The organism is Halomonas sp. DP5Y7-2 (assembly GCF_019802025.1).
In the GTDB taxonomy this organism is placed as follows: Bacteria; Pseudomonadota; Gammaproteobacteria; order Pseudomonadales; family Halomonadaceae; genus Halomonas; species Halomonas litopenaei_A.
Genome location: NZ_JAHVHY010000006.1, coordinates 225,797 through 283,011 on the forward strand (window position 1 = coordinate 225,797; position 57,215 = coordinate 283,011).

Genomic DNA, 57,215 nt, shown 5'->3' on the forward strand with positions numbered 1-57,215 from the left:
GTGGATCGAGAGCCAAGGTGGCAATTCGTTCATGCGCATCAGCGTACCCGATGCGTCGATCAAGCTGGTGCAGGCCTGCGGCCGGTTGATCCGCAAGGAAGCCGATCGTGGCCGGATTACGCTGCTCGACCGCCGTGTGCTGACCCGTCGTTACGGTCGGGCACTGCTTGATTCACTGCCGCCCTTCGTGCGCGAGGTGGACGGAGTGCGCCAGTCAGGTTGAGCGGGCTCAGGCGGCAATGATGGAATGTGACAGCACAACGCAACGAGCCCGCCATTGGCGGGCTCGTTGCGTGAAGACGCTGGTGCAGCCAGCTCTCTGGCTTGGTGGGGCTAGCCGAGGCGCTTGGTCAGTACCGGGGCCAGGCGCTCGTTCATGCCGCGCAGCGCTTCCACGGTAGTGTCCCAGTCGATACAGGCATCGGTGACCGAAACGCCGTAGGCCATTTCGCTGCGATCCTGCTTGATCTTCTGGTTGCCCCAGCCGATGTTGGACTCGACCATCAGTCCGATGATCGAGCGATTGCCGTCCAGAATCTGGTGGGTCACGTTGTCGAGCACCAGTGGCTGCAGGGCAGCGTCCTTGTTGGAGTTGGCGTGGGAGCAGTCGATCATGATGTTCGGCTTCACCCCAGCCTTCTTCAGCTCTTGCTCTGCCAGCGCCACGCTGACGCTGTCATAGTTGGGCTTGCCGTTGCCTCCGCGCAGAACCACGTGGGCATAGGCATTGCCACGGGTGCGGATGATGGCGACCTTGCCCTGCTGGTCGATGCCGAGGAAGTTATGGGGGTGAGCCACCGACTGCAGCGCATTGACCGCCACGTCCAGGCTGCCGTCAGTGCCGTTCTTGAAGCCCACCGGACAGGACAGGCCAGACGACATTTCGCGGTGGGTCTGAGACTCGGTGGTGCGAGCACCAATCGCCGACCAGCTGATGCAGTCCTGCAGGTACTGAGGGGAGATCGGGTCAAGCGCTTCGGTGGCCAGTGGCAGGCCAAGCTCCGACAGTTCCACCAGCAGGCGCCGAGCGATGTGCAGTCCTTCCTCGATCTCGAAGGAGTCGTTGAGGTGAGGGTCGTTGATCAGTCCCTTCCAGCCAACGGTGGTGCGCGGCTTCTCGAAATATACGCGCATGACGATGAACAGGCTGTCCTTTACCTCATCGGCGAGGCGGCGCAGACGGCGCGCGTAATCCAGCGCTGCGTCGACGTCGTGGATGGAGCAGGGGCCGACGACCATCAGCAGGCGCGGGTCGCTGCCGTCGAGAATATTCTGGACGGTCTTGCGGCCTTCGATCACCGTGGCCTCTGCCTCGGCGGACAGTGGAATTTCCTGCTTCAATTGCTCTGGGGTGACGAGAACATCCTGGGCCAGGACGTTGAGGTTGTTCACCTGCTTGTCGGACATGAGGTCTACCTGTGTGTATCGTGTCAGCGCTGACGTTTTTGCGTGGTCCTACTATCCCTTGAGGCAAGGGAAACTTCAATCGTTCAACGGAACCTTGTCGCGCATCCGCTGTCCGACCGGCTTCAACAAATAGAGCCAGAGAACGCTTGATGCGAGACACGGAAACAGGAACACTTGTGCCTTTTATCATGACGAGTCTTATGACCTATACGTCGCCGACGGGTGAAAGGGGCTTCCCTGTTGCCACGGGCCAGTCCGAGGGTCCGGCGCCGTCAGCCCGACACCGTCGGGGAGGAGAGAGATGACGGCCAAGGAAACGGACCAGCAACTGGTAGCGCGAGCCCAGAAGGGCGATACCCGCGCCTTTGATCTTCTGGTCAAGAAGTATCAGCACAAGATTCTCGGACTGATCGGGCGCTACATCAATGATCATGCCGAGGTGCAGGACGTTGCTCAGGAGGCCTTTATCAAGGCCTATCGCGCACTTGGCAAGTTTCGGGCCGAGAGTGCTTTCTATACCTGGATGTACCGTATTGCCATCAACACCGCCAAGAACCACCTGGTATCACGTGGTCGGCGTCCGCCGGGCAGTGATCTGGACATCAACGATGCCGAGGTTCTGGACATGAGCGGTCGGCTTGCTGACATCGAGACGCCCGAGGCCTCGATTGCTCGGGATCAGCTAGAGTCAGCCGTGTTCGAGGCCATCGAAAATCTGCCCGATGACCTGCGTACCGCGATCACCCTGCGTGAACTCGACGGTCTGTCCTATGAAGATATTGCCCAGATCATGCAATGTCCGGTCGGTACCGTGCGATCGCGTATCTTCCGCGCGCGGGAAGCAGTGGATCAGCATATTCAGCCGCTGATGACCACGTCGCGCAATGCGGAATCCCTGTCTGAATAGGCGGCAGGAGCGGCTTTAGTGGCCTGGGGAAAAGGGCAAATCATGCGACTTCCCCATTTTTTTCAAATTGAGATGAACTGTTGGCGAGAATGGGCGTCTTACCCAGTGACTGACCGATACATGCATTGGGCTTCCATTGCCTCACGCCGCACGCTGTAGCTGGCTTCAAGGCGGCAGAACAAAGGCAGTTCGGTAGTGGAACCTGACGCCGATTCTAGGGTCTTGGACCTGTAGGCGTGACGCTTCGTCGAAATGAGGTGTGGAGAATGAGTCTGAACGCACGGGAATCGCTTTCAGCCCTGATGGACAATGAAGGTGACGAGCTGGAGCTGCGTCGGGTGCTGAAGGCACTGGATGGCGACCAGGACAGCGCAGAACGCTGGCGCCGTTACCATCTGATGCGGTCTGCTCTGCGCCGCGAGACAGATACCGATCCCTCCGTGGATCTGTCGGCCGGCATCATGGCCCGACTGGAGGATGAGCCTGCTCCGCTGGTGGAGTCGTCCCCACAAGGCACAGCGCAGCGTGGAGGCATTGGCCTGGCGCGCGGAGCTGGCATTGCGGCGGCGGTGTCGTTGATGGTGATCAGCGGCGTGCAGTTCTACAACTCGTCCTTTGATGCCGCGCCTGCCGCTGGCACTGCAGGCTTGGCAGCCGGAAACGGTGCCGCCCAGCCGGCCAGCGTGTCCAATGCCAATGCCGGCGCTGAGCTGGCCAGCGTGGCGGCCTCGCGCCCCTCGCTGATGGATTTGCCGATGTTCCAGTCCGGGGCCGGCAATGGTGCAACGAATAGCGGGTTGATGACGGTCGGTGCGCAGGTGGCGTCGCCGATGATGCTGTCACCTTCGGCCCAGCAATCCCGGGTCAGCGATCAGGCCCAGGCACAGCTGTTGCAGTCCTACCTTGATCGGCATGCCCAGGGCGCCGCCTTCAGCAGCGCCGACAACTGGATGCCGATGCTGCGCAGTACGCCCGTCGAGGCGCGCTGAACAGACGCGGATTGCCGCAGCGATGACTGTCGCTTGCGCACATGATGGATTTGTCCGGCCCCTGATGGGGCCGGGCGTCGTTAATGACAAGCCTGTCGGGACACACCTCCTATGCCATATGCAGGGCCGCATGCTTCCGTGACGGGTCGGCTGACGCTCCTTCTCGCCTGCCTGTGCCTTTCTCCGCTGACGCTGGCGCAGAGCGCGCCCGTCTCCTCCAGCCCTGCGCTTGCCGGGGCGCCGTCTGAGGAGGCTGACGTTCAGAGCGTCTATGACTGTGCCGCGCTACCTGCACTGGCGCCTCCCTCTGAACCGGGAGAATGGTTCGAGCGCAGCGTGTGGGCATCCCATTGCTACCAGTATCAGGCCCGCGCGGTGCGGATTGTCGATGACGAGGTGGTTACCCTGTCGGTAGCGCGAGACATCCGTCAAGGGGTGGAGCGAGATCGCCTGCACTTTCTTGATGGACCTAATCGTTCGCTGCTGCGAGAGGGCGGTGCCTTTCGCTTCGAACTGCCTTCCCCGGGGGGAGCTGCACCGGCTTCCCCCGAGGCCCTGGTCAAGCATCTGAGCCATTTCTATCGCCTGCGACTCGACGGTGAAGAGCGCATTGCCAACCGGGCGGCGGTGCGGCTCGAGCTGCTGCCCCTGGATGACATGCGCTACGGCTATCGCATGTGGCTGGATCGGGAAACGGCGATTCCTCTAAAGCGGGCGCTGATCGATGACAACGGGCGCGTGCTGGATACCTTCCAGGTCGTCGCGATGACACCGCCGCAGCGCTATCAGGGCAGGGTCGAACTGAAGCGGCCCGCGTCCTCTGCGACCCTCGCCTGGCGCGCCGGCTGGCTGCCGGGTGGGTTCGTTGCCCAGCCCCTGATGGCGATGGCAGACGATACCGATGAGCCCCGTCGTCACAAGCTTTACAGTGATGGCCTGTCGACCATCAGCCTGTTTGTCGAGCCGGTTGCCGGGGCGCGGGCGCTGCGTCCTGGGGTGCACCGACTGGGCGCCAGTCACGCCGCGGTACGTCGGATTCAGCAGCAGGGACAGTTGCTCCAGGTGGTGGCCGTCGGTGAGTTGCCCCCCAGCGTATTGATCCGAGTGGTCGAGACCCTGGAGATGGGAGAGGCGTCATCGGCTCCCTCGTTGACGAGTGACGACCAGAGCGCGTCATCATGAGTGGGTCCTGCGCCACCGCAGAGGCGACCGTGATCGGCTGGACCCGCGACGGTATTCGGGTGGCGGTGAAGCCTCAGCCTGGCTGCGGGCAGTGTGCTGCGCGGGGCGGTTGCGGCGCCCGTTGGCTGTCCCAGGACACCCCTGAGCGCCGTGAGCTTGAGGTGGCGACCACATCCCGGCCTCCCATTGGCAAGCCTGTGACGATCAGGCTGGCCTCGGCGACGCTGGTGCGAGCCAGCGTGTTGATGTACGGGCTGCCGCTATGGGTGGCGTTGGGCCTGACCCTGCTGGTGGAGCTGGCCTGGCCGGAGCACTGGTCATCTCCTCTCGCCTTTGTTGCTGGGCTGGTGGTCGGCGCGGCGTTGCTGCGTCGTCATCTGCAGCGGCAGGGAGCACAGTTTCGCCCTCAGTTGGTGGGCGCGCCTGTCGATGTGTCGGACGAGGCGGCCGAGGTGCGGTCTCGTTAAGGGTGGCTTGCTCGCTAACGATTGAACCTTTTGCGCTGGCGACGGTAAAACATGTAGCGACCCCAGGGACGCATCGAATAGATGACGCACAGAGCGGTGTATTCCGTGCCTCTCTCAGGTCGCTTCTCTCGCAATCAGAGTCCTAGCAGGAGCCTTGCATGAAGCCGATGACTCGCACCCTGTCCACGTGGATGGCGCTGATGGTGGGCATGGTCGTAGCCCAATCCAGTCTGGCCAGGGATCTTCCCGATTTCACCGAGTTGGTCGAAGAGGCCGCCCCAGGCGTCGTCAATATTTCCACGACCCGCGTGACAGAGGGGTATTCAACGCCCTTTGGCAACTTTGGCGGTCAGGAGATTCCCGATATCTTCCGTCACTTCTTTGGGGATCGCTTTCCGGTACCCCCGGGCGGTGGCGGTGGTGGCCACACCGAAGAGCGCCAGTCGCTCGGTTCTGGTTTCGTGATCGATGCCGATGGCTACATCATGACCAATGCCCATGTGGTGGAGGGTGCCGACGAGATCATGGTTCGCCTCAATGATCGTCGGGATCTCAAGGCCGAACTGGTCGGTGCTGATGAGAAGACCGACGTGGCGGTGCTCAAGGTCGACGCCAGTGACCTGCCGACGCTGTCCCTAGGGGACTCCGATGACCTCAAGGTTGGCGAGTGGGTGGCGGCCATCGGCTCGCCCTTCGGCTTTGATCATTCGGTGACGGCGGGCATCATCTCTGCCATCAACCGCACCTTGCCGCGGGATGCCTATGTGCCCTTTATCCAGACGGACGTGGCGATCAACCCCGGCAATTCCGGCGGTCCGCTGTTTAACCTGGACGGCGAGGTGATCGGTATCAACTCGCAGATCTTCACCCGTAGCGGCGGCTTCATGGGCCTGTCGTTCGCGATTCCGATCAACGTGGCCATGGACATTGCCGATCAATTGCGTAGCGAAGGCCATGTCACCCGTGGTTGGCTGGGCGTGATGATTCAGCCGGTCTCCAAGGATCTGGCAGAGTCCTTTGGCATGGAGCGGCCAGAAGGCGCCTTGATCGCCGATGTCGACCCGGATGGTCCTGCCGCCCGGGACGGTCTGGAAGCGGGGGATATCGTGCTGGAAGTGGACGGCGAAGCCGTCGAGCGTTCCAGCAGCCTGCCGCGCTTGATTGGTCGCGTGGCCCCGGACAGTGAGGTTGAGCTGAGCGTGCTGCGTGGAGGAGATCGGCAAACCCTGACGGTCACCGTGGGCGACTGGCCTGAAGCGTTGGCTGGGGGCAGTGGTGAGTCCTCCAGCAGCGCCTCGCCGGCCCGTCTGGGGATTGCGGTGCAGGCGCTGACAGAGGCGGAGCTCGGCAAGTACGGCATCGACGCTGGTGTGCGGGTCAGCGATGTGGACCCCCGTGGCGTGGCGGCGGCTTCCGGTATTCGCCCTGGTGACATCATCGTCAGTGTGGATCAGACGCCGGTGGAAAGCGGCCGCCAGTTGAGCCAGCTGGTGCGTGAATTGCCCGCTGATCGTGCGGTGCCGGTACGCCTGTATCGCGATGGGCGCTCGCTGTTCGTGGCGCTGCGCCTGGCCGACGACTGAGCGCCAACAGGCATTTTTTGCTGGTGACGAACGCCCGGGTTCACCCCCGGGCGTTGTCGTCTTCTGCCACGCGACAACAGCCCGCCGATGCGGCTTGGGATGCGCGGGGCAGGGGATGCCGGTACAATGGCGCCAACTTTTTCTCGGCGTCACCCAGGCAAGGTTGTTCTCGTTGCCCTTCGGCGCGTTCTCAAGATGGAATCATCCAGCATGTCAGAACCTGATAACCGCAAGGTAATCAATAATATACGCAACTTCTCGATCATCGCGCATATTGACCATGGCAAGTCTACCCTGGCCGATCGCCTGATCCAGAACTGCGGAGGCCTGACCGAGCGTGAGCTCAAGGATCAGGTGCTGGATTCGATGGATCTGGAGCGTGAGCGCGGTATTACCATCAAGGCCCAGTCGGTGACGCTGGATTATCATGCCAATGATGGCCAGACCTACCAGCTCAACTTCATCGATACGCCAGGGCACGTCGACTTTTCCTATGAGGTGTCGCGTTCGCTGTACGCCTGTGAGGGCGCGTTGCTGGTGGTCGATGCCGCTCAAGGGGTGGAAGCTCAGTCCGTCGCCAACTGCTATACCGCCATCGAGCAAGGCCTCGAGGTGTTGCCGGTGCTTAACAAGATGGACCTGCCCCAGGCGGATCCGGACAAGGTGGCTCACGAGGTAGAGGAAATCATCGGCCTCGACGCGACCGATGCCTGCCAGGTTTCCGCCAAGAGCGGCATGGGCATTGACGCCTTGCTGGAGCGCCTGGTGCGCGACATCCCGCCGCCCAAGGGGGATCCCGAGAAGCCGCTGCAGGCGCTGATCATCGATTCCTGGTTCGATAACTACCTTGGCGTGGTATCCCTGGTCCGTATCTTCGATGGCGTATTGAAGAAGGGCGAGAAGATTCGCATTCTGTCGACCGGGCGTGACTGGCAGGCCAACGAGGTGGGGATCTTCACGCCGCTGCGCAAGGAAACCGATATCCTGCGCGCCGGCGAGGTGGGCTTTGTGGTAGCCGGTATCAAGGACATCCACGGGGCGCCGGTGGGGGATACGATTTCCCACGCCAAGACCCCTGACGTCAAGCGTCTGCCCGGGTTCCAGAAGGTCAAGCCTCAGGTGTACGCAGGCATGTTCCCGGTCAGCGCAGATGACTACGAGGACTTCCGTGACGCCCTGGAAAAGCTGGCACTGAACGATGCTTCGCTGGACTATGAGCCGGAAAACTCGGATGCCCTTGGCTTTGGTTTCCGCGTCGGCTTCCTCGGCACGCTGCACATGGAAATCGTTCAGGAGCGCCTGGAGCGCGAATACGACCTGGACCTGCTGACCACCGCTCCCACGGTGGTCTATGAACTGGGAATGAAGAACGGCGAGGTTCGCTACGTTTCCAACCCGTCGAAGCTGCCTGACATGGCGGACGTCGAAGAGATGCGTGAGCCGATCGTTCGGGCCAGCATCCTGGTGCCCCAGGAGTTTGTCGGCAACGTGATCAGCGAGTGCGAACTGCGCCGCGGTACCCAGAAGGACATGCTGTTCCTGGGCAGCCAGATCCAGCTGACCTACGAACTGCCGATGAGCGAAGTGGTCATGGACTTCTTCGATCGACTCAAGTCGATCTCCAAGGGCTATGCCTCACTCGAGTACAATTTCGAGCGCTTTGAAGCGGCCAAGCTGGTGCGTCTTGACGTCCTGATCAACGGTGATCGGGTCGATGCGCTGGCGGTCATCATCCATCGTGATCACGCCCACAGCCGCGGCCGGATCCTGGTGGAAAAGATGAAGGAGCTGATTCCCCGTCAGATGTTTGACGTGGCGATTCAGGCTGCCATCGGTGGTCAGGTGGTGGCGCGCTCGACCGTCAAGGCACTGCGCAAGAACGTCACCGCCAAGTGCTACGGCGGTGACATGACGCGTAAGAAGAAGCTGCTCGAGAAGCAGAAGGCCGGCAAGAAGCGCATGAAGCAGGTCGGTCGCGTGGAAATTCCTCAGGACGCCTTCCTCGCCGTACTCAAGGTGAACGACTAGCGTTCCCCTCGGGCGTGGTGCACGTCCCGGCGTAGTTGCCGGGGCCATCCGCCCGATCCCTATTGTCTATCAAGCCACCTGGAATGACTGATATGGACTTCTCCCTGTTGCTGGTGATCGCGGTTGCCGTCACTGGCCTGATCTGGCTGCTCGACCTGGTCTGGTGGCGTCCTCGCCGTCGAGCCCACACCGAGATGGCCGAAGCCGGCACCACCGAAGGGGTAGGCACCACAGCGCGGACCCTGGCCAGCAAGGAACCCTGGCCGGTGGACTATGCCAGGTCCTTCTTTCCAGTGCTGCTGGTGGTGCTGGTGCTCAGAAGCTTTGTGGTGGAACCGTTTCAGATTCCCTCGGGCTCGATGCGTCCGACCCTCGAGATCGGCGACTTCATTCTGGTCAACAAGTTTACCTACGGCCTTCGGCTTCCGGTGAGCAATACCAAGGTGCTGGACGTCAACGAGCCGGAGCGGGGAGACGTGATGGTGTTCCGCTTTCCCCAGGATCCCTCGGTGAATTTCATCAAGCGGGTCGTGGCGGTGCCGGGAGATACCCTGCGCTACGTTGACAGGCAGCTTTACGTCAATGGCGAGGCCGTGCCCAAGACGTTGCTTGACGATGCTCCCGACAGTGCTCCAGGCGAGCTGCTGTTCTCCGAACAGCTGGGCGAGCATCAGCATCAGATCTACAATAATCCTCGTGCTACTAGCCCGTTGGTCCATGATGTGGTCGTGCCTGAAGGCATGTACTTTGCCATGGGTGACAACCGGGACCATTCCAATGACAGCCGCTATTGGGGCTTCATCCCCGAAGAAAACATCGTCGGCAAGGCCTTCGCAGTGTGGATGCATTGGGACGGTGGATTGCCGAGTTTCGCCAGCGTGCGGTCGATTCCTTGATCGCATCCTGGCGGCCAGGTGTCCCCATCGTCAGATTACAGAATTAACAGGAGCGTCGTGAGCAATCCCCTGATTCCCTTCAGTCGCCGAATTGGCCATGATTTCCAGAACCCCGATCTTCTGGAACTGGCCATGACCCACCGCAGTTACGGTGGTCGAAATAACGAGCGCCTCGAGTTCCTCGGTGACTCGATCGTCAACTTTGTCATTGCCGAGGCCTTGTTTGCCCGTTTCCCTGAAGCTCGGGAAGGGCAGTTGTCGCGTCTGCGGGCCCGCCTGGTGAAGGGACAGACGCTGGCGGAACTGGCCCGGGAGATGCGCTTCGGGGAGTGTCTGCGCCTGGGCTCCGGCGAGATGAAGAGCGGCGGCCATCGCCGCGAGTCGATTCTGGCCGACGCCGTCGAAGCGGTGATCGGCGCCATCTATCTGGATGCGGGTATGGACACGGTCAGAAGCCGTGTGCTGGCCTGGTTCGAGGAACGTCTGGGGCGTATTGACCTCAAGGAGTCCCAGAAGGACCCCAAGACCCGCCTGCAGGAATTTCTGCAGTCCCGTCAGGCGCCGCTGCCGCGTTACGAGGTGACCTCGGTGGAGGGTGAGGCGCATGCCCAGACCTTTACCGTCGAATGCCACGTCGAGATGCTCGACGAACACACGACCGGCACCGGAGCCAGCCGCCGCCACGCCGAACAAATGGCGGCAGAAAGCGCCTTGAAGCGTCTTGACCCGAAGGGAGCCAGCGCATGAGCCAGACCTGTGGATTTGTGGCCATTGTCGGTCGACCCAACGTCGGCAAGTCGACGCTGATGAATCGCATTCTTGGCCAGAAGATATCGATCACGTCACGTCGCCCGCAGACGACGCGCCATCAGGTGCTCGGGATCAAGACCGAAGGCGAAGCCCAGACGATCTTCGTGGATACGCCAGGTATCCATATTCTCGGCAAGGATCGCAACAAGGCCATCAACCGCTTCATGAACCAGGCGGCGGTACAGGCCCTGCGTGATGTGAACTGCGTGGTGTTCCTGGTCGATCGTACGCGCTGGACGGAAGAAGACCAGATCGTGCTGGACCGTCTGGCCAACGTGAAGGCACCGGTCATCCTGGCGGTCAACAAGGTGGATCGTCTGCAGGACAAGGCGTCATTGCTGCCTTGGCTCGCGGAGCTTGGCAACAAGCGTGAGTTTGCCGCCGTTGTGCCGATTGCTGCCCAACACGGCACCAACGTGCCCGAGCTTGAGGCCGAGATCGACAAGCACCTGCCTGAAGGCATTCACTACTTCCCGGAAGACCAGGTTACCGACAAGAGCATGCGCTTCCTGGCCGCCGAGATGGTGCGCGAGAAGGTCATGCGTCAGTTGGGTGATGAGCTGCCCTACCAGATGACGGTGGAGATCGAGGAGTTTCGTGACGAGGCCCGGGTGGTGCACATCAGCGCGCTGATCCTGGTGGAACGCCAGGGGCAGAAGAAGATCCTGATTGGCGAGAGCGGCGATCGGATCAAGAAGATTGGCCGCGAAGCCCGACTGGACATGGAACGGGCGCTCGACAAGAAGGTCATGCTCAACCTGTGGGTCAAGGTGAAGCGTGGCTGGTCCGATGACGAGCGAGCGCTGAAGAGCCTCGGCTACGACCTCGACTGAAGCCCTCCGCCGCCGGCCAGGCCGGCGGCCCCTTCGCTGCCTCTTTTCGGACGCGACGCGACATGCAGCCGCAACCCGCCTTTCTCTTACACAAGCGACCCTATCGCGAGACCAGCGCCCTGGTCGAATTGCTGACCCTGGACCACGGCCGCGTGCGCGCCGTGGCTCAGGGCGTGCAGCGTCCCAAGAGCCGAGCACGCGGTCAGCTGCAGCCGTTCGCCCCATTGCACCTGACCTGGCAGGGGGAGCGTGAGCTGAAGCGCCTGAGACTGATGGAGTCTCGCGGCCCAGCGGCAATGCTGGTGGGTGAGGGGTTGCTGTGCGGTTTGTATGCCAACGAGCTGCTGACGCGCCTGCTGCCGGTGGAGTTTCCCGTGGCCCAGGTCTTTGCGTTCTATGCCTCGGCCGTCGACGCACTGGCCGTGCCCGCCAGCCGCGCGTCAGCTCTGCGCCGCCTGGAATACGCCCTGCTTGATGCGCTGGACGCCTTGCCTCGCTTTAGCGTGGCGAGCGGTGCCAGTCTGGATCCTCAGGCTCGCTATCGATTTGATGCCGCGAGCCGAACCTTTGTGGCCGCGGACAGCGGGCTTGATGGTCGCACCCTGAAGCTGCTGTCGTCTGCCGACTGGGGCGAGCCTGGCCTTGCCGGTCCCGCCAAGGTCCTCAGCAGGGCAGCCCTGGCCCCTTTGCTGGGGGACCGACCGCTGCGCTCGCGCGGGTTGATGGTGTCCATGGCGCAACGGCGCCGGCAACAGCCTTGAGCGCTTTGGGCAACAGCCTTGAGCGATACGGGATATAGCGAGCCCTGAGCGTTGTGGGATACGGCCTTGAGCGTTGTGGGATACAGCCTTGAGCGTTGTGAGAAACAGCCTTGAGCGTTGTGGGATACAGCCCTGAGCGTTGAGAGAAACAGCCCTGAGCGGTACTGATGCTCGCCCTGAACCTCGCAAGCGATCGATGCATGGGGGTGATACCATGCGCGCTAGAGCAGCGCGTTCGGCTTGCCGGTACCGGTGATGGCGCGCCGCTCATCACCCTCTAGACGGAGAACTCTGATGCACCCCCCAAGACTGCTGCTGGGCGTCAACATCGATCACATTGCCACTCTGCGTCAGGCCCGAGGAACTCGCTACCCTGATCCGGTCCAGGCTGCCTTGTTGGCAGAAGAGGCGGGTGCCGACGGGATTACCGTGCATCTACGTGAGGACCGTCGCCATATTCAGGAGCGTGACGTACGTGTGTTGGCAGAAGTGCTCAACACGCGCATGAACCTCGAGATGGCGGTGACCGAGGAGATGCTGGCCCTGGCCGAGGAGGTCCGTCCGGCACACGTCTGCCTGGTGCCCGAGAAGCGCGAAGAACTGACCACCGAAGGTGGCTTGGATGTGGTCGGTCAGTTTGACGCGGTCAAGGCCGCCTGCGAGCGTCTGGCAGCGGTGGGCTGCGAAGTGTCCCTGTTCATCGATGCCGATCCCGACCAGATTGCCGCTGCCCAGCGTGCCGGGGCGCCGGTGATCGAGCTGCACACCGGGGCCTACGCGGAAGCGACATCGGACCTGGAGTCACGCCGCGAGTATCAGCGTATCGTGGCTGGCGCCGAGATGGCCGTGGAGCTGGGGCTGATCGTCAATGCGGGACATGGTCTGCATTATCACAATGTGGAGGCGGTGGCGGCCATTCCCGGGCTGCACGAACTTAACATCGGTCACGCCATCATCGCGCGCGCGCTGTTTGTGGGGCTCAAGGAGGCCGTGGCAGAGATGAAACGGTTGATGCTGTCGGGCTACGAGGCCGGCTTGGTGGCGGCCATCGAGGAGTTTGACCACGATCACGACCACGACCACGACCACGACCACGACCACGACCACGACCATGCCCATTGATGTCAGCGTGTCAGGGGGGCGCGGCTGATGATTCTCGGAATCGGTACCGACATCGCGCGGATTGAGCGCTTCGAGGCCGCCGTGGTCCGCCATGGGCCGCGCTTTGCCCAGCGTATCCTGGGGCCCAAGGAACTGTTGCGCTATCCCCATGTCCCGCGCCCCAGCGCCTACCTGGCCAAGCGTTTTGCGGCCAAGGAGGCATGGGTCAAGGCGCTGGGCACGGGTCTGCGCCAGGGCATGCGCTGGACCGAGATCGAGGTCGTCAACGATGCTCTTGGGCGCCCCCATATTGCGCTGTCGGGAGAAGCCCTGCGCCTTGCGGGGGAGGCCGGCATGTCGCGCTGCCATCTGTCCTTGAGCGATGAAAGCGATGTGGTGGTCGCCTTCGTCGTGATCGAAGCCGGCGACGTCTCCAGGCGGCCAGACTAGCGGTGTGACTCGCGGTTCCCTGGGGCTTCCAGGGGCACTTCGCCGGAGGCTGCCTGCCAGCGTTCGACCTGTTCCATCGCGTGTTGCAGGCTGGGTAGCAGGGGGCGGACGTCGTCGATACCGCGGGAGCGCAGGCGCGTCTCGAGGGTCTCGACCAGCAACGCCATGCGCGGTACGCCGCAGTATCGGCAGGCACCGTTCAGCGCATGGATGGCGTCGAGCAGGGCTTCCTCGTTCTCGTCCTCCAGTGCCGCCTGAATCTCCTGGCGGGTCTGCTCGAGGGAGGCCGCCAGGGTCGCCAGCAGTTGACGCGCCAGGGGCTCGCGTCCCCCCGCCAGTCGCGCTCCCAGCGCGATATCGATGTCCGGCAGGTCTTCTTCGCGGGTGGGTGCAGTGGGGGGCGCTTGCGGTGTCTCTTCCTCCAGTCCACTCCCCAGTCTGAGTGTCAGCAGCTCATCGAGTCGGGTCGTATCCAGCGGCTTGATCAGTACGTCATTCATGCCGTTGGCCAGCAATTCCCTCCGCTGGCTCTCGAGTACGTGGGCGGTCACCGCGATAATCGGTCGTTCGGCCCACTCGGCACTGAGTTGCCGGATCGCACGGGCTGTCTCCACGCCATCCATGCCGCCCATGCGAATGTCCATCAGTACCAGGTCATAGAGTTGCTGTTGGGCGAGCGCCAGAGCCTCTTCGCCGCTGCTGGCCAGGGTAACCCGTCGCCGCGGGCTTTCCACCAGCTCGCGCAGCAGCAGTCGGTTGGTTTCGCTGTCGTCCACCACCAGTAGCTGTGCCGTCTCGCTGGTTGCGTGATCGTCACTAGCGACAGCGCCGCCGGGCTGTGGTGTTGCTGCGTCGCTGTCGATCTCTGTCTGACGGTCCCGTGGCGCGTTCGCCGGTCCAGCGGTGCCGGCAGCGTGGTCGACTGTCAGTGCCTGCTCGTTGGCCGGAGGTGGCAGGGCGGCCTCCGGTGCAGGCAGTGCCGTCACCGAAGGCGTCTTGGTCAGGGCGATGATCGGTTCCAGCGCGTTGGCCAGCGCCTGGCGTGCGAGGGGCTTTGACAGCACTCGCACATGCTGCGGTAGCTCCAGCGCCGGGATGTCCGGCAGGCCCGCGTTGATCAACAGCAGGGTGGGGCAGCTGCGGCCATTCAGTCGCTCACGCAGTTGGACGAGCTCTGGGCCTTCCAGCTCCTCGACAGGTATCGCCTCGAGCGCCAGGTGCGCCTGCTGTGGGCTCTCCACGACGCGGCCTTCCCATTGGTTGAGCAAGTGCAGCAGGGCGCGGCGGGTGGCGCCGTGGGGTTCCTCGACAAAGATCGGCATCTGGTCAAGGGACAGCTCTGGCGTGCGGCTGCCTCCCGTGATGCCGGCCAAGGGCAGGGTGAAGTGAAAGGTCGAGCCCCGTCCAGGACTGCTGTCGACGCCGATGATGCCGCCCATCTGTTCCACCAGCTGGCGCGATATGGCAAGCCCCAGACCCGTCCCGCCGTACTGGCGGGTATGGCTCGCAGCGGCCTGACGGAAAGCCTGAAACAGACGTCGTTGTTGGCTGTCACTGAGTCCGATACCGGTGTCACTGACGCTGATCCGAAGCTTCATGGGCTCATGCTGGGTGTCTTCGACCATGACCCTGACGATGATATCGCCGCGCTCGGTGAACTTGATGGCGTTGTTGACCAGGTTGGTGACGATCTGACGGATGCGCAGGGGATCACCAATGAACTCCTCTGGCACGTCATCGTAGACCAGGCTCAGCAGCTGCAGGCCTTTTTGCTGAGCCAGCGGGGCCTGCAGTCCCAGCACTTCGTCGACCAGCGACTGAATGTCCACCGGCACGTTTTCCAGAATCAGCTTGCCCGCTTCCAGCTTGGAGAAGTCCAGCACATCGTTGACCAGAGACAGCAGGTTGTCGCAGGCGCGCTGTACCTGATCGAGCCACTCCCGTTGGCGGGTGTCGAGAGAGGAGCGACCAATCAAGCGGCAGAAGCCGATAATGCCGTTCAGGGGGGTGCGAATCTCATGGCTCATGTTGGCCAGGAATTCCGATTTCACGCGGTTGGCCTCCACCGCCTGTCGGTGGGCGAGATCCAGCTCGATGTTCTGCACCTCGATGGTTTCCATCGACTCCTGCAATTCTGCAGTGGCGTGCTCAATCTGCTGTTGAAGGTCGTCTCTCGCCTGGGCCTGGTGGTCGATCAAGGCGTTGACACGACTGCCCAGCGCCGCCAGCTCCCGAGGCTGGTCCAGGGCAAGATGGCTAGGCTGGCGGCCTGCGGCCAGCTGATCCAGCAGGTGGGAAATGTCGTCCATGGGCCGGGTCAGGCGTCGGCTCAGGGTCAGCGCGACCAGAAACAGCAGCAGCCCACTGACCAGCAGCGCCACCGCGGCTCTGGCCAGGTGGCTGTAGGTGGCCAGCAGCAGGAGTGATGCGTCGACGTCGAGGATCAGGTAGGCGGCGGTGACGCCTGGGACCGGCACCGTCATCACCCATTGGCGGTAGTGTCTGGTCAGTTGGGCCTGGCCCCCTGGGGTGGCGTCCAGAGCGGCCCCTCGCAGGCGTCCAAGCTCAATTACGCTCTGGTCGCGATGGATCAGGCGCAGTGCGCGAATGCTGGTGATATCCATCAACCGGTTGGCCGCGGCCTGCACCCCCGGCGTATCCCCCAGCGACAGCGCCGAGCCGAGCGTCGGCGCGACCAGCTGGGTGGCGGTAACCAGGTTCTGTTCCAGTGCCGATTGACGCAGGTCATGCTGTTGCTGCACGGTCAGGCCGACGGCCAGGCTGAGCAGCACCAGCGGCAGCCCCACCAGGGCCAGCATCAACCTTGTCTTCACGCTCATGGCACAGTCCTTGCCGAGTTACAGGCGTGCCGGGGCGGGAACCCGTCACGGCGCACGTTCCATGTCACCCCAAGTGAGCACGCCTGTCCAGTCGCGAGGGGCGTCGATATAATGGCCGCAGACGACGTTACAAGGAAAGCGTGATGGATTTCCCCTATCTCGAACAGCTGGTGGGTCATACGCCGCTGGTTCGGCTCAAGCGAATCACCGCAGGTCGCAACAATGTGTTGCTGGCCAAGCTGGAAGGCAACAACCCGGCGGGGTCGGTCAAGGATCGGCCCGCGCTGTCGATGTTCGACGAAGCCGAGCGGCGCGGCGATATTGCCCCGGGAGACACCCTGATCGAGGCGACCTCCGGCAACACGGGTATCGCCTTGGCGATGGTGGCCGCGATGAAGGGCTATCGCATGGTTCTGATCATGCCGGAGAGTGCGTCGAGTGAGCGTAAGCAGGCGATGGCAGCCTACGGTGCGGAGCTGATCGAGGTCAGCAAGGAAGGTGGCATGGAGGCGGCCCGAGACCTGGCCGACACCATGGTCGCCAAGGGCGAGGGCAAGGCACTGGACCAGTTTGCCAATCCCGACAATCCGCTCGGTCACTACCGCACCACGGGACCAGAGCTGTGGCAGCAGACCGATGGTCAGATCACGCACTTCGTCAGTTCCATGGGGACCACCGGGACCATCATGGGCGTTTCTCGCTATCTCAAGGAGCAGCGCGACGACATCCAGATCATCGGCCTGCAGCCGGAGGACGGTGCCAGCATCGCCGGTATCCGTCGTTGGCCAGCGGCGTATCTGCCGAAGATTTTCGAGCCAGAACGGGTGGATCGGGTGCTCGATATTGGCCAGCAGGAGGCCGAGGTTCACATGCGCCGCCTGGCCCGCGAGGAGGGCATTCTTGCCGGAGTGTCTTCCGGTGGCGCCCTGGCGGGCGCCCTGCGGGTGGCAGAGCAGGTCGAGAACGCCGTGATCGTGTTTATCGTCTGCGACCGGGGTGATCGCTACCTGTCCACCGGCCTGTTGGCTCCGGAGGCTTGACGTGGGATTGGGAAAACGCCGTCCGCCGCGTCGTGCCTCTGGTGGCTCTGGACTTTCCGGCCAGCAGGCCAGGGAGCGTCAAGCGGCTCCGTCGCAAGCTGCCAAGGGAATGGCACACCAGGAGCTGGCGCAAGAAGGCCTGGTCGACGTTCACGGCCTGGCCCATGATGGCAGAGGAATTGCCCGCGGCGCGGACGGCAAGACGGTCTTCATCGACGCCGCCCTGCCCGGCGAGCGCGTCGAGGTGGCGGTTCACCTGACGCGCAAGCGTTTTGATGAGGCGCATGTACGCCAGCTGATTAACCCCTCGCCGGACCGGGTTACGCCACCGTGCCCCTACAATGACCGCTGTGGCGGCTGTGATTTGCAGCACCTGTCTCGCAGCGGTCAGCGCCGGCACAAGGCCGCGGTGTTGTCCGATCTGCTGGCTCGCCAGGGGATCCAGGCAGAGATCGACAATATCGAGGTGCTGGCGACCGATACCGAGGGGTATCGGCGTCGCGCGCGTCTTGGCGTCAGGGTCGATGCCGAAGGTGTCGTCCACATGGGCTTTCGTGCCAGGCGCAGTCACCGCTTGGTGTCGGTGACCTCGTGCACCGTGTTGGTGCCAGAGCTGGCGGCACTGCTGCCAGCGTTGCACCAGCAGCTGTCGGCCCTGGCATCACCCCGACTGGTGGGACACGTGGAACTTCTCGCCAGTGACGATCAGGTGACCTTGGTGGTCCGCCAGCTGCGCGAGCATGCGCAAGATCTCGACCTCTGGCAGCAATGGGCAGAGCACCACGGGGTGGCCCTGGCGCTGCTGTCCGGCCGGCAGTCTCCGTCCTTCGCCTGGGTGATCGAGCCCCGCGCCGCGCTCACCGTGCAGGTGCCATCCGCCCAGGGCAGCATGGCTCTGGGGATTGCGCCTGGCGATTTCCTGCAGGCCAATGACGAGGTCAATCGACTGATGGTGGCGACCGCCCTGGCGTGGCTCGGCGCGCCTGGGGCGCCAGACGAGCCCCTGTTGGACCTGTTCGCGGGCATCGGCAATTTCAGCCTTCCCCTGGCGGCGGCCGGGTATCAGGTCGCGGCCTGGGAGGGCGCTGCGCAGATGGTCGAGCGCTTGCACGACAATGCCCAGCGCGTTGGCGTTGATGTGGCGGCCGGCCAGGCCAATCTGCATGACCAGACCCAGGTGGAGAGGCTGTTGCAAGACCCGTCCATCGGCGTGGTGGTGCTTGACCCGCCCCGTGATGGCGCCGAGGCATTATGTCGGGCACTGGCCAAAAGTACGGTGCCCAAGGTCTTGTATATTGCTTGCGATCCCTCCACCCTTTCTCGCGATACGGCACATTTGTTGCAGGGAGGCTATCGTCTGCGACGAGTGGCCATGGCAGACATGTTCGTGCACACCTCGCACCTGGAGTCGATGGTGTTGCTCGAGCGTCCAACGTCGTCGCCACGCCAAGGAGTCAGGAGAGATGGTTAAAGTGCGGGAAGACCAGCCGCTGAATGCGGAGGGTCGGGTCGATATCGACCAGTGGGTGGCGCGGCTGCAGGAGGATGTCAAACTCGCTGACGCCAGTGAGCTTGCTGAGGCCTGCCGCTTGGCGGAGTCGCTGGAGCAGACGTCGGAGCGCCCCCACAAGTCCTGGCTGAAGGATGGCTCAAGCTTCCGCATGGGGCTCGAGATGGCGGACATTCTGGGTGAGCTGCGGCTGGACCAGACCGCCATCGAGGCGGCGGTGCTCTATCGCGCTGTGCGTGAGAAGCTGATCCAGCCCGAGCAGGTGGCCAAGCGCTTCGGTGATGAGGTTGCCCGCTTGATTCAAGGCGTGCTGCAGATGGCTGCCATCAGCAACACCCAGACCAGCACACCGGGGCTGCAGCAGCAGGATCAGCAGGATAATCTGCGCAAGATGCTGGTCAACATGATCGATGACGTTCGCGTGGCATTGATCAAGATTGCCGAGCGTACCTGCGCCCTTCGTCAGGTTCGGGACGCGCCGCGGGAGAAGCAGGTCCGGGTCGCTCGAGAAGTCTTCGATATCTATGCACCGCTGGCGCATCGTCTGGGCATCGGTCACCTCAAGTGGGAGCTCGAGGACCTGTCGTTCCGCTACCTCCATGAGGACGACTACAAGACCGTGGCGCGGCAGTTGGCCGAGAAGCGCCTGGACCGTGATCGGTATATTCAGGAAGTGGTGGACACCCTCAAGACGTTGATGTCGGCGCAGGGTATCCATGATTTCCAGGTGGATGGGCGGGCAAAACATATCTTTTCGATCTGGCGCAAGATGAAGCGCAAGCGGATCGACTTCTCCCAGGTCCATGACGTTCGCGCGGTCCGCATTCTGGTGCCGAGCGTCCAGGACTGCTACACCATGCTCGGTATTGTCCATTCCCGCTGGCACACGGTGCCGGACGAGTTCGACGACTACATCGCCAATCCCAAGAAGAACGGCTACCAGTCGCTTCATACGGCGGTCATCGGTCCGGAAAACAAGGTGCTCGAGATCCAGATTCGCACCTTCGCCATGCACGAAGAAGCGGAGCTGGGCGTGTGTGCCCACTGGCGCTACAAGGGCCACGACACCAACGCCCGCAGCGACAGCTACGAAGAGAAGATCGCCTGGCTGCGCCAGGTGCTGGAATGGCACGAGGAGGTCGGCGAGTTCGGCGATCTGCGAGAGGGCCTGACCAGCGATGTAGCTCCGGATCGCATCTATGTGTTCACCCCGGATGGTCATGTCATCGACTTGCCACGGGTCGCCACCCCCATCGACTTTGCCTACCGGGTGCATACCGAGGTCGGGCATCGCTGTCGCGGTGCCAAGGTCAACGGACGCATTGTGCCGCTGACGTACAAGCTCAAGACTGGCCAGCAGGTGGAGATCCTTACCGCCAACAAGAGCGCGCCAAGCCGTGACTGGCTCAATCCGAATCTGGGTTTCGTGCGCACTTCCAGGGCCAGGGCCAAGATTCAGTCCTGGTTCAAGCACCAGGCCAGAGACCAGAACGTCGAGGAAGGCAAGGCACTGTTCGAGCGTGAGATGAAACGTCTCGATGTGCACGACATGGATCTGGACACCCTGGCGAAGAAGGTCAACTACGCCAACGCAGATGACATGTATGCTGCGCTTGGCGCCGGGGATCTGCGCATCGGTCAGGTGCTGCATCAGGCCCAGCAGCTGTTCGGCGACAGCGACGAGCAGGAACACCTGGACCGACTGCTGGCCAAGCAGCGTCAGCGTCCCGCCAAGACCCCGGATGGCGACATCACGGTGCTGGGGGTGGGCAATCTCAAGACCAACATGGCCAATTGCTGCCATCCGATGCCCGGGGAGCCGATTGTCGGCTTTATTACCCAGGGGCGTGGGGTGTCGATTCATCGTCAGGACTGTCCCAATATCCTGCAACTGAGGGTCGACGAGCCCCAGCGGGTCATTGAAGTCGAGTGGGGGTCGCGGGCGAGCAACCAGTATCCGGTCGACATCGAGATCCTTGCCTGGGACCGGTCCGGCCTGCTGCGGGATGTCACTGCCGTGCTGGGCCAGGACAAGGTCAACGTGCTGTCGGTGAATACGCGCACCGATACCGACGATGGCATCGCCAGACTGTCGATCACCGCCGAGGTGGATGGTCTGGAGACGCTGGAGCGACTGTTCTCGCGGATCCAGCAGTTGCCCAACATCATCGAGGTCAAGCGCAAGCGCGCCCAGGGGAGGTCGCGAGGATGAGTCGACGCTACGACATCGACGATCTGCTCACGCTGATGCGCGTGCTGCGGGACCCTCAACAGGGCTGCCCGTGGGACGTCAAGCAGCACTGGGACTCCATCGTGCCCCACACCCTGGAGGAAGCCTACGAGGTGGCTGACGCCATCGAGCGCCGGGCGTTTGACGAGCTTCCTGGTGAGTTGGGGGATCTGCTGTTTCAAGTGGTCTACTACAGTCAGTTCGGCCGCGAGGAAGGGCGTTTCGATTTCCATGATGTGGTGCATGTGCTGACCGACAAGATGCTCAAGCGCCACCCACATGTGTTTGTGGACGGCACCCTGGAGTCTCGCCGGCAGGGTGAGTCCGCGGCCGAGGTCGAGACGCGTCAGGTGAAGTCGCGCTGGGAGTCGCTGAAGGCGGCCGAGCGGGAGAGCCGTGCCGAGGGCGAGGCCCGTCATGTATCGGCGCTGGATGATGTGCCGCGCACACTGCCTGCCCTCAGCCGCGCGTCCAAGTTGTCCAAGCGCGCGGCGCGGGCCGGCTTCGACTGGCCCGATGCGGCTGGAGTGATGGACAAGCTGGAGGAAGAACTGGCCGAGGTGCGCGAGGCCCTGGAGGCCGGCGATCACGACCACGCGGCCAGTGAGGTGGGGGATCTGCTGTTTGCCACGGTCAACCTGGCACGCCGGCTTGGCGTCGACCCGGAGGCCTGCCTCAGGGGCACCAACGGACGCTTCGAACGGCGCTTTCGTTATATGGAAAGGGCACTGGTGGAGCAGGGCACGGCGCTGGAGCGTGCCTCCCTCGAACAGATGGAAGAGCGCTGGCAGGAGGCGAAGCGGCTGGAGCGCGAGCAGCCAGAACGCAAGCAGCCAGAACGCGAGCAGGCCTCGCCGCCACACCAGGGCTTGGCTGGCGCCGACTGATCCACGGGCACCTTACCACCACAACGTAGTGGGGCCGGCGTCAGGGGTCCCGCTGGACACAATAGACAAGGAGACCCCATGAGCCACGACCTGCACGAATCCCTGCGTGACAACGTCCGCATTCTTGGTGACAGCCTGGGACGCACGATTGCCGATGACCTCGGCCCGGGGTTTGTCTCGCGCATTGAAACGATTCGCGGACTGGCCAAGCGGGGACGCCAGGGAGAGGAGGCCGGCCAGCAGGAACTCATCGAGTATCTGCGTCGCCTGCCGGAGAAGGACCTGTTGCCGGTCACCCGCGCCTTCAATCAGTTCCTCAATCTGGCCAACATCGCCGAGCAGCACTACCGCGCGCGCTTTCGTCGGGTCGAGGACTACAAGCCAGGGATGCAGCCGGTACTGGGCGAACTGCTCGAGCGGGCGCGCCAGGAGGGTCATACCCCGCGCAAGCTGGTCGAGACGCTGGCCAACATGCGCGTCGAGCTGGTGCTGACGGCGCATCCGACGGAGGTCATCCGGCGCACGTTGATCCAGAAGTACGACGCGATCGATGACTGCCTGACCGCGATCGAATCCTCTGGTGAATACCCCGAGCGCGCGGCACGGGCCAAGGGGCGGCTCGAAGAGTTGATCAGCCAGGCCTGGCACACCGACGAGATTCGCCACGATCGGCCGACCCCGGTGGACGAGGCCAAATGGGGCTTCGCGGTGATCGAGAATTCCCTGTGGCAGGCGGTGCCGGATTTCCATCGAGACCTCGACAACCTGTTGCTCGAGAGCGCCGGTGAGCGCCTGCCGCTGGACGCTGCGCCGCTGCGCTTCGCTTCGTGGATGGGCGGCGATCGCGACGGCAACCCCAATGTCACCGCCCGGGTTACCCGGGAAGTGCTGCTGCTGGGGCGCTGGATGGCGGCGGATCTCTATCTGCGTGATCTCGAACAGCTCAAGATCGAGCTGTCCATGTGGAGCACCAACAGTGCCCTGCGTGCCGAGGTCGGCAATGTCGCTGAGCCCTATCGGGAGCTGCTCAAGCGCCTGGTGACGAAGGTCGAGGCGACCCGCGACTGGGCCAAGGCAGAGCTGGACGGCAAGAGCTACGACGGTGGGCCGATCATCGAGACCCGTGATCAGCTGTATGCGCCGCTGCTGGCCTGCTATCGCTCGCTGTGTGACGTCGGCCTGGACACCATCGCCAACGGCGTGCTGCTGGATACCCTGCGCCGAGTGGCGGTATTTGGCGTCACCCTGACCAAGCTGGATCTGCGCCAGGAAGCCGGACGTCACGCTCAGGTGATGGAAGAGCTGACTCACGACCTGGGGCTTGGCAACTATCGCGACTGGAGCGAGGAGCAGCGCCAGGCCTTCCTGCTGGCGGAGCTTGAATCCGCGCGGCCGCTGATTCCGCGTCGCTGGGAATGTTCGGCGGAGACCCGCGAGACCCTGGACACCTTCCAGGTGGTGGCCGCCGAGCATGGCGAGGCACTGGGCACCTATATCATCTCCATGGCAGGCCAGCCCTCGGACGTGTTGACGGTGGCACTGCTGATGAAAGAAGTCGGCGGTCGCGTGGGCATGCCCATCGCGCCGCTGTTCGAGACCCTCGATGACCTGAACCGTGCGGGCGATGTGATCGACCGGCTGCTGGCGTTGCCTGGCTATCGCCAGTTTGCAGGTGACAGTCAGGAGGTGATGATCGGTTATTCCGACTCGGCCAAGGATGCCGGGCAACTGGCAGCGGCCTGGGCGCAGTATCGCGCCCAGGAAGCGCTGGTCGACGTGTGTCAGCGGCACGCGGTCGATCTCACCCTGTTCCACGGTCGCGGTGGTACCGTGGGTCGCGGCGGTGGTCCTTCCCACGCGGCGATCCTGTCGCAGCCGCCGGGGTCGGTCAACGGCAGCCTCAGGGTGACCGAGCAGGGCGAGATGATTCGCTTCAAGTTTGGCCAGCCGGACATTGCCCTGCGTTCCATGGAAATCTATGCCTGCGCGGTGCTCGAGGCCTCGCTGCTGCCGCCGCCCAAGCCCAAGCCCGCCTGGCGTGACGAGATGGACCGGCTGGCCGAGATCGCCCACGGTGCTTATGTCGGCGTGGTGCGCAAGGATCCGGACTTCGTGCCGTACTTCCGCGCGGTCACCCCGGAAGGTGCGCTGGGTCGCCTGCCCCTGGGCTCGCGTCCGACCAAGCGGCGCCAGGATGGTGGCGTCGAGACCCTGCGCGCCATTCCCTGGATCTTCGCCTGGACCCAGATTCGCCTGATGCTGCCCGCCTGGCTGGGCACCGGCGAGGCCTTCGCCACGCGCCTGGCCGAACCAGGTGGCCTGGATGTCCTGCAAGAGATGCGTGAGCAGTGGCCCTTCTTCGGTACCTACCTGGATATGCTGGAGATGCTGCTGGCCAAGGCCGACGTGGAGCTGGCGGCCTACTACGAGCATCGACTGGTCGACGAACCCAGTCTCGAGGCGCTGGGTCAGCGGCTGCGGGAGCGTTTCCGCAAGCTCCATGAAGAGCTGCTGAAGATCCTCGACCAGCAGGAATTGCTGGAGAAGACGCCGTTGATTCGTCAGGCCATCGAAGTGCGCAACCCGTACATCGATCCGCTGCACGGCTTGCAGGCCGAACTGCTGCAGCGTAACCGTGACGCGGACGGTGCCATCAGCGCGGATCTGTCCCGTGCCCTGATGGTCACCATGGCAGGTATCGCCGCCGGGCTGCGTAACACCGGCTGACGACGAGCATGTAGCGCGCTGTTAGCGATGCCCACACTATCTGCCCGGCCATATGGCCGGGCAGATAGTGTGAGGTGCAAGGTATGCCAGCCCACAGGGATATGCGCTCAACTGAGGCCTTCACCCCTTCCTGAGGCGGCGCATCAACCAGGATTGGCTGACTCCCAGTGCCTCGGCGGCCTTGCGCGTGCTGCCATGCTGTTCGAGGGCCTGATCGATGGCCGCCCGCTCCAATGCCGTCAGGCGCTCAGGTAGTGGCCGTGGGTCACTGTCTTCAAGCGTTGCCAGCAACGCGCCGTGGGACGTCGTGGCATCAGCGGCGGTACTCGGCTCCAGTTCGGGTAGGTCCAGGGCCAGATCGGCCACGCCGATGGTGCTACCTTCGCAAAAGACGCTCATGCGCTCCAGCAGGTTCTCCAGTTCGCGCACGTTACCCGGCCAGTGATAGCGGCTCAGCGCTCTCAAGGCGGCTCGTTCAAGGCTCAGGTGACGCTTGTGGCGTTGTGCAATGTCCTTCAGCAGCTGCGTGGCAAGGCGGGGTATGTCCTCGGGGCGCTCGCGCAGTGGCGGCACCTCGATGGGCACGATATTGAGGCGATAGAACAGGTCAGGGCGAAAGCTTCCGTCCTGGACCCGGGTCGCCAGGTCAGCATTGGTGGCAGCCACGATACGCACGTTGGCCTTCTGCACCTTGCCCCCCAACGGGTGGTACTGACGTTCCTGCAGCAGTTGCAGCAGCTTGGGTTGCAGCGGCAGCGGCAGCTCACCGATCTCGTCGAGAAACAGCGTGCCGCCTTCTGCCAGGGCGACATAGCCGACGCGACCATCACGATGGGCGCCGGTAAAGGCGCCACTGCGGTGGCCGAACAGTTCGGCCTCCAGCAGCGCTTCGGGGATGGCGGCGCAGTTGACGTGAATCAGCGGTTTGTCGGAGCGCGGGCTGTACTGGTGCAGGCGATTGACCAGCCAGCTCTTGCCGACCCCGGTTTCCCCCGTGACCAGCACGGTGGTATCGCTGGCGGCGGCTCGGTCCAGGCGTTCGAGGCACTGGCGATAGCGCGGACTGCGGCTGGGTGAGGCCGGACTGGTCTCGCTGGCGACCTGCTCTTGGCGAATGCGCTTGAGCTGGTGCATGACATGGTCAAGCAATGCTTGCGTGGTGTCCGGGGAGCGGGAGGCCAGCACGTCACGGTCCAGATTGCGTGTCTGTACCAGCACGGCATCGGGCTCGGCGGGAGAGCCTGAGTTCAGGCAGAACAGGCTGCCGTTCACCAGATAGTCCTTGCCGCGATAGCGGTGCACGACACTGACGGGCCTGCGTTCATCGATCACGAAGCGGGTGACCGACGGAGAAAACACGCCTTCCTGCTCCAGGGTATAGACGTCGCTGGCATACAGCCGTGCTTCGGTGGTCTCGAGCTGGGACAGGCTGGCCTGGTTGACCCACAGCACGCGTCCCTCGAGGTCAGTAATGAAAATGCCATCCTCGAGTGCATTGAGGATGGCCAGCAGTTGATCGGGCATGAGGGTGCCGTGGTTCATCGAGGCTCCGGACAGTGACCAGGTGGGTCATGGTGTGCCCGGAGCGAGCGTTAGTAAAGGTGGGAGAGGGGCAGAGCAGCCCCTCAGCCTGCTGTTACAGCCCAAGCTGGCTGAACAGGTAGCCCCACAGCGCGCCGGCGATGACCACGAACAGCACCATGATGAACCACACCTGGCGGTATTCGCGGATAAGTTCTTTGGCTCCGTTCGGGCGGGCCAGGATGTCGCGGATGGTGGTGTCGGACAGCCGCCGGGCGCGGATGTCGTCGAACACCTTCAACTCATAGTCCGAGGGCTGGCTCTTGAGTCCCACGGCAATCAGCGCCAGGGTGCCGAGCAGAATGGCGACCTGCAGGTTGTCGATGTGCAGCGGCAGTGCCAGCAGACCATGACGTTCCAGTTCGCCCACCACAATGAAGGTGATCGAGCCCACCAGCATGCAGGCCAGCGCGGCGTTGGCGCTCATCCGGCGCCAGTGGAGCGCAGCCACGATGGTCGGCAGCCAGGCCACGGCGAAGATGGCACCGGCATAGATGGAGATCCAGTAGATGCCGGCGGGGCGCGAGATCGCCACCGCGCAGACGATCAGTGCCACCACCGCCTGGGAGATGCGACCCAGGACGACCCCCTTGCGCTCGCTGACCTGGCGGTCAAACAGCTTTTCGTAGAGGTCTCGCGCCAAGGCAAAGCCTGTCAGCACGAACAGGGTGGACGCCGTGGACATGATGGAGGCCATCAGACCCGCCAGGCCGATGCCCGCCAGGGTCGGATTGGTGTGTTCCATGAAGCCGACAATCATGGCCCGGTCAGTCGGCTCGATACCCGGCTGGATGACTTGCATGGCGGCGGCGGCAAGAAACACCAGCAGCTGCATGGCGGGGGCAAAGAACACCCCGATCACCGCGACCTTAAGGATCACGAAGTCGTTCTTGGCCGGAAACACGCGGGAGACCAGTGCAGGGGTACAGGCGAAGAACAGGATCCACACCAGGAACTGCGAGATGGACCAGCCCAGCGGACGCTCATTGGCGCCACCGATGGTCCAGAAGCCGGGCAGCGTTTCGCCAAGGCCCTTCATGGCATCAAAGCCCGCATCGCCGATCAGTAGCGGGGCAATGACGAAGGCTATGGCCAGCATGGTGAAGAACATCATGGTGTCGGTGTAGACGACGCCATACATGCCGGACAGCGAGCAGAAAGCCAGCAGGGCCAGGGTGAAGGCGACGATGATCACCGGGAACGGGATGTCGATGATCTCGGCCAGTACCAGGCCCGCACCAATCAGCTGGATGATGCCATAGCCGAGCAGGCCCACGACCATCAGGATCAACGCCACCACGCTGACCCATTTGTTGTTAAAGCGATAGTCGAAGAAGTCCATCATGGTGCGGCAGTTGAGCGCCTTGAGCTTGCGCCCGATGAAGACCACCGCGATCAGGGTGCCGACCCAGGCACCGAAGGAGCCTAGCGCCGCGATCACCAGGGGCCCCTCGCTGTAGGAAATGCCGGCGATGCCCATCAGGGTCACCGCACTCAGGAAGGTCGCAGCCAGGGTGCCGACGATCAGCAGCGTCGAACCCTGCTCGCCCATCACATAGAAGTCGTCCTTGTTCTTGATACGACGGGCGAGCAGTGCCGCCACCGCCACGTAGGCGGTGAGTACGGTAGCGAAGATTGCCAGAGTCATGGCAGGTCTCTCTTGTTACAGGTTGTGGTTGTGTCAGGGAAATGCGGCAGCAAATGCCTGCGCCGCCAATTCGCCGCGCTGCCAATTCACTGCGCTGCCAATTCGCTGCGCTGCCAATTCGCTGTGCTGTGGGCGCTTGGCGTCTCGTGGCGCTGGACCGATGTCTTCAGCACTTCCCTTGGGTTGGCAAAGGGGTCAGCCCCGGGAAGTCTCGGGCTGTGGTGACGGGCTCCTGGTTTGCTGAGGGCTGGGCTGCCCAGATTGAGGCGCGCTGTCGGGTTGAGCGCCTTGCTTGAGCCGGCGAATGGTCGGGCGATACTCCCTGACCAGAATGACGCCGACAATCGCGACGGAAAGTGCCGTCGTGAGGAAGGCGTTGGCAAACAGAAACAGCACGTGGGGGTGGAAATCCATCGAAAAGCCTCTTGTTGTGGGGCGGGTATAGCGCGCACGCCTAGCCCGTCTTGTCATCGGGTCAGCGGATCAGGTGTCGGCCAGTTCACACCAGTCCATCAAGGTCAGCGCCATGATTTCGGCCACGGCAAAGACATCGTCCAAGCGAATGTGCTCATCGGGATGGTGGGCCAGTCGAGTGATGCCTGGGCCGAACACCAGCGCCGGAATGCCGTACTGGGAAAGCAACCCGCCATCGGTTCCCCAGGGCGAGGCCTGCACCGCCGGCTGGCGGCCGTGGACCCGCTCGAAGGCATCGGCGAGCTGTGTCACCAAGGGGTTGTCCATATCGATGCCCCCTGGCTGCCAGCAGGCACCGTAGAAGGTGACGTCTACCGGGTAGTCGATGAACCAGTCGTCCACCTCTGCCAAGGCTGCCATGGCGTCCCGCAGGGACTGTTCGGCAGCCGCCACGGTCTCACCGGGGCCGACACCGATACGGCCTTCCATGGTGATATCGTCCGGCACGCTGGACGGCCAATCTCCACCGGCGATGCGGCCGAGATTGATCGGCAGAGGAATCGGTACACCGGCGTAGAGAGGGTCATCCAGCTCGGCGTTGCGGCGTGCCTCCAGGGCCTGGATCGCCTGAATCACGGGAACGCTTTTCTCCAGCGCGCTGACGCCCTCATAGCGGGTGCCGCCATGCGCCTTGACCCCGGACACCGTCAGCCTGAACCAGCGCGACCCTTGCTGGCGCGGAAACAACTTCTGCTCGCTGGGCTCGGGGATCAGCGCCGCATCCGCGGTGTAGCCTCGCTCCAGAGCCGCCAGGGTACCAGCGCCGCCAGCCTCTTCCTCGACCACGCTTTGCACAATGACGTCGCCCTTCAGGCGGATGCCCAGTGCCATCAGGGTTTCCACCGCTATCAAGGCAGACAGGTTACCGCCTTTCATGTCGGTGACGCCGCGACCGAACAGGCAGCCGTCGCTGACATGGCCAGAGAAGGGGTGATCCTGCCACTGGTCATGATCACCCTCCGGCACTACGTCGACGTGGCCATTGAGGATTAGCGAGCGGCCACCGCCAGTGCCTTTCCAGGTGCCCACGACATTGGGGCTACCGGCCAGGCTATCTCTCTGGCAATGGAAGTAGGGGTTGTCAGCGAGGGTGTCGATATCGATTTCCCACAGGTCGGTATCCAGCCCCAGCGCTTGGTAGCGCTCAGCAATGCGCTGCTGATAGTGCTGCTCGTGGCCGGGAAGCGTCGCCTCCTGAACCCATTCGCTCAGTAGTGAGATGTAGTCATCACGCCGTTCGTTGATGAGCGTGCGAATCTGATCATGCATCGAGACACTGCTCATGGGAGCCAGACTCCCTGTTGGGTTGTCGTTGTAGGGACCATCGTTGTAAAGACCATTGTTGTGAAGACTGTTGCTGTGAAGATTGCTGTGAGGACTGTGGCTGTGAACGAGTGTGACGGGGAGGCCCGCCGCCATGAAGATCATGGAGCGGATCGTCGTAGCGGTGGTTGGCGTTGTGAGCGAGGGGACAGCGCATCTCTGCCCACCTCGCTAGAGCTCGTTTGAGTCTATATCAACTCATTTGAGTCGAATTAGACTCGATTGCTCAGCTATCCTCACGCTCGGCCCTGGCGATGACGGCATCGCACAGCAGCTGGGTACCCAGTGCACAGTGCTCCGGCTCCGCGTACTCTGCCTCGTTGTGGCTGATGCCGTCGCGGCAGGGCACGAAGATCATGACCGTCGGGGTGACATGGGACAGGTGCACCGCATCGTGGCCTGCGCCACTCATCATGCAGGGAGCATCGAGTTGACGGGCCTCGACGGCATCGCGCAAGGCGTCGATCAGCACCGGGTCAAAGGGCGTGACCGGGGAATGCCAGCGCCGCTCGAAGCTCAGCGTCACGCCCTCGGCCTCGGCTGACTCGTGGGCGATGCGCTCAAGCGCAGCGTCCAAGGCGTCAAGCTCGCTATCGCTGACATGACGCAGGTCGATCGTCAGCTCCACCTCACCGGGCACCACGTTGCGGGAAGGCTCGATGACCTTGAAGTCTCCCACCGTCAAGCGCGCGGCACCTTCGGAGTCGGCCATGACCTCCTCGCGCATGCGCTGTATCAACCGAGTGGCAGCCAGCAGCGGGTCGTGCCGGTAGCTCATCGGGGTGGGGCCAGCGTGGGCCGACTGTCCCGTCAGATGGATGTCGTACCAGCGAATACCTTGCACGCCGGTGACGATACCCACGGCATGGCCTTGTTCCTCAAGTACCGGTCCTTGCTCGATATGCAGCTCGAAGTAGGCGTCAAGGTCGGGTTCGCCCAAGGCTTGATCGCCGGCCTCGCCGCAGGCCTCGATGGCGTCGGCCAGGGTGATGCCCTGGCTGTCCTTGGCGTTGAAGAAGGTGGCGGCGTCAAGGCGGCCGGACCATACGCCACTCCCGCCCATGGCAGGAGCGAAGCGGCTGCCTTCCTCGTTGGTCCATACGATCAGTTGCAGTGGACGCCGGGTGACGATGTCGCGCTCATGCAAGCTGCGCAGTACTTCCAGGCCGCCAAGCACGCCGAGAATGCCGTCGAATCGGCCTCCCAGGGGCTGTGTATCCAGGTGGCTGCCCATGGACACTGCCGGCAGGTCGTCCTCGCGGCCACTGCGTCGGATAAACAGGTTGCCTGCCTTGTCCCGGCTCCAGCTACAGCCGATGGCTTCAATCCAATCCAGCAGCAGACGCCGGCCTGCTGCGTCTTCCTCAGTCATGGCAAGTCGCCGGTTGCCGCCGTTGGGTGACGGGCCGATCTTGGCCATTTGCATCAGGCTGTCCCACAACCGCTGGGCATCGATATCGACAGGGCGCGACGAAGACGTCATGGCAGCAATTCCTTGTGATGTTGTGTTATGCCACAGCATCTAGCGAATCATGGGCCATTTCGAGAAAAAGATTTATGAAACAATGAGATAAAGTATGTCGCATGGCGCGACTTACGACTGAAAGTGGCTCATGGTTGCCGCGTCAAGCCTCTGTGAGTCGATATCGACTCAGAGATGGGTGTCCTATTCAGGGCAAGCAGGTCTTCAGCTGCCTCGGGGGCGTCCGCGAGTGGGCGAAGTGGTGGGAGAGCGCTGGGAGCGTGCTGGCAAAGTGCTGACGAGTGCAGCAGAGGACCTTCCGATGGACCCCGGGATAGGGTCAGAAGGGCAAGTGAAAGGAGGCGGTGATCATGTTCAGGTGCTCCAGCTCGCGGTCATCCACTTCCTCGAACTCGACCTGCCCGATCCAGCTGGAAGTCATCCAGCGGGCACCAAATCCCTGCACCCGGGTAGAGCCGCTGGTGGAGTCGAAGGTGTTGCGCCCGGTAACTGGATCGCTGATCCATTGTGCCATACCGGTCTTGCCGTAGACCCCGAACTGTCCGATCCGGTAGCCGGCCACCAGGCTGCCACCCAGGCTGGTAACGTCCTGCACGTGTTGACTGTCGCTGGCGGTCATGGGGACATCGTCGCTATGTCGATAACGCAACTCGGCGCCCAGGTCCCAGCCGGACACATCTTCTGGAGCCATACCGGCTGTCAGGCGGAATCCAGAGGTATAGCCGTCAGGTGTATGTACCTTGTCACCCTGTACCAGCACGCCGCTGTCGAGTCTGACGATTTCTTGACCCATGCCAGAAAAGGCCGGTGTCGCCCCCTGGCCCGCGTCGTTGTCAGCCAGGGTGGACGTGGTGGTGTTTTCGTTGGCGCAGACCCCTTGGGCCGCCAGCGTCAGCAGGCTGACCAGCAGGAACAGGGTGATCGAGCGTCTCCGCGCGAGCGGTGAGCGTGATGGCGAATCGCTGTGGGCGATGCGCGTGGGTGACATCAAGAAGCGTGGAGCTGTCATGATGGTTGTCCTGGCGGAGCCTCTCCGCTAATGGCGACCCTTCCTGGGGCGGGTCGTGCCTCGTTGTTACAGGCCCCGTGCACGCTGCCGTGCTCGGCGGGGCCGGAATCTCTGCTGCTTGACGACTGTCGCTCTTCACAAGCGCCGCTCTCAACAAGCGTCGCTCTTCACAAGCGCCGCTCTTCACAAGCGCCGCTCTCAACAAGCGTCGTTTTCTACGACGCACCGCCAAGGAGGTAGCGCGTGGCGACTGTGACGAATCTTGAGCCGTCACCGGACAGCTACTATCCCCGGACTGCCTCTATCGCCAGACAGCTACTATCACCGGACGGCCTCTATCACCTGACAGTCTCTGTCGCCGGACTGTCATCATCGGCAGAGCCTTGCTGAGCATGGATAGCCATTCACTATAGACAGTAGCGACCGTAGTATCTACGACTATCGTCGCGACTGTCCTGTCTGATCTACCTTGCCTTTTGACCTTGCCTTGCCGCGTATCAGTCATCGGTGGTCTGGCTAACGCGTTCTGCCGCATCAAACGTCGCGGGGCCGAGTGCTGCCCTGGCCTGCACCCAGGCTGGCGTTGGAGCTAAAAATAGCAATCGCTGCCCGTGGATGCTACTCCAGGCTTGCCTGATTCAAGCATTCAGGAAGTGCCAATACGCCGTCAGCCGAGGGCAGGGAAGGTTCGCGTCGCTCGCAGCGTCGAGCAGCGGGCCGAGGATGGCATCGTGCTCGGTGGGGCGACCCGCCTCGATGTCTTGAAGCATGGAGGCGCGATTGGCGGCGGTGTGCGCAATGACCTGCCAGACCCTTGCGTGCCAGGCGCTGTGTCCGTGCTGCTGCGGGTACGACTCGTCCAGCGCTGTTGCGGGAGGGGGGATGTCCAGGGCCGCCAGGATCAGACGGATTTCATCGATGACAGTGTTCACCTCATCGCGATAGGGGGCTTGTGCCAACTCGCCGTTACGGACTCGGTGGCGTGCCACCAGGGGATTGATAGCGGCATTGACGGCCAGCTTGTGCCATAGCCTGACCGAGATGTCTGCGACGGCCCGGGCATCCAGTCCGGCGTGGCGGAGTTGAGCGGCCAATGCCTCGGCAAGCTCAGTGTCGCTTGGGTTAGCGGTGCCGTCCAGATGACCGATCACGGTTTGCCCGTGACCGGCATGTACCACCCCGTGGTCGTCCTCGAGATAGGCGCCTTCGGTAGTGGAGGCGCATAGCACCGGCCCGGTCCAGGCCTCGGTGATGGGGCGCTGAACGCGCAGGCCGTTTTGCCACAGGATCACTGGCGTCTGCGGGGCAAGATGTCCGGCGACGGCGGCAAAGGCGTCCTGGGTAGCGTATGACTTGGTGGTCAGCATGACCCGCTCGACGCCTTGGCAGGCCTCGCCGGGATCCGTACTGATGGTGAGTAGCAGTCGCTGGTGCTGGCCGTGGGGGTCCGTCAGCGATTGTTGCCGGGGGAGCGGACGTCGGCCGAGCAGCCGCACGGACTGCCCTGCAGCGCTAAGGCGACATGCCAGCAGGCGGCCAATGGCGCCCGGTCCCACGATCAGCGTGCTCATCAGGTGTTCCCCTTGCGTGGCGAGCGGCGCCCCCGGCCGCTGCTGGACTTGCGGTTGGCGCCGCCGTCGGAGGTGGTGCTGGAGGCGTCTCGGGCGCTGGATCCCTTTTTGGCCCTGGGCTGGCTCCGGCGCCGGCGAGTGCCAGCCCGCTTCGCGGGCGTGGCGGCGGCGACTTCACCCTGAGCGGAGCGCAGGGCGGACTGCAACCGGTGGCTATCGGCGCAGGCCACCAGCGCAGTGAGGTCGACCACCAGCTGAGACACGAAGGGATCCGGCTCCGCTCGGGCTTCAGCGATATCCTCCAGGCGCTGCTCCCACAGCGCCGTCCGTTCAGGCCTGCTGACCGCATCCGGCAAGGAGTGAATCAGGCCGACGCCCAGGCGGGTCGCTCGCAGAGTCTTGGCCTTGCGCACCAGGTAGCCCCGCTCGATCAGTGTCTCGATGATGCCGGCGCGAGTTGCTTCGGTGCCCAGCCCATCGGTGTCTCGCAGGGTGCGCTTGACCTCGGCGTCTTCCACGTAGCGGGCGATGTTCATCATGGCCTTGATCAAGCTGGCGTCGGTGAAGGGTTCTGGCGCACGTGTCTCGCGCTGTTCCACCTCGGCATTGATGGCCTGGCAGGTTTCTCCCTGGTGCAGGGCGGGCAGCGGAGGCGCCTCGTCACGGGTAGTGAACAACGGCTTCCAGCCAGGTACCAGCAGTGTCTGCCCCGACGCCGCAAAGCGCTCATCCAGGAGTTGGCATTCTGCCTTGACCTCCTGGGTCTCGAGGGCCGGGTAGAATTGTGCCAGGACGTTGCGGGCGATCAGCCGATAGACGTCGGCTTCCTGGGCGGACAGCCGCTCTGCGCTGAAGGGTTTGCCGGTCGGGGCCAGAGCATGGTGGGCGCCGACCTTGCTGTCATCGAAGGCGCGCGAGCGCAGCTGCATGTCGGCGTTGGCCAGCCAGCGTCCCAGCGTCGCATCATCTCGACAGGCGCTGGCCAGCTGCCCGGGCAAGCTCTTCAAGTGCTCTCGGGGCAGGTAGCGGCAGTCGGAGCGTGGGTAGGTGATGAGCTGGTGACGTTCGTAAAGGCGCTGGCAGATATCCAGCACCGCCTTGGCCGACAAACCATGACGACGGGCGGCATCGACCTGCAGTGCGGACAGCGAGTATGGCAGCGGAGGAGGCTGGCGCCGGTGACGGGATTCAACCTTGGACACGACACCCTGGCTGCCAGGCAAGCGCGCGGCCAGGGCCTGGGCCGGGGCCTCATCGAGCAGCCGGCCGCGTTCATCCAGCCGATGCTGTTCGGACGGTACCCACCAGGCCTTGAAGGTCCCTGCGGCGACGCGCACCTCTGCCCACAGCACGTGGAACGGATAGGGGACGAACTGGCGAATTTCCTCGTCGCGGCGCACCACCAGCCCGAGCACCGGTGTCTGTACACGGCCTACCGACAGCACACCATCGTGACCCGCCTGTCGCCCTATCAGGGTCCAGGCTCGGGTCAGATTGATGCCATAGAGCCAATCGGCACGCGCCCTGGTCTGGGCCGCGCGATAGAGAGCATGGTAGTGCCGATTGTCGCCGATACGTGACAATGCCCTGACGACCGCCGGGCGGTTGAGGTCATTGATCAGCAGGCGTGCTACATCGCCTTTCCAGCCCAGATGCTCGATGACCTCCTGGACCAGCAGCTGACCTTCTCGGTCCGGGTCGCCGGCGTGCACGAGTTGGCTGGCGCGCTTGATTCTGGCGCGGATGACGGCCAGCTGACCTCGTGCCTTGGGCCGCGGTACCAGTTTCCACTGACTCGGCACGATGGGCAGGTGGTCCCGTCGCCATGGCTTGAGCGCTGGGTCATAGGCATCCGGGGGCGCCTGTTCCAGCAGATGCCCGAGACACCAGGTGACCTCGGTGTCACCGACGGACAGGTAGCCGTCATGTTTCTGTGCAGCCCCGGGCAAGGCATCGGCGATGGCGCGCGCCAGGCTAGGTTTTTCCGCAATGATCAATCGCATGGCGCACCACAGAAGGGATGTTTCTGGATATTCTTCCAGTATCTGAAGAGCGATGCCAGGTGTACCATGACGTGATTGATGTACAACTCTTATATCATTTTTTTATGCATCGAGAGTGGGCTGACCAGGCAGTCCTGCCATCTCGAGCGCTGCGACCGCTGCCGTTGGTGGCACGAGGAGCATCATGCGACAGGCTGGAAGAACGCGCCGTATGTTGGGTCTGTCGGTGCGCACGGGGACCACGCTACTGCGATCTCGGGTAGGCGGCAATGCCGACTGGCAGGCGCTTGGCGAGTCGCTGTTCGACGGCTTGTCGGAGCTGAAGGGGCCAGCCATGAAGCTGGCTCAGGTCATGTCCCAATGGGATGACCTGCTGCCTCCTGAACTCGCCGAGGAGCTGGCTCGCCTGCAGCGCAATGCCACTCCGGCGCCGTGGGAGGATATTCGGACGACGCTTGAGCAGGAACTGGGTGAGCTGCAGGCTCTGTTTCGTCATGTCGAGCCCGCGCCCTTCGCCAGCGCATCCATGGGGCAGGTGCATCTTGCCACCACCCTGGAAGGGCAGCAGGTGGTGCTCAAGGTACAGTACCCCGGCCTCGAGCAGGTGCTGGAGCAGGACCTGGCACAGGTCCGCCGTATCCTTCGCCTGGGGCGCTGGTTCAAGGTCTCCCAGAGTCGCCTCGATGCCTTGTTCGATGAATTGGCCGAGAGCCTGCGCCAGGAGCTCGACTACGTCGCTGAGGGCAACATGTTGAGGCGCTATCGTCAGCGCTATGACGCCTGGGGCAATATCCGCATTCCCGCACCTGTCGACTCCCTCTGCACGTCTCGAGTGCTGGGCATGGAGTATGTGCCGGGAACACCGCTGCGCGAGATCGAGCAGGTCGATGACGAACGACGGCAGCACGTGGCCAGCACGCTGGCGGACTGGCTGACAGAGGAACTGTTCGTCCATGGCGAGGTTCATGCCGATCCTCATGCCGGTAATTTTGCCGTGGATGATCAGGGTCGTTTGATCCTGTACGACCTGGGGGCGGTGATAGCGGTGCCGCCGGAGCGACTGAGGGGCATGCTGGCGCTGCTGTCGGCGACCCTGGAACGGGACCCTGTGGCCATGGATGAGGCGCTTCGAGGACTCGGCGGGCGGCAGGGCGAAGGCGCGCCCTTGGCGTTGTATCAGGAGTCGGCTGAGGCCATTGCCCCGCTGTTTGCGCCGGGGCTGCAGGATTTTGGCGATGTGCGTGTCCATCGGCGTCTGCGCGAGCTGAGTCCCAGAGTATGGAGCGCGCTGGACCGTCTCCAGCCACCGCCCGGCATGTTGATGTTGGCGCGCACGCTCAACGGACATTACTGGAACCTGGTGCGTCTCGAGGCGCGCCTGGATATGCAGAATCGAACAGCGCAGGTCTTTCAGACCTACGCCGGCCAGGGCGTGGGTCTGCCAAGCTGAGCTCTGCACTGTTAGACTGTGCCGTTTTTAATTTCAGGGGAGAGGGCGATGCTGGCGTTATGGGTGGATCAACTGCTGGGCTATGCCTCTGGCGCCCTGGCAGCCATTCGGCAGGATGAACGCTATCCCAGCCTGATGAGCTGGGCGCGGGAGCAAGGCCCAGACTGTGTGGGTGGCGACAAGTCGCTGGCCCAGGCGCTGGCGCCGGAGCTGTGGTCGCAGACGCCGCTGGCTCGGCTCGATTTCGCCTGTGAAACCCTGGCGCGCCCCGGCCGCAACGAGCCTTGCTGGTGCGACTCCGGACGCAAGATGAAACAGTGCTGTGGTGCGGTCAGTCTGCCGGGCCACCTGCCTCCACACCTGATGTGGATGCTGTCGCTGCGCGAGTGGAAGGGCGACGCACTGAAAGCGGCGCTGGCCAGCGGTCGAGCCCCCGCCCAGGCGCTGCTCGAGGCGGGCCTGATCGCGGCGGAGTCCGGTCAGCGCGGCCGTGCCCAGCAGATACTGGAGTCCCTGTTCACCAATGCGGACTGGGAGCGATTGCCCGAGCAGGCGGAGCCGGCCTTCGAGATACTGCTCGACCTGTTCCAGGAGCGCGGCTTCCATCGCAAGCGGGAGGCGCTGCTGGACGAGGTGCTGGAGCGAGGTCCGATGTTCCTGCGCGGGGTCGCCCTCGAGCGGCTATGCCTGATGCATCTGGACAATGACGATCTGGATAGTGCCCGCGCAGCCTTCGTGCGTGCGCAACAGGCCCTGCCAGACTCGCCGACCTTGGCATACATCGAGGCCATGCTGCTGCTGCATGAAGGCAATGACGAGGAGGCGGTGGAGCGCTCACGCTTCTGGCTGCGTCGTCTGACCCGGCAGGGCGACCTCGATCCCGAGCAGTTGCAGTTTCTTGCCGACCTGGCCGACAACCCCGGCGCTACCCTGGCTGACCAGCTATTGAGCGCTGAAGAGGATCTGGCCGAGCCGCTGGTGGGGCTGCAGACCCTGCTGGCGGAGCTGCCGACGCCTCCGCCGATCAAGGTCGAACAGCAGGATGGTGTGCTGGTGTATCGCTCCACGGCACGGGAAGACACCCTGTTTGCGGCCTTCCAGGAAGGCTTTCAGGTGGACGTGGACCCGGACGCCCCCATGGGATTTCTGGGGGATCCCTGGATCAATGCCAGCGTCTGGTTGCCGGCGCTGTGTGCCAATCCCGAACAGCTCGATTCGCCGGCAGTACTGCAATCGGTGTCGCTGGCATTGACCAGTCGCTTCGGCAGCCTGCCGTGGATGGCGCCCAGCCTGTTCGAGCCGCTGGCCGAACGGCTTGAGCGCTGGCTGCAGCAGGTCAGTCAGAGCGGCGACGGTCCCTTCCAGTGGGATCAGGCGGACAACGCGCAGCTGCTGCGCGCGGGGCTGGCCCTGGTGGTCGGCATGGAGCGCGGGTCGCGCCAGCATTCCCGTGAGTTGGCCGAGTTGCTGCTGTCGCTGGACGAGCAGGACAGCCTCGGCTTGCGTGAGCTGGTGCTCGACCAGTTGCTGCGTGAAGGCCGTGACGGCGAGGCGTTGTCGATGAGTCGGCAGGCGCTGGAGCAGGCAAGCGAAACGGATGCCGCTGAACAGGATGCGCCGCTGTTGGGCATGTACATGGGCCAGGTGCTGGCACTGTACCGACTGGGGCAGCTCGACGATGCGGCGGCCGCGTTGGAGAGTGCCAAGCGCCATAACAGCCATGCGGTCTCTCTGCTGTGCAGCGACAACCCCCAGCGCGCGGCGACGCCTCCCAATGGACAATTGGCAGAGCCTGGCACCCGTGCCGAAGCCTGGCAGTACCGCACCCTGATGCGTGACCAGTGGCGGACGACTCCAGGGGCGCTGGACTGGTTGCAGGAACGCGGTTCTCGCCGCTGAAGTGACCGCCCGGCGAGTGAACGTCAGTCGCACCTGCGCGTCTGACGTTCGCTACCGGTATCAGGCCTCGGCGCTGGAGGTCTCTTCCTTCACCTGGAGGCCTTTTCCTTCACTTGGAGGCCTCTTCCTTCACATAGTGCCGTTTGATCCACAGCGCCATCGCCACCGCCGGAAGGCCAAGAAGCGAGGCCAGCACGAAGAAGCTGGGGTAGCCCCAACCCTCCACGACCAGTCCGCCAAAGCCTGACAGAAACTTGCCAGGCAAGGTCATCAGTGACGAGAACAGCGCATATTGAGTGGCCGTGTAAGCGCGAGACGTCAGGCTTGAAAGAAACGCCACGAACACCACGCTGGCCAGACCGTTGCTAAGGTTGTCGCCCATGATGGTCAGCACCAGCAATTCTTTCTGAGCGCCGCTCATGGCGAGCCAGGTGAACATCAGGTTGGTGAGCACGGTGGCGGCAGCCCCTATCACCAGGATGCGTCCGATGCCGAAGCGCACGACCAGGACCCCGCCGAGCAGTCCCCCCAGTAGGCTCATGACCACGCCAAACACCTTGGTCACGGTGGCGATGGTGTCCAGACTGAAGCCCAGATCAACGTAGAGCGGATAGGCCATCGATGCCATCGCCAAGTCGCTGATGCGGTAGATGCCGATGAACACCAGCAGTCCCAGGGCACCTAGCCCAAAGCGCGAGAAGAAATCCAGGAAAGGACAGACCACCGAGCCGATCAGCCAGGCCCCGGTGCGCCGGAACCAGGCGGGTTGGCCTTGGCTGGCACGCAGGAAGCTCCTGACCCTGGGTTCTGCGCTGAGGCGCTGTGCCAGGGGCTTGCGGGGAGGCTCGGGGCGCAGCAGCACGGTGATCATGCCAATGGCGGTCAGTGCGGCCATGCACTGATAGGACAGCTGCCAGGAGCCCAGGTCGGCCAGGTACAAGGCTCCTGCGCCGGCCATGATCAGGCCACCGCGATAGCCAATGATGTAAGTCGAGGCCATAGCTGCCTGCACATCGTCTTCCGCTGACTCGATGCGAAAGGCGTCGATGGCGATGTCCTGGGTGGCGGAACCGAAGGCGACCATCAGGGCGAATAGCGCCACGTTGCCAAGTTGCTGTGCAGGATCAAGCGTTGATAGGCCCACCAGTCCGGCCATCATCAGCGTCTGGCCGGCCAGCATCCAGCTGCGTCGCTGGCCCAGCCAGCGTGTCAGCAGAGGCAACCGAAAGGCGTCGACCACAGGCGCCCAGAAGAACTTTATCGAATACAGCAGTCCTATCCATGAGAAGAAGCCGATGGCTGCCACCTCGACGCCAGAGGTGCGCAGCCAAGTCGTCAGGGTGGAAAACACCAGCAGGAACGGAAGGCCGGCAGAGAAGCCCAGAAACAGCATGGCCAGTACAGGCGGCCGCAGATAGACGCCAAGGGCCTCGATCCAGCGGCGCATGGCCGAAGGGGTGGGCATGTGAAAGCCTCCTTGCATGATGGTCGGCGATCCGAATGGTAAAATGCGCTCAGTATCCCGGCGCTGCTCGGCGAATTGTTGCAAAGCCGCAGGGACGATACCAGCGGCGCGCGACAAGCCGCGTCGGTGGCGAGCCGGAAACTGAGACCAAGACAGGCCCCCAGGTCATATCCTTGTCCGCCTGGTGGGTGCCCGGAAGGAGTTACATGAGTCACAGCATCAACGAGACGGTCACTGGTGGCGATTCCACGCCGCGCTGGTACGTAATCCAGTGCAAGGGTGGAGAGTCCTTTCGCGCCGCTCAGCATCTGGCCAATCAGGGCTACGAACTCTTCCATCCGGTGCTTGAAGTGCAGAAGAAGCGCCGCAACAAGCTGACCTGGGTCGAAGAGCCACTATTTCCTTACTACCTGTTTCTTCGCCTCGACCAGGTCGAAAGCAACTGGCGCCCCATTCGCTCGACCCGGGGGGTGTTGAAGATCGTCACCTTCGGCCTGTCGATGCCGGTACCGGTCAGCGACGAGCTGGTCGAGCTGTTGCGTCGGCACGGGCAAGAGAAGGACGAAGGTCCGGGGCAGCTGTATTTCCGCGCCGGCGAGAGCGTCGAAATCACCGACGGTCCGTTCAAGGACCTGAAGGCAGTGTTCGATAGCCACAAGGGAGAGGAGCGCGCCATCGTGCTGCTCAACATGCTGCATCGCCAACAGCGCCTTGAAATGCCTGTCGCCGCCTTGAAGCGTCAGGACTGAGACTTATCTCCGAAAGGAACGCATCATGAAGATTGCCCCTCAGAAAGTGGCCCAGCTCCATTATGTGCTCAGTAATAGCCACGGTGAGGTGCTCGACGACTCGCGTCAGCGAGGCGAGCCACTGGAATACCTTCACGGCCACGACAACCTGATGGCGGGGCTCGAGCGAGCGCTCGAAGCGACCGAGCCGGGTTCTCGTGTCGATGTCACCCTGGCCCCTGACGAAGCATACGGACGCAGGGATGAGTCTCTGGTCCGTGAGGTGGGGCGTCAGGCGTTCCCCGCGGCGGAATTGCGCCCTGGGATGTGTTTTCAGACCCCCGGCGATGCCGGTCCCCAGATCGTCACCGTGGTCGAGGTGAAGGACACCACGGTGGTGATCGACACCAATCACCCACTGGCGGGGCAGACCCTGCGCTATCAGGTCGAGGTGCTGGAGGTACGCGACGCGACCCGCGCGGAACTGGCGAAGGGGCACCCACTGCCCGCGGGTACCGAAGCCTCATCGGTGGAAGATCGCAAGGTGCTGTAGGCCGCTGGCTGACCACCGCTTGCGCTGTCCGCGACCGCCAGAAAAAGCCGCCCTTGGGCGGCTTTCGCGTGAATGGACGACGGCTGATATGGCGGCGGGCGAATGTCGCACAGGGACCCTTGACTCAGGTCAGCACAATTCATCAGGAGGGCGGCTAAGCTTGAACCATCAACACAGCAAGGGGAGGGCAGGGCCATGTATCTCGATGATGCAGTGATCTTCGGTCTGGGGGCTGTCGCCCTTTCTGTGGTCTTCATGGCGGGCTGGATCGCCTTTGTCATTCGCGACAGTCATCGTCGCAAGCGATAGGTTCCGCGTAGACAGGTTGGGTCTCATGTGCACAGAACCCAGCCATTGACCAGCGTCAGGGGAGGGGGAGTCATCCCCCTTTTTCAACCGGCCCTTCGGGGCCGGTTTTTTTTATCTGCAGGATTCACAGCACGGCATGAGCAGCCCTGCGGCTGTCGCGTCGCCGCCAGGTCAGACTTGTACCAACGGCCCGGACGCCTCAGCGCCCGGGACCGTTGAGGGCCCTGTTACAGGGCGATACGCTGCTTGAGGAAGTCGACGATGGCGTCGGCGGGCACCATGGTGGCGTCACTGTCGCGGCGCCCCTTGTACTCAAGCTCGCCCTTGTCCAGGCTACGGTCTCCCACGACCAGGCGATGGGGAAGGCCCATCAGCTCCTGGTCGGCAAAGCGCACGCCGGGACGCAGATCACGATCATCCAGCAGCACGTCGAAGCCTGCCGCGGTGAGCTCGTCATGCAGGCGATCGGCCGTTTCGCGCACGCGTTGGGACTTGTGTGCGTTCATCGGCACAATGGCCACATGGAAGGGGGCGATCGCATCGGGCCAGATGATGCCGTTGTCGTCGTGGTTCTGCTCGATGGCAGAAGCCACCACCCGGGTCACACCAATGCCGTAGCAGCCCATCCACGGGTGGATGGCACGACCTTCGTCACCGAGCACGGTGGCATTCATGGCTTCGCTGTACTTGCGGCCCAGCTGGAACACGTGACCGACCTCGATACCGCGCTTGATCGACAGTACCCCCTTGCCGTCCGGCGAGGGGTCGCCTTCGACCACATTGCGGATGTCGGCCACCTGGGGCAGCGCCACATCACGCTCCCAGTTGATGCCGAAGTAGTGCTTGCCGTCGACGTTGGCACCGGCGCCGAAGTCGCTCATCAGCGCGACGCTGCGGTCGATCACGATCGGCATGTCGAGTCCCACCGGTCCCAGTGAGCCAGGCCCTGCGCCAACTGCAGCACGGATCTCTTCTTCGCTTGCCATGGTCAGCGGAGTGGCCACCTGCTCCAGATGCTCGGCCTTGACCTCGTTGAGCTCGTGGTCGCCGCGCACCAGCAGCGCCACCAGACCGCCTTCGCTGCCCTTGACCATCAGTGTCTTGATGGTCTTTTCGATGGCAAGGCCATGCTGTTCCACCAGGGTGGCGATGGTCTTGGCGTTGGGGGTGTCGACCAGGCGCAGCTCCTCGCTGGGCGCTGCACGGCTGGCGTCACTGCCCAGCGGCGCCGGCAGCGCTTCAGCCTTCTCCATGTTGGCGGCGTAGCTGGACTCGGTGGAGAACACGATGTCGTCCTCGCCGGAGTCGGCCAGTACATGGAACTCGTGGGAGCCGGTGCCACCGATGGAGCCGTTATCGGCGATCACCGGACGGAAGTCGAGACCCAACCGCGTGAAGATGCGCACATAGGCGTCATACATCTTCTGGTAGGTATCCTTGAGGGACGCCTCGTCCTGATGGAAAGAGTAGGCGTCCTTCATGATGAACTCGCGCGAGCGCATGACCCCGAAGCGCGGACGAATCTCGTCACGGAACTTGGTCTGAATCTGGTAGAAGTTGGCGGGCAGCTGCTTGTAGCTGGCAATTTCCTTGCGCACCAGGTCGGTAATGACTTCTTCATGGGTCGGGCCGACACAGTAGTCGCGCTGATGCCGGTCCTTGAGGCGCAGCAGCTCAGGTCCATACTGCTCCCAGCGGCCAGACTCCTGCCACAGCTCGGCAGGCTGTACGGCGGGCATCAGCAGCTCCTGGGCGCCGGCGCGATCCATTTCCTCGCGCACGACCCGTTCCACCTTGCGCAGAGTGCGCAGGCCCAGTGGCAGCCAGGTGTACAGGCCAGAGGTCAGACGGCGGATCATGCCCGCACGCAGCATCAGCTGGTGGCTGACGACTTCGGCGTCGGCAGGCGTTTCCTTGAGGGTACTGATCAGCAGGTCGGTGGCGCGCATGGGTCCGCAGATTCCTTCACATCGAGTCGATAGATCGTAGAGCGTCGAGGGATACGGCAGAGTCTTCTATTGCCGGTGATCAGGCGCTGCCTGATATCGGTCGACGCTCGCAATGGAGAGTGTGGTGTGTTGACGATGTCACTCATCGAAAGTGTCGAGCATTGTACGGTGAAGCTGTCGCGGCGGCAAAACAGAGTCATGCAGTGATATAAATGGTGTCGACGTGCGCAAGGTCTGGCCGATGGCGGGGAGCGAACCGGCATCTACGTGCCGCAGCGGAGTCGACAGCGGGAGTGCTGCGCAGCGTTGGCCAGGTCAGCTAAGTGGTGCAGAAAAACGTGCTAGGATGCGTGCGAGTTTTCTCATGGAAGATGTCGCCAAGGCGGCGGGATGGCCTCCACGGCCGCCCCAGGCAGCGATATCGACCTTGTTACCATCGCGCTAGAAACTGCAAAGGAAGTTGTTCATGTTACGTCCACCCCGTCTGCTTACCGGCCTGGTCCTGGCCACTACCCTGACCTCACTCGCCGGCTGCGGCACCGTCTTTCATCCGGAGCGCAAGGGGCAGATCAGTGGACGTATCGACCCGGTGGTGGCCGTTGCCAACGGTGTGGGCCTGCTGTTCTTCATCGTGCCTGGCGTGATTGCCTACGCGGTAGATTTCTCCAACGGCACGATCTACCTGCCCGGTACCAGCACCACCTCGGTCGATGCATTGCCCATGGGCGAGGCCCGTGATCTGGCGAGCCTGGAGCAGCTGATCAGTGAACGCGCCGGCACCGCGGTGAGCCTGAGCAATGAGCTGGTGCGCGTCGAGCAAGTGGCGACCCTGGACGAGGCGCTAGCGATGGTGCGTATGGCCAGTGACGAGGCGTCTCATGGAGCAGCGCCCACCACCAGCTAGCTTGGTAACGCGCCTGGGTCCTTCTCAGGCGCGCCATGCCCCCAGGGCAACGATGACCAGTCCAGCGATCAATCCCCAGAAGGCTGATCCAATCCCAGCCAGGGTCAGGGGAGAGGCGGTGACCGCAAAGGTCACCAGCGCCGCGTCCAGATGGCGAGCGTCGGAAAAGGCGGTGGTCATCGCCCCACCCAGGGTGGCCATCAGTGCCAGTCCCGCCACTACCGCAATCAATCCCTCAGGCAAGGCAGCGAACAGCGCGGCCACGGTAGCGCCCAGGGTCCCCAGCACCAGGTAGCCGATACCGGCTGCCACGCCGGCAGTGTAGCGGCGATGCGGGTCAAGGTGCGCCTCTTCCCCCAGGCAAGGCGCCGCGCTGATGGCGGCCATGTTGATGCCATGCCCAGCAAAGGGAGCCATCAGCAGCGACGCCAGCCCGGTGGTGCCCAGGCAGGCGCCGACAGGAGGCGAGTAGCCCGCACTGCGGACCATGGCCAGGCCCGGCAGATGCTGAGTGGTCAGGGCCACGGCGAACAGCGGCACCCCAATGCCCAGACAGGTAGCCAGGTCAAACGCCGGGGAGACCCATTCAGGTCGCGTCAGCATCAGCGAGACCTGGGCGACCTGGAAATTCCCCCGCGCCAGGCTTATCGCGATCCCGGCCATCAGCACCGCGATGATGGCAAGCCTTGGCAGCCAGCGTCGGCACAGGATCCATACGCTCAATAGCAGCAATGGCATCCAGGGATCGACACGGACAGTAGCGAAGATATCGAGAACGAACGGCAGCAGAATGCCCGCCAGCATCGCTGAGGCCAATGCTGCCGGGACGATGGCCATGATCCGAGTGACCACGCCGCTGGCGGCGACCAGCAGCATGCACACCGAGGCCACGATGAACGCGCCCACGGCCTGGTCGAAGGCGACCCCCGGTAGCTGGGTGACCAGCAGGGCTGCGCCCGGCGTCGACCACGCCGTCAGCAGCGGCATGCGATAGCGCCAGGACAGTCCCAGGGTGGTCAGGCCCATGCCGATGCCCAGGGCCCACATCCAGGAGCCGATCTGTGATGGGGGAATTGCCGCCGCCTGGGCGGCCTGGAAGATGATGGCGGCGGAGCTGGCGTAGCCGATCAGTACCGACACCAGCCCTGCTGCCACGGTGGAAGCATGCAGGTCGTTGGCCAGCTGACGCTTTTCGGGGGGAGTCGCTGGCTCAGCAAGAGTGGAAGACGGCTCGGTCATGGGGCGTGTCGCTGTGTGTTGGGAAGGGCGGGTAGGTTGTGCGTTATAACGTCCAAGGCTAGCAGTGGGCGTTATAACGCACAAGCGCTGTGGGCTCGAGCCTCTGTATACTGGTGCGCGTCACGCATTTTCATGAGAGACGACATGTCGGACACTGCCCACCACATCGGCCACCATATCGCCAGCTCCCTCAAGGGGCTGCGCCAGGCGCGGGGCTGGAGCCTGGCACATACCGCCAGGGAGACCGGGGTCAGCAAGGCCATGCTGGGCCAGATCGAGCGTGGGGAGTCGAGTCCTACGGTGGCGACGCTGTGGCGCATCGCCAGTGGTTTTCGGGTGAGTTTCTCGTCGTTGTTCGGTCAAGGCCCCGGCACCGATGACTCGCCGCTGGAGCAGCGCCACTGCAGTACCAGTGATTCGGTGTGGGGGCAGGACAGCGCGGGTATGCAGGCAAAGTTGTTGTTTCCGTACGATCCCCTGCTGGGCTTCGAGATGTTCGAGATTGAACTCGCCGCAGGCGCTGAAAGCGCCTCCAGCCCCCATGCGCCTGGGGTGGTCGAGCACCTGGTCGTGCTCGAGGGCACGCTGGTGCTGGCTGTGGGCGATGAGTGGCACCGTTTGACGGCGGGGGAAGGGCTACGTTTCTGTGCTGACCGGCCGCACCTGATGCGCAACGAAGGGCCCGCGGTGCTGCGCTTTCACGACGTGATCCATTACCTGCCCGGCGCGGCTGGAGGAGCGGCTGGTTGAGGCTCAGCTGGTTGAGGCTCGGCTGGTTGAGGCTCAGCCAGTGTCGCCAGCGCCTCTGGCAGGTATCGCTCCAGTAGAGCCCACAGGCGTGCGCAGGTGTCTGCGTCGAGATTTCCGCTGAAGTCGGCGGGACGAAAGTGAAGCTGGAATGCTCGCAGGGTGGCGCGGGTCGCGTCATCCAGCACGCCGCTGACGTCGATGTCATAGCCCCAGGCACGCAGCGCCCGCTGCACCGTCTCAATCGAGGGGAGGCTCCCTCCTGCGATACGTTGGCGAGCGTCGAAGCGCTGGGCATAGTGGGCCACCCGCTCCGGCTCGGGCCAGGCACCAATGCCGGCATCATGCAGCCGTTTCCAGGGAAATGCCGGGCCTGGGTCCAGCTTGCGCGTGGGCGCGACGTCAGAGTGTGCCAGCACGTGCCTGGCCTCGATGCCATGCCGCTCGATGATATCCCGGGACAGGGCGATCAGCGCTTCAACCTGGCTGTCGGGGTAGGGCATCCAGCCGACCCCCTCGGGGGGCTCCAGCTCGCTGCCGACCCAGGGCTGGTCGGGGCCCTGATTGACAATCTCGATGCCGATGGAGGTATCGTTGAGGCCGATGCGGTTGCCCCAACGGCTAGCGCCGGCGTGCCAGGCACGGCGAGACTCGGGCACCAGCTGAAACACCACGGGTGAGCCCTGGAGTCGACGTGTTGGTAAAGGCAGTAGATAGTGACTGGAGACCCGTGGTCCGGTGAGTGCGCGCAGCGAGTCCGCCTGGTTTTCATCGGTGTAATGCAGGATCAAGAAATGCACGCGGCTGTTGTGGCCACGGGCGGGGTGACGATGGTCCACCACATAGCCGTCACGGGGTTCCAGAGCGGGCCTAGAGTAGGCTTGAATCAGCCCTTGTGTGGCGACCCCGGTGGCCATGTCGCAGCCGGCCAGCCACACCGATGCGCCGGCAAGCAGCAAGGGTCTGAGTCGGCGAAGTGTCTGCGGCAGGTGGGGCATCGACGGGTCCTTGATCAGATCCGGGGTCGTGGTCTAGCGAGCCAGCTCGCGCATGGCCTCGTCGAGTCCTTCCAGCGTCATGGCGTACATGCGCTCCTGCACCAGCTCGCGGATGATCCTGGTCGAGGGCGTATATTCCCAATAGCGTGGCGGGTTGGGGTTGAGCCAGACCAGTCGCGGGTAGCGCTCCACCAGTCGCTTCAGCCAGATGCCGCCCGGCTCCTCGTTGAAGTGTTCGACGCTGCCGCCGGGGTGGGTGATCTCGTAGGGTGACATCGACGCATCGCCCACGACCACTACCTGGTAGTCCGCGCCGAAGGTGCGCATCAGCTCCAGCGTGGAATACCGCTCCTTGTGACGGCGCGCATTGTTTCGCCACACGCCTTCATACAGACAGTTATGGAAGTAGAAATGCTCCAGGTGCTTGAACTCGGAACGCGCCGCCGAGAACAGCTCCTCGCAGACGCGAATGTGGTCGTCCATGGAACCGCCCACGTCCAGAAACAACAGCACCTTCACCGCGTTGTGGCGCACCGGTCGCATGCGCAGGTTCAACAGGCCGGCATCCCGAGCGGTGTCACGAATCGTGGCGTCGATATCGAATTCGTCCAGTGCTCCCTGGCGAGCGAAGCGGCGAAGACGGCGCAGTGCCATCTTGATGTTGCGCGGCCCCAGGGCCTGATCATCGTCATAGTCGCGGAAGCGGCGTTCGTCCCAGACCTTGATCGCACGACGATGGCGCGAGCCATCCTGGCCGATGCGCATCCCCTCGGGGTTGTAGCCATAGGCGCCGAAGGGGCTGGTACCGCCGGTACCGATCCACTTGTTGCCACCGGCGTGGCGTTCCTGCTGTTCCTTGAGGCGTTGCTTGAAGGTCTCGATCAGCGCTTCGAGTCCGCCCAAAGACGTGACCTGCGCCTTTTCCTCGTCGCTCAACTGGCGTTCGAACTCCCGGCGCAGCCACTCCTCGGGGATCAGTGCGTCAATGGCCGCATCGAGGCTTTCCACCGATCCGATCCAGGCGGCGAAGGCGCGATCGAAGCGGTCGAAGTGGCGCTCATCCTTGACCATGATGGTGCGGGCCAACTGATAGAAGGCGTCCACATCGGCAAAGGCAATGCCGGAGTCCACGGCGGCATGCAGGTCCAGCAGTTCGCGCAGGGATACCGGGACCTGCTGGCGCCTGAGACTGTCGAACAGATCGAGAAACATCAGCGCCCCTGACGCCGCACCATAAAGGCCAGGCGCTCCAGCAGGGCCGTATCCTGCTCGTTCTTGACCAGGGCGCCGGCCAGGGGCGGCAGACTCTTGGCTGGATCGCGCTGACTCAGGGCTTCCCGCGCCACGTCGTCGGCCATCAGCAGCTTCAGCCAATCGACCAGCTCAGACGTGGAGGGGCGCTTCTTGAGGCCCGGCGCCTCGCGCAGCTCAAAGAACACTTCCAGGGCCTGGCTGACCAGCCTTGGGGCGATATCCGGGAAGTGTACGGCGACGATACGCTCCATGGTGGCGCGGTCGGGAAACTCGATGTAGTGGAAGAAGCAGCGGCGCAGGAAGGCGTCGGGCAGCTCCTTCTCGTTGTTGGACGTGATCACCACGATGGGGCGGTGGCGCGCCCGGATCGTCTCGCCGGTCTCGTAGACAAAGAATTCCATCCGATCGAGTTCCTGCAGCAGGTCATTGGGGAACTCGATGTCGGCCTTGTCGATCTCGTCGATCAGCAGTACCACCCGTTCGTCGGCGGTGAAGGCTTCCCATAGCTTGCCGGGGCGCAGGTAGTTGGCCACATCCTCGACCCCGTCGATGCCGAGCTGAGAATCTCGCAGACGGCTGACCGCGTCGTACTCGTAGAGGCCCTGGGCGGCCTTGGTGGTGGACTTGATGTGCCAGGTCACCAGGCGGGTGCCCAGGGACGCGGCCAGTTCTTCTGCCAGCAGCGTCTTGCCGGTGCCTGGCTCGCCCTTGATCAGCAGCGGGCGCTCGAGGGTGACGGCCGCATTGACGGCCTGCTTGAGCGCATCGGTAGCCACGTAAGTGGCGGTGGAGTTGAACGCCATGGAAAAGCATCCTGTAACTGATGGCGGATGTCGAACGAGTGTACGGCGCCGCCGCAGACGGGTCTAGCTGCGCTGCGCGTCGTCACGATAGAGCCGAATCAACGTCGCCGGATCGCTCTCGCCTTCGCCCCTGGCCAGTCGACTGCGCATCAGCTGGGCGGCCAGCGCTGCCATCGGCGTGGCGCTGGCTTGGCGATAACCCTGAGCGGTGGCCATGTCGACATCCTTGAGCAGGGTGCGCAGGTGCCAACTGGGCGCCTTGAAATCACGCTCGGCCATGCGCGGTACCAGCATGCGAAAAGGCGTTGAGTCGGCAAAGCCGCCCGCCAGGGCCTCTGGCAACAGGCCGGCATCGACACCGCTGGACTCGGCCAGTGCCACCATTTCGGCGATCGCTGCGGTATTGCAGGCCACCAGCAGTTGATTGCACAGCTTGGTGACCTGGCCTGCGCCTACCGGACCCATATGGGTGATGCGCGAGGCCAGTGGTTGCAGGATCGTCCTGGCGGCGTTCACGTGGGCTCGGTCGCCTCCACACATGATCGCCAGGCTGCCGGCCTCGGCACCCGCCACGCCACCGGAGACCGGGGCGTCGACCCAGCTGAGGCCGGATTCGGCGGCCAGCTGGGCAAGCTCCCGGGTGGCGGCCGGGTCGGCGCTGGTCAGGTCGATGATGGCGCCACCGGGACGCGCGTTGGCGATGACCCCCTCGGCCCCGAGCATCAGCTCGCGCAGCACCTCGGTATTGGCCACGCAGGTGATCACCACGTCTACCTGAGCGGCCAACTGCGCCACGCTATCGGCGACCCTGGCGCCGGTCTCCGCAGCGACGGCGTCGGCCTTGGCTCGAGTGCGGTTGTAGAGGACCAGGGGATGACCGGCCTTGGCTAGCCGGCGGCTTAGCGGGTCGCCCATCAGACCGATACCGATAAAGCCGAGGCGGGGCAGCAACGCGGACATGGTAGAACTCCTTGGCAGGGGAGAAGGGGGCGGCATCTTGAGTTGGCCGGGCAAGGGAAGACAGCATGCAGTAAGGTGTGTTTCTGGCTCAACTGGGTTGCGCGTTGAGGGCCCGTCGCCTAGCGTGGAAGGCTTTGCTACCGACGCTGCCGCCACGAGATCCGCCATGCTCGAGTATACCCTGGCCCACTGGGTCACCTTTCTGTCGGCAGCCTTGCTGCTGAATCTCTCACCGGGGCCTGACATGGCTTTTGTACTGGGCCAGACCGCGCGACATGGCCGCCGTGGGGGCTTCGCTGCGATGTTCGGGGTATGGAGTGGGGCGGGCGTGCATGTGCTGATGGCGGCGCTGGGTTTGTCCGCCGTGCTGGCAACGTCTGCGGTCGCCTTCGGCCTGATCAAGTGGGTCGGCGCGGCGTACCTGCTGTGGCTAGGCATTCAGGCGTTGCTCGCCCGCCCGTCCAGCGAAACGGCGGCGCCGGCCCCGTCTCTGCCTGGGGCTGCCAGCATCTATCGCCAGGGCGTCGTGATCTCTCTGTTGAACCCGAAGGTCGCCATCTTCTTCCTGGCCTTTCTGCCTCAGTTCGTGGTGCCAGGCGCAGGGCCGGCCAGCCTCCAGCTTGCCCTGCATGGGTTCTTGATCATTGCGGTGGCGGGGCTGATCGAGCCGCCGCTGGTGATCCTGGGCGCCAGGCTGGTCACAGCGCTGCGCGGCAATCGTCGTCTTGGTCTATGGTGTGAGCGAGGGTTGGGGGCGCTGTTCATTGGCCTGGCGGCCAGGCTGGCAATGAGTGAGCGCAGCCCATAACGCTTAAGCCGGAGGCGAGCTCATGCGCCTGAGAATCCTGTCGGACCTGCACCTGGAGCACTTCGAGGGGGATCGCCTGCTGCCCGACATCGAGGCCGATATGGTGATCCTGGCAGGTGATATTCATCTAGGCCTGCAGGGAATCGAGTGGGCTGCTGCGCGCTTTCCCGATCATCCGGTGATCTACGTGCCGGGCAATCACGAATTTTACAAGCATCGCATGGAGCCCCTGCGCAAGGAGATGCGTGAGCGCGCGGCCACGCTGGGCATTCACCTGCTCGACAACGCACGACTTGAACTCGACGGCGTGCGCTTTCTGGGGACGACACTGTGGACCGACTTCGCGCTCTACGATGAGCGTCCCGACCCGCAGGACATCCCTGCGGAGACGCTGTCCGCTGCACTCAGGCAGATGCCCGACTTCGCGATCATCGAAGAACCTGATGGCGAGGTCTTCTCGCCGGAGCGCAGCGTCGAGCTGCACCGCGAGAACCGGGCCTGGCTTGAGACCGAGCTCGCCAGGCCCTTCGCCGGCGCCACGGTGGTGGTCAGCCACCATGCTCCCCTGGCCGAGTGCATTCCTGCCCACTATCAGGGCGACCCGCTGTCGCCGGCCTTTGCCTCGCGCCTCGAGTCGCTGATGGAGGGCGTGGCGCTGTGGGTCCACGGCCACGTCCACGACCCGGTGATGCTGACGCTGGGGGACACCCGCGTGGTGGCCGTGCCCGGCGGCTATCCCGGCGAGCGTTCGGAGGACGAGCTGCGCCTGGATCGGGTGGTCGAGGTCGAGAGCATGGCGTCGCAATCCCGGCAGGCCTGAACTAGCCCCCCTGCAGCTGTTCCTTGAGCTTGCTGGGCAGCTTCTTGATGATCAATCGGTCATGTTCTTCGTCGTACTCGATGCTGTTGCCCAGCAGGTGGGAGTCGAAGCTGATCGAGACGCCCTCGGCGCGGCCGGTGAAGCGGCGGAACTGATTGAGGGTGCGCTTGTCCGGCGGGATTTCCGGTGACAGGCCGTAGTCGGCGTTGCGAATGTGCTCGTAAAAGGCCCGCGGATTGTCATCGTTGACCAGGGCGGAGAGCTCATCCAGGGTCATCGCTTCACCGCGACTTGCCTGGTCCTGGGCGTAGTCGATCAGCGCATCGGTCTTTTCCCGCGACGCTTCCTCCTCCATGTCTTCCTGCTCGACATAGTCGCTGAAGGCCTTCAGCAAGGTACGGGTTTCGCTCTTTGGATCGACGCCTTCGCTAGCGCCCAAAAGGGCCTGCAGGTCGTCGGCCAGCTTCTTCGCGCCGCGATCTGCCAGCATCGACAGGTACTGACTCGACGGGCCGCCGTCCTGCCATTGGGTCAGGTTGAGGCGGAAGGCCAGCGACATCTGACTGTGATTGAGCTGCCCGGTGATGCCGACGCGACCGTCTTCACCGATGACGAAACCGTCCCGATGGTGAACCAGTGCGACGAACAGGTGGCGGGTCTCGCCCTGGCGCTGGTCGACCATGAGCAGGTGGCCTCCGGTGGGCAGGTGCGCGTCGACCACGCCCTTGATGGCCTCGCCAAGCTCCCTGGCCAGTGCCTGAAAGTCTCGCTCGCCGTCGAGGAAGGCACGAAACTCGGCAGGGAAGCGGCAGGTGGTCGCCACTACCGGACCTTCATCAGAGGCGGCCAGGCCAGAGGAGCCTGCACCAGAGGTCCCTGTCGCGGAGGAGTCCTCGTCGTCCCAAGGGGCGACATCCTCGCCGCTGGCGTCGCTATTCTGCACGCTCGGGCGATCCGTGGTGCTGGGGGGGGCGTGCTCATTGAGCCGGCCCCAGCGCTTGGCCTTGCCGTGGTAAGCGTCGGTCAGGCGGGTGACCAGGCTGTCCAATGCGTCGCTGTCGGGATGCAGCTCGCTGGCATGCTTAAGCGTTGCCGGGATGTCGCTGGCGCTCTTGTCCAGGCGCTGGATGACGCAGGCAGAGATCGGCATGGAAACCTCGTGACCAAAAAACGGCGGCAGATGATAGCGTACTTGGGGCGTCAGACCGAAGCCGATTCATGGCTTGAGGCGATAGCCGCTGCGGAAGATGGCATGGATGACCGCCAGCGCCAGGGCCATGAACAGCAGAATCATGCCCAGACTGACCCATACGCTGACATCGCCGAGTCCATAAAAGCTGTAGCGGAAACCCGACACCAGGTAGACCACCGGATTGAACAGGGTCACCGTTTGCCACAGGGGAGGCAGCATGTCGATGGAGTAGAAGGTTCCGCCGAGGAAGGTCAGCGGCGTGATGACCAGAAGCGGCACCAGCTGCAGCTTTTCAAAGCCATCGGCCCAGATCCCGATAATGAAACCGAGCAGGCTGAAGGTCAGTGCGGTCAGCACCAGAAACAGCAGCATCAACAGCGGGTGCATGATGGTAAAGGGCACGAACAGGCTGGCCGTTGCCAGCACGATCAAGCCGAGCACAATAGATTTGGTGGCGGCAGCGCCGACAAAGCCCAGCACGATCTCCAGCGGCGAGATGGGAGCCGATAGAATCTCGTAGACCGACCCCGAAAAGCGTGGGAAGAAGATCCCGAATGAGGCATTGGAGACACTCTGGGTCAGCAGCATCAGCATGATCAGCCCCGGCACGATGAAGGCACCGTAGGGAATGCCCTCGACCTCACTGATGCGTGAGCCAATGGCGGAACCAAAGACCACGAAGTACAGCGAGGTGGATAGCACGGGGGATACCACGCTCTGCAGCACGGTGCGCAGGCTTCGGGCCATCTCTGCCAGGTAGAGCGTCTTGACCGAGGTGATGTTCATGGTCGCTCCTTGACCAGATTGACGAAGATTTCCTCCAGCGAACTCTGGCGAGTGTGCAGGTCCTTGAATGCGATGCCGGCGGCGTCGACGTCTGCGAGCAAGTCGGCGATGCTGCTCTCACCGTCGTCTGCACCGTCATAGTGGTAGACCAGCGCATGGCCCTCGTCGCTCAAGGCCAGGTGGTGGTGAGCCAGGGCGTGCGGAACAGCGTCGAGGGGTTCGCGCAAGTGCAGGGTCAATTCCTTGCGGCCGAGGCTCGCCATCAGCGCCTGCTTTTCCTCCACCAGCACCAGCTCTCCGGCACGAATGACGCCGATGCGCTCGGCCATCTCTTCCGCTTCCTCGATGTAATGCGTGGTGAGGATAATGGTGACGCCGCTCTCTCTGAGGCCTCGCACCACCTCCCACATGTCACGGCGCAGTTCGACGTCGACCCCGGCGGTGGGCTCATCCAGAAACAGTACCTGGGGCTCGTGGGCCAGTGCCTTGGCGATCAGCACCCGACGTTTCATGCCGCCGGACAGGGTGATCAGCCGGTTCTTGCGCTTTTCCCACAGGCTGAGCTGGCGCAGCACCTTCTCGATATGCGCCGGATCCTTGGGCTTGCCGAACAGGCCGCGGCTGAAGGACACCGTGTCCCATACGGTGGAGAAGGCTTCACTGGTCAACTCCTGGGGCACCAGCCCGATCAGCGAGCGGGCAGCACGGAAATCATCGAGAATATTGTGGCCGTCGACCCTGACGTGGCCTGATGAGGGATTGACCAGCCCGCAGATGACGCTGATCAAGGTGGTCTTGCCGGCCCCGTTGGGGCCAAGCAGGGCAAAGATCTCGCCGCGCTTGATGCTCAGGTCGATGCCCTTGAGCGCCTCGAATCCGCCGGCATAGACCTTTGTCAGCGCCTGGACATCAATGATCGGGGAGTCGCTCATGGGCGCCTTCCCCCGGGGGCAAGGTCGTGGTGCGGCGGGTGAGGCAGTCCTGGTGATTGCTCCATGCTGACGTCCTTATCGATGGCCTTCGCCCATCCTAGCGCGGTTGTCTGCATCTGCACACCGGCCCGATCCACGCCCTGGCCGGTGTGTCCCCTCCGCCGGGGCCGCAGGTTCATGCCGTCCATGGCTGCGGCGGACTTATTTCCTGGCGCTGACGTCAAGCATGCGGGGCAGGACATCCTGCTGCCTGGGATTCATGCGGTGATGAACCGCCATCAACACGTGCCCCAGGGCCATCGCGAACAGCGCCCACCCCAGCCAGCCGTGGAGCAGATTGGCAGGGAGCATCATCCACTCGATCTTGTCGCCGTCAAAGCCTGACATGAGCTCGATGCCGAAGGGCGAAAAGGCGCGCCCGGAGCCATATTGGCGCATCAGCGCAATCGACGGAATCACGACCAGCAGGGCGTATAGCGCGAGATGACCCAGATGCGACGGCAGGTTGAGGCTGGATGGGCGGCGGCGCTGGTTTAACAGCGCCCAGGCCACCCGGCCCAGCATCAGGATCAGAATCAGCAGGCCCACCGGCTTGTGGGTAGCCCAGGTCAGTTTATCCAGCCAGGAATCTTCGAACAGCACTGTGGTGATGGCCGTGACGAGCTGCCACAGCACCAGGGCGGCGATGCTCCAGTGGAAGAAACGGCTGATACTGCCATAACGTTCGGGTGAATCGATGATCGACATAGGGGACTCCTCATCCTCGGTCGGGGCGGTCGATGGTTGTTTTTGCATAGCCTAACTCGGCCCAGCGGGCAGGGCTGGGGAATTTTCCCAATAGAATGTGCACGAAGCTGCAGCCGTGGGTCGAACATGCCGTTCGGCACGGGACGTTACCGGGGCGGATGTAAGGAAGGCGGTGGTGGCGTCATCCAAACACTCTCGTCACCGACGACGTTGTCCCAAGAGGTCTCCTCCATGTTTCCTGAGTCTCCCCTGACGTTGAAACGAATGACCAGCAAGAACAAGGCGTGCGGTACTGTGACTCTGCCCCATTCGCCCGGGCGCTCGCTGTGGTTGGCGTCGCGGTTGGTGTTCGCCCTGACGCTGCTGATTGCGGTGACGCCCCAGGCGTCGGCACAGAGTGGCGAGCAGGTAACGCCCAGCGTGTCCCAGAACATCATGCAGCAGAAGTGGGTGTCAGACGATTCCAACCTGATCTCCACCGTCGTACTGGTTACCCTGGACCCTGGGGCCAGTCTGCCGCCCCATCGCCACGCAGGGCCAGCCTACGTCAAGGTGGCCGCCGGCGAGGTGATCTCACAGCTTGAGGGTGGGGAAGAAGAACGCTTTGGGCCTGGCGACGAGTGGCGAGAGCCTGAGGGCGTGCGTCATGTGAAGCTGGTCAATGCCAGCGATGAAAGTGCTGCGGAATTGATCGTGGTGATGATCCACACTCGCGGTGAACCCCTGACCCGAGTCGAGAAGACAGTGGAGTAGATAACAGCGGCAGGAAGGGGGGCAGAAGAGGCTGCCTAAGACACTGTTTTAGACACCAAGGCCACGCTTTGGCGTGGCCTTGGTTTGACTAGCATGGTTTGACTAGCTCGGTGTGACTCGCTCGGCGGGATATCAACCGCGGCTGGTGACTTCCAGCAGGTGGTAGCCGAACTGGGTCT

General features: G+C 63.4%; 50 protein-coding genes (2 of these 50 running past the window's edge). 28 read left to right on the plus strand and 22 right to left on the minus strand.

Annotated features, from left to right (window positions below; translation table 11 throughout):
* A protein-coding gene (gene dinG / locus KUW18_RS13220) for an ATP-dependent DNA helicase DinG (protein ID WP_222561610.1) crosses the window boundary here: on the plus strand, nt 1–223 show its 3' end. Its footprint begins 1,925 nt before the window's first position; only the last 223 of its 2,148 coding nucleotides appear in the window; its start codon lies beyond the left edge, outside the window; it ends in the stop codon at nt 221–223.
* Nucleotides 224–333: 110 nt separating this feature from the next.
* Here the strand turns inward: dinG and KUW18_RS13225 are convergent, their stop codons facing one another.
* Nucleotides 334–1,407, minus strand: coding sequence for a 3-deoxy-7-phosphoheptulonate synthase (locus KUW18_RS13225; protein WP_206937503.1), 1,074 nt, complete (start codon nt 1,405–1,407; stop codon nt 334–336).
* A gap of 301 nt (nt 1,408–1,708) precedes the next feature.
* On the opposite strand from KUW18_RS13225, the gene rpoE reads away from it, so the two are divergent.
* From rpoE to acpS, 12 genes are all read left to right on the plus strand, one after another.
* Entirely contained in the window at nt 1,709–2,314 is a 606-nt protein-coding gene (gene rpoE, locus KUW18_RS13230) for an RNA polymerase sigma factor RpoE (RefSeq protein ID WP_222561611.1), read from the plus strand.
* A gap of 266 nt (nt 2,315–2,580) precedes the next feature.
* Nucleotides 2,581–3,303, plus strand: a complete 723-nt coding sequence (locus KUW18_RS13235) for a sigma-E factor negative regulatory protein (protein WP_222561612.1) — start codon at nt 2,581–2,583, stop codon at nt 3,301–3,303.
* 138 nt (nt 3,304–3,441) lie between these two features.
* Entirely contained in the window at nt 3,442–4,485 is a 1,044-nt protein-coding gene (locus tag KUW18_RS13240) for a MucB/RseB C-terminal domain-containing protein (protein WP_222561613.1), read from the plus strand.
* A complete protein-coding gene (locus KUW18_RS13245) occupies nt 4,482–4,952 on the plus strand; it encodes a SoxR reducing system RseC family protein (protein WP_222561614.1) in 471 nt (156 codons plus the stop codon). The genes KUW18_RS13240 and KUW18_RS13245 overlap by 4 nt, the downstream gene beginning before the upstream one ends.
* A 158-nt stretch (nt 4,953–5,110) precedes the next feature.
* Nucleotides 5,111–6,535, plus strand: a complete 1,425-nt coding sequence (locus KUW18_RS13250) for a DegQ family serine endoprotease (protein ID WP_222163049.1) — start codon at nt 5,111–5,113, stop codon at nt 6,533–6,535.
* A 210-nt stretch (nt 6,536–6,745) separates the two neighbouring features.
* Nucleotides 6,746–8,563, plus strand: a complete 1,818-nt coding sequence (gene lepA / locus KUW18_RS13255; protein WP_206937537.1) for a translation elongation factor 4 — start codon at nt 6,746–6,748, stop codon at nt 8,561–8,563.
* A gap of 92 nt (nt 8,564–8,655) precedes the next feature.
* The gene (gene lepB / locus KUW18_RS13260; RefSeq protein WP_206937539.1) at nt 8,656–9,459 is read left to right on the plus strand and encodes a signal peptidase I; all 804 of its coding nucleotides are present in this window, start codon (nt 8,656–8,658) and stop codon (nt 9,457–9,459) included.
* Nucleotides 9,460–9,516: 57 nt separating this feature from the next.
* Nucleotides 9,517–10,206 carry a ribonuclease III gene (gene rnc / locus KUW18_RS13265; RefSeq protein WP_222163050.1) on the plus strand — a complete coding sequence of 230 codons (690 nt, stop codon included), beginning with the start codon at nt 9,517–9,519 and terminating at the stop codon, nt 10,204–10,206.
* Nucleotides 10,203–11,102 carry a GTPase Era gene (gene era, locus KUW18_RS13270; protein ID WP_206937566.1) on the plus strand — a complete coding sequence of 300 codons (900 nt, stop codon included), beginning with the start codon at nt 10,203–10,205 and terminating at the stop codon, nt 11,100–11,102. Before rnc ends, era begins: the two co-directional genes overlap by 4 nt.
* A gap of 62 nt (nt 11,103–11,164) precedes the next feature.
* The gene (gene recO / locus KUW18_RS13275; protein WP_222163051.1) at nt 11,165–11,863 is read left to right on the plus strand and encodes a DNA repair protein RecO; all 699 of its coding nucleotides are present in this window, start codon (nt 11,165–11,167) and stop codon (nt 11,861–11,863) included.
* Between the two features lie 294 nt (nt 11,864–12,157).
* A complete protein-coding gene (gene pdxJ / locus KUW18_RS13280; protein WP_222561615.1) occupies nt 12,158–12,985 on the plus strand; it encodes a pyridoxine 5'-phosphate synthase in 828 nt (275 codons plus the stop codon).
* Between the two features lie 27 nt (nt 12,986–13,012).
* Nucleotides 13,013–13,414, plus strand: coding sequence for a holo-ACP synthase (acpS, locus tag KUW18_RS13285; protein WP_222561616.1), 402 nt, complete (start codon nt 13,013–13,015; stop codon nt 13,412–13,414).
* Here acpS and KUW18_RS13290 read toward each other — a convergent pair.
* Entirely contained in the window at nt 13,411–16,254 is a 2,844-nt protein-coding gene (locus tag KUW18_RS13290) for an ATP-binding protein (RefSeq protein ID WP_222561617.1), read from the minus strand. The genes acpS and KUW18_RS13290 overlap by 4 nt on opposite strands.
* A 143-nt stretch (nt 16,255–16,397) precedes the next feature.
* Between KUW18_RS13290 and cysM the strand changes: the two genes are divergently transcribed.
* From cysM to ppc, 5 genes are all read left to right on the plus strand, one after another.
* A complete protein-coding gene (gene cysM, locus KUW18_RS13295; RefSeq protein ID WP_206937626.1) occupies nt 16,398–17,294 on the plus strand; it encodes a cysteine synthase CysM in 897 nt (298 codons plus the stop codon).
* 1 nt (nt 17,295) lies between these two features.
* A complete protein-coding gene (rlmD, locus tag KUW18_RS13300; RefSeq protein ID WP_222561618.1) occupies nt 17,296–18,765 on the plus strand; it encodes a 23S rRNA (uracil(1939)-C(5))-methyltransferase RlmD in 1,470 nt (489 codons plus the stop codon).
* Nucleotides 18,758–21,016, plus strand: coding sequence for a GTP diphosphokinase (relA, locus tag KUW18_RS13305; RefSeq protein WP_222163056.1), 2,259 nt, complete (start codon nt 18,758–18,760; stop codon nt 21,014–21,016). The genes rlmD and relA overlap by 8 nt, the downstream gene beginning before the upstream one ends.
* Nucleotides 21,013–21,921: a nucleoside triphosphate pyrophosphohydrolase gene (gene mazG, locus KUW18_RS13310; RefSeq protein WP_206937661.1), complete on the plus strand. Its 909-nt coding sequence runs from the start codon at nt 21,013–21,015 to the stop codon at nt 21,919–21,921. The genes relA and mazG overlap by 4 nt, the downstream gene beginning before the upstream one ends.
* 78 nt (nt 21,922–21,999) lie before the next feature.
* Nucleotides 22,000–24,648, plus strand: coding sequence for a phosphoenolpyruvate carboxylase (gene ppc / locus KUW18_RS13315; RefSeq protein WP_222485469.1), 2,649 nt, complete (start codon nt 22,000–22,002; stop codon nt 24,646–24,648).
* A 120-nt stretch (nt 24,649–24,768) separates the two neighbouring features.
* Here ppc and KUW18_RS13320 read toward each other — a convergent pair whose 3' ends face one another.
* The 8 genes from KUW18_RS13320 to KUW18_RS13355 form a co-directional block, all read right to left on the minus strand.
* Nucleotides 24,769–26,190 carry a sigma-54 interaction domain-containing protein gene (locus tag KUW18_RS13320; protein ID WP_222238200.1) on the minus strand — a complete coding sequence of 474 codons (1,422 nt, stop codon included), beginning with the start codon at nt 26,188–26,190 and terminating at the stop codon, nt 24,769–24,771.
* Between the two features lie 94 nt (nt 26,191–26,284).
* The gene (locus tag KUW18_RS13325; RefSeq protein ID WP_222561619.1) at nt 26,285–27,877 is read right to left on the minus strand and encodes a sodium:solute symporter family protein; all 1,593 of its coding nucleotides are present in this window, start codon (nt 27,875–27,877) and stop codon (nt 26,285–26,287) included.
* A gap of 195 nt (nt 27,878–28,072) precedes the next feature.
* Nucleotides 28,073–28,291 carry a hypothetical protein gene (locus KUW18_RS13330; RefSeq protein ID WP_206937697.1) on the minus strand — a complete coding sequence of 73 codons (219 nt, stop codon included), beginning with the start codon at nt 28,289–28,291 and terminating at the stop codon, nt 28,073–28,075.
* Between the two features lie 69 nt (nt 28,292–28,360).
* Nucleotides 28,361–29,635: a peptidase gene (locus KUW18_RS13335; protein WP_222561620.1), complete on the minus strand. Its 1,275-nt coding sequence runs from the start codon at nt 29,633–29,635 to the stop codon at nt 28,361–28,363.
* A 265-nt stretch (nt 29,636–29,900) separates the two neighbouring features.
* A complete protein-coding gene (locus tag KUW18_RS13340) occupies nt 29,901–31,157 on the minus strand; it encodes a M20 family metallo-hydrolase (protein WP_222561621.1) in 1,257 nt (418 codons plus the stop codon).
* A 319-nt stretch (nt 31,158–31,476) separates the two neighbouring features.
* Entirely contained in the window at nt 31,477–32,166 is a 690-nt protein-coding gene (locus KUW18_RS13345; protein WP_222561622.1) for a hypothetical protein, read from the minus strand.
* Between the two features lie 638 nt (nt 32,167–32,804).
* The gene (locus tag KUW18_RS13350) at nt 32,805–33,737 is read right to left on the minus strand and encodes a ketopantoate reductase family protein (protein WP_222561623.1); all 933 of its coding nucleotides are present in this window, start codon (nt 33,735–33,737) and stop codon (nt 32,805–32,807) included.
* Nucleotides 33,737–35,740, minus strand: coding sequence for a DNA topoisomerase III (locus KUW18_RS13355; protein WP_222561624.1), 2,004 nt, complete (start codon nt 35,738–35,740; stop codon nt 33,737–33,739). The genes KUW18_RS13350 and KUW18_RS13355 overlap by 1 nt, the downstream gene beginning before the upstream one ends.
* Before the next feature lie 184 nt (nt 35,741–35,924).
* Here KUW18_RS13355 and KUW18_RS13360 point away from each other — a divergent pair, with 184 nt between their 5' ends.
* Both KUW18_RS13360 and KUW18_RS13365 read left to right on the plus strand, forming a co-directional pair.
* Nucleotides 35,925–37,190, plus strand: coding sequence for an ABC1 kinase family protein (locus KUW18_RS13360; RefSeq protein WP_206937717.1), 1,266 nt, complete (start codon nt 35,925–35,927; stop codon nt 37,188–37,190).
* A 48-nt stretch (nt 37,191–37,238) separates the two neighbouring features.
* Nucleotides 37,239–39,089 carry an SEC-C domain-containing protein gene (locus KUW18_RS13365; protein ID WP_206937721.1) on the plus strand — a complete coding sequence of 617 codons (1,851 nt, stop codon included), beginning with the start codon at nt 37,239–37,241 and terminating at the stop codon, nt 39,087–39,089.
* A 109-nt stretch (nt 39,090–39,198) separates the two neighbouring features.
* On the opposite strand, the gene KUW18_RS13370 is transcribed toward KUW18_RS13365, so the two are convergent.
* Nucleotides 39,199–40,554 (minus strand): AmpG family muropeptide MFS transporter, encoded by a 1,356-nt coding sequence (locus KUW18_RS13370; protein ID WP_222561625.1) that lies wholly within the window; start codon nt 40,552–40,554, stop codon nt 39,199–39,201.
* A 206-nt stretch (nt 40,555–40,760) separates the two neighbouring features.
* On the opposite strand from KUW18_RS13370, the gene rfaH reads away from it, so the two are divergent.
* From rfaH to ccoM, 3 genes are all read left to right on the plus strand, one after another.
* Nucleotides 40,761–41,303, plus strand: a complete 543-nt coding sequence (gene rfaH, locus KUW18_RS13375) for a transcription/translation regulatory transformer protein RfaH (RefSeq protein WP_206937742.1) — start codon at nt 40,761–40,763, stop codon at nt 41,301–41,303.
* A 25-nt stretch (nt 41,304–41,328) separates the two neighbouring features.
* A complete protein-coding gene (locus tag KUW18_RS13380) occupies nt 41,329–41,835 on the plus strand; it encodes a peptidylprolyl isomerase (protein ID WP_222238216.1) in 507 nt (168 codons plus the stop codon).
* A gap of 195 nt (nt 41,836–42,030) precedes the next feature.
* The gene (ccoM, locus tag KUW18_RS19900; RefSeq protein ID WP_277987364.1) at nt 42,031–42,144 is read left to right on the plus strand and encodes a cytochrome c oxidase subunit CcoM; all 114 of its coding nucleotides are present in this window, start codon (nt 42,031–42,033) and stop codon (nt 42,142–42,144) included.
* A 227-nt stretch (nt 42,145–42,371) separates the two neighbouring features.
* Here the strand turns inward: ccoM and KUW18_RS13385 are convergent, their stop codons facing one another.
* A complete protein-coding gene (locus KUW18_RS13385; protein WP_222163068.1) occupies nt 42,372–44,093 on the minus strand; it encodes a proline--tRNA ligase in 1,722 nt (573 codons plus the stop codon).
* Nucleotides 44,094–44,559: 466 nt separating this feature from the next.
* On the opposite strand from KUW18_RS13385, the gene KUW18_RS13390 reads away from it, so the two are divergent.
* Nucleotides 44,560–44,997 carry a hypothetical protein gene (locus KUW18_RS13390; RefSeq protein ID WP_222561626.1) on the plus strand — a complete coding sequence of 146 codons (438 nt, stop codon included), beginning with the start codon at nt 44,560–44,562 and terminating at the stop codon, nt 44,995–44,997.
* A 24-nt stretch (nt 44,998–45,021) separates the two neighbouring features.
* On the opposite strand, the gene KUW18_RS13395 is transcribed toward KUW18_RS13390, so the two are convergent.
* A complete protein-coding gene (locus KUW18_RS13395) occupies nt 45,022–46,236 on the minus strand; it encodes a benzoate/H(+) symporter BenE family transporter (protein ID WP_222561627.1) in 1,215 nt (404 codons plus the stop codon).
* Nucleotides 46,237–46,380: 144 nt separating this feature from the next.
* On the opposite strand from KUW18_RS13395, the gene KUW18_RS13400 reads away from it, so the two are divergent.
* On the plus strand, nt 46,381–46,986 hold the full coding sequence (locus KUW18_RS13400; protein WP_222238221.1) for a helix-turn-helix domain-containing protein: 606 nt from the start codon (nt 46,381–46,383) through the stop codon (nt 46,984–46,986).
* Here the strand turns inward: KUW18_RS13400 and KUW18_RS13405 are convergent.
* From KUW18_RS13405 to KUW18_RS13420, 4 genes are all read right to left on the minus strand, one after another.
* A complete protein-coding gene (locus KUW18_RS13405; protein WP_261396675.1) occupies nt 46,950–47,981 on the minus strand; it encodes an N-acetylmuramoyl-L-alanine amidase in 1,032 nt (343 codons plus the stop codon). The genes KUW18_RS13400 and KUW18_RS13405 overlap by 37 nt on opposite strands.
* A gap of 33 nt (nt 47,982–48,014) precedes the next feature.
* Complete coding sequence (locus KUW18_RS13410) at nt 48,015–49,193, minus strand: vWA domain-containing protein (RefSeq protein WP_222486681.1); 1,179 nt, start codon at nt 49,191–49,193, stop codon at nt 48,015–48,017.
* Nucleotides 49,193–50,038, minus strand: coding sequence for an AAA family ATPase (locus KUW18_RS13415; RefSeq protein WP_222163072.1), 846 nt, complete (start codon nt 50,036–50,038; stop codon nt 49,193–49,195). The genes KUW18_RS13410 and KUW18_RS13415 overlap by 1 nt, the downstream gene beginning before the upstream one ends.
* 63 nt (nt 50,039–50,101) lie before the next feature.
* Entirely contained in the window at nt 50,102–50,998 is an 897-nt protein-coding gene (locus KUW18_RS13420) for an NAD(P)-dependent oxidoreductase (RefSeq protein WP_206937770.1), read from the minus strand.
* Nucleotides 50,999–51,164: 166 nt separating this feature from the next.
* Here KUW18_RS13420 and KUW18_RS13425 point away from each other — a divergent pair, with 166 nt between their 5' ends.
* Together KUW18_RS13425 and KUW18_RS13430 are read left to right on the plus strand one after the other, a co-directional pair.
* Nucleotides 51,165–51,806 (plus strand): LysE family translocator, encoded by a 642-nt coding sequence (locus KUW18_RS13425; protein WP_206937772.1) that lies wholly within the window; start codon nt 51,165–51,167, stop codon nt 51,804–51,806.
* A gap of 22 nt (nt 51,807–51,828) precedes the next feature.
* Nucleotides 51,829–52,626 carry a metallophosphoesterase gene (locus KUW18_RS13430; RefSeq protein ID WP_222163074.1) on the plus strand — a complete coding sequence of 266 codons (798 nt, stop codon included), beginning with the start codon at nt 51,829–51,831 and terminating at the stop codon, nt 52,624–52,626.
* Between the two features lies 1 nt (nt 52,627).
* Here KUW18_RS13430 and KUW18_RS13435 read toward each other — a convergent pair whose 3' ends face one another.
* The 4 genes from KUW18_RS13435 to KUW18_RS13450 all read right to left on the minus strand — a co-directional run bounded on the left by KUW18_RS13435 (nt 52,628) and on the right by KUW18_RS13450 (nt 56,283).
* Nucleotides 52,628–53,776 (minus strand): nucleoid-associated protein, encoded by a 1,149-nt coding sequence (locus KUW18_RS13435; protein WP_222561628.1) that lies wholly within the window; start codon nt 53,774–53,776, stop codon nt 52,628–52,630.
* 66 nt (nt 53,777–53,842) lie between these two features.
* Nucleotides 53,843–54,604, minus strand: a complete 762-nt coding sequence (locus tag KUW18_RS13440) for an ABC transporter permease (RefSeq protein WP_222163075.1) — start codon at nt 54,602–54,604, stop codon at nt 53,843–53,845.
* A complete protein-coding gene (locus KUW18_RS13445; protein ID WP_206937786.1) occupies nt 54,601–55,536 on the minus strand; it encodes an ABC transporter ATP-binding protein in 936 nt (311 codons plus the stop codon). Before KUW18_RS13445 ends, KUW18_RS13440 begins: the two co-directional genes overlap by 4 nt.
* A gap of 201 nt (nt 55,537–55,737) precedes the next feature.
* Entirely contained in the window at nt 55,738–56,283 is a 546-nt protein-coding gene (locus KUW18_RS13450) for a cytochrome b (protein WP_206937788.1), read from the minus strand.
* A gap of 264 nt (nt 56,284–56,547) precedes the next feature.
* Between KUW18_RS13450 and KUW18_RS13455 the strand changes: the two genes are divergently transcribed.
* Nucleotides 56,548–57,036, plus strand: coding sequence for a cupin domain-containing protein (locus KUW18_RS13455; protein ID WP_222561629.1), 489 nt, complete (start codon nt 56,548–56,550; stop codon nt 57,034–57,036).
* 132 nt (nt 57,037–57,168) lie between these two features.
* Here the strand turns inward: KUW18_RS13455 and KUW18_RS13460 are convergent, their stop codons facing one another.
* Nucleotides 57,169–57,215, minus strand: the 3' portion of a protein-coding gene (locus KUW18_RS13460; protein WP_206937791.1) for a peptidylprolyl isomerase. 232 nt of this gene lie beyond the right edge of the window; only the last 47 of its 279 coding nucleotides appear in the window; its start codon lies off the right edge, out of view — the gene reads right to left on this strand; its stop codon occupies nt 57,169–57,171.

Coding starts and splice junctions, on each gene's coding strand:
- KUW18_RS13225 (WP_206937503.1), bottom strand. CDS start 1,407: ATGTCCGACAAGCAGGTGAACAACCTCAACGTCCTGGCCCAGGATGTT.
- rpoE (WP_222561611.1), top strand. CDS start 1,709: ATGACGGCCAAGGAAACGGACCAGCAACTGGTAGCGCGAGCCCAGAAG.
- KUW18_RS13235 (WP_222561612.1), top strand. CDS start 2,581: ATGAGTCTGAACGCACGGGAATCGCTTTCAGCCCTGATGGACAATGAA.
- KUW18_RS13245 (WP_222561614.1), top strand. CDS start 4,482: ATGAGTGGGTCCTGCGCCACCGCAGAGGCGACCGTGATCGGCTGGACC.
- KUW18_RS13250 (WP_222163049.1), top strand. CDS start 5,111: ATGAAGCCGATGACTCGCACCCTGTCCACGTGGATGGCGCTGATGGTG.
- lepA (WP_206937537.1), top strand. CDS start 6,746: ATGTCAGAACCTGATAACCGCAAGGTAATCAATAATATACGCAACTTC.
- lepB (WP_206937539.1), top strand. CDS start 8,656: ATGGACTTCTCCCTGTTGCTGGTGATCGCGGTTGCCGTCACTGGCCTG.
- era (WP_206937566.1), top strand. CDS start 10,203: ATGAGCCAGACCTGTGGATTTGTGGCCATTGTCGGTCGACCCAACGTC.
- recO (WP_222163051.1), top strand. CDS start 11,165: ATGCAGCCGCAACCCGCCTTTCTCTTACACAAGCGACCCTATCGCGAG.
- pdxJ (WP_222561615.1), top strand. CDS start 12,158: ATGCACCCCCCAAGACTGCTGCTGGGCGTCAACATCGATCACATTGCC.
- acpS (WP_222561616.1), top strand. CDS start 13,013: ATGATTCTCGGAATCGGTACCGACATCGCGCGGATTGAGCGCTTCGAG.
- KUW18_RS13290 (WP_222561617.1), bottom strand. CDS start 16,254: ATGAGCGTGAAGACAAGGTTGATGCTGGCCCTGGTGGGGCTGCCGCTG.
- cysM (WP_206937626.1), top strand. CDS start 16,398: ATGGATTTCCCCTATCTCGAACAGCTGGTGGGTCATACGCCGCTGGTT.
- relA (WP_222163056.1), top strand. CDS start 18,758: ATGGTTAAAGTGCGGGAAGACCAGCCGCTGAATGCGGAGGGTCGGGTC.
- mazG (WP_206937661.1), top strand. CDS start 21,013: ATGAGTCGACGCTACGACATCGACGATCTGCTCACGCTGATGCGCGTG.
- ppc (WP_222485469.1), top strand. CDS start 22,000: ATGAGCCACGACCTGCACGAATCCCTGCGTGACAACGTCCGCATTCTT.
- KUW18_RS13320 (WP_222238200.1), bottom strand. CDS start 26,190: ATGAACCACGGCACCCTCATGCCCGATCAACTGCTGGCCATCCTCAAT.
- KUW18_RS13325 (WP_222561619.1), bottom strand. CDS start 27,877: ATGACTCTGGCAATCTTCGCTACCGTACTCACCGCCTACGTGGCGGTG.
- KUW18_RS13330 (WP_206937697.1), bottom strand. CDS start 28,291: ATGGATTTCCACCCCCACGTGCTGTTTCTGTTTGCCAACGCCTTCCTC.
- KUW18_RS13335 (WP_222561620.1), bottom strand. CDS start 29,635: ATGAGCAGTGTCTCGATGCATGATCAGATTCGCACGCTCATCAACGAA.
- KUW18_RS13340 (WP_222561621.1), bottom strand. CDS start 31,157: ATGACGTCTTCGTCGCGCCCTGTCGATATCGATGCCCAGCGGTTGTGG.
- KUW18_RS13345 (WP_222561622.1), bottom strand. CDS start 32,166: ATGACAGCTCCACGCTTCTTGATGTCACCCACGCGCATCGCCCACAGC.
- KUW18_RS13350 (WP_222561623.1), bottom strand. CDS start 33,737: ATGAGCACGCTGATCGTGGGACCGGGCGCCATTGGCCGCCTGCTGGCA.
- KUW18_RS13355 (WP_222561624.1), bottom strand. CDS start 35,740: ATGCGATTGATCATTGCGGAAAAACCTAGCCTGGCGCGCGCCATCGCC.
- KUW18_RS13360 (WP_206937717.1), top strand. CDS start 35,925: ATGCGACAGGCTGGAAGAACGCGCCGTATGTTGGGTCTGTCGGTGCGC.
- KUW18_RS13365 (WP_206937721.1), top strand. CDS start 37,239: ATGCTGGCGTTATGGGTGGATCAACTGCTGGGCTATGCCTCTGGCGCC.
- KUW18_RS13370 (WP_222561625.1), bottom strand. CDS start 40,554: ATGCCCACCCCTTCGGCCATGCGCCGCTGGATCGAGGCCCTTGGCGTC.
- rfaH (WP_206937742.1), top strand. CDS start 40,761: ATGAGTCACAGCATCAACGAGACGGTCACTGGTGGCGATTCCACGCCG.
- KUW18_RS13380 (WP_222238216.1), top strand. CDS start 41,329: ATGAAGATTGCCCCTCAGAAAGTGGCCCAGCTCCATTATGTGCTCAGT.
- ccoM (WP_277987364.1), top strand. CDS start 42,031: ATGTATCTCGATGATGCAGTGATCTTCGGTCTGGGGGCTGTCGCCCTT.
- KUW18_RS13385 (WP_222163068.1), bottom strand. CDS start 44,093: ATGCGCGCCACCGACCTGCTGATCAGTACCCTCAAGGAAACGCCTGCC.
- KUW18_RS13390 (WP_222561626.1), top strand. CDS start 44,560: ATGTTACGTCCACCCCGTCTGCTTACCGGCCTGGTCCTGGCCACTACC.
- KUW18_RS13395 (WP_222561627.1), bottom strand. CDS start 46,236: ATGACCGAGCCGTCTTCCACTCTTGCTGAGCCAGCGACTCCCCCCGAA.
- KUW18_RS13400 (WP_222238221.1), top strand. CDS start 46,381: ATGTCGGACACTGCCCACCACATCGGCCACCATATCGCCAGCTCCCTC.
- KUW18_RS13405 (WP_261396675.1), bottom strand. CDS start 47,981: ATGCCCCACCTGCCGCAGACACTTCGCCGACTCAGACCCTTGCTGCTT.
- KUW18_RS13410 (WP_222486681.1), bottom strand. CDS start 49,193: ATGTTTCTCGATCTGTTCGACAGTCTCAGGCGCCAGCAGGTCCCGGTA.
- KUW18_RS13415 (WP_222163072.1), bottom strand. CDS start 50,038: ATGGCGTTCAACTCCACCGCCACTTACGTGGCTACCGATGCGCTCAAG.
- KUW18_RS13420 (WP_206937770.1), bottom strand. CDS start 50,998: ATGTCCGCGTTGCTGCCCCGCCTCGGCTTTATCGGTATCGGTCTGATG.
- KUW18_RS13425 (WP_206937772.1), top strand. CDS start 51,165: ATGCTCGAGTATACCCTGGCCCACTGGGTCACCTTTCTGTCGGCAGCC.
- KUW18_RS13430 (WP_222163074.1), top strand. CDS start 51,829: ATGCGCCTGAGAATCCTGTCGGACCTGCACCTGGAGCACTTCGAGGGG.
- KUW18_RS13435 (WP_222561628.1), bottom strand. CDS start 53,776: ATGCCGATCTCTGCCTGCGTCATCCAGCGCCTGGACAAGAGCGCCAGC.
- KUW18_RS13440 (WP_222163075.1), bottom strand. CDS start 54,604: ATGAACATCACCTCGGTCAAGACGCTCTACCTGGCAGAGATGGCCCGA.
- KUW18_RS13445 (WP_206937786.1), bottom strand. CDS start 55,536: ATGAGCGACTCCCCGATCATTGATGTCCAGGCGCTGACAAAGGTCTAT.
- KUW18_RS13450 (WP_206937788.1), bottom strand. CDS start 56,283: ATGTCGATCATCGATTCACCCGAACGTTATGGCAGTATCAGCCGTTTC.
- KUW18_RS13455 (WP_222561629.1), top strand. CDS start 56,548: ATGACCAGCAAGAACAAGGCGTGCGGTACTGTGACTCTGCCCCATTCG.